Annotated in this window: 39 protein-coding genes and 16 pseudogenes (2 of these 55 running past the window's edge); 44 read left to right on the plus strand and 11 right to left on the minus strand. The window is 66.4% G+C overall.

The window, feature by feature from the left end; all coding sequences use genetic code 11:
• Nucleotides 1-175 (minus strand): annotated as a pseudogene (locus ACSJDS_RS04865) (chromate transporter); it reaches 397 nt to the left of the window's first position.
• Nucleotides 176-337: 162 nt separating this feature from the next.
• On the opposite strand from ACSJDS_RS04865, the pseudogene ACSJDS_RS04870 reads away from it, so the two are divergent.
• Nucleotides 338-1,005 (plus strand): annotated as a pseudogene (locus ACSJDS_RS04870) (GntR family transcriptional regulator).
• Between the two features lie 66 nt (nt 1,006-1,071).
• Here the strand turns inward: ACSJDS_RS04870 and ACSJDS_RS04875 are convergent.
• Together ACSJDS_RS04875 and ACSJDS_RS04880 are read right to left on the minus strand one after the other, a co-directional pair.
• A pseudogene (locus tag ACSJDS_RS04875) lies at nt 1,072-1,712 on the minus strand (IMPACT family protein).
• Nucleotides 1,712-2,182, minus strand: a complete 471-nt coding sequence (locus tag ACSJDS_RS04880; RefSeq protein ID WP_473032302.1) for a LexA family protein — start codon at nt 2,180-2,182, stop codon at nt 1,712-1,714. The pseudogene ACSJDS_RS04875 and the gene ACSJDS_RS04880 overlap by 1 nt, the downstream one beginning before the upstream one ends.
• A gap of 202 nt (nt 2,183-2,384) precedes the next feature.
• On the opposite strand from ACSJDS_RS04880, the gene ccmA reads away from it, so the two are divergent.
• The 15 genes and pseudogenes from ccmA to ACSJDS_RS04955 all read left to right on the plus strand — a co-directional run bounded on the left by ccmA (nt 2,385) and on the right by ACSJDS_RS04955 (nt 20,230).
• A complete protein-coding gene (gene ccmA, locus ACSJDS_RS04885; protein ID WP_473032303.1) occupies nt 2,385-3,029 on the plus strand; it encodes a cytochrome c biogenesis heme-transporting ATPase CcmA in 645 nt (214 codons plus the stop codon).
• A 22-nt stretch (nt 3,030-3,051) separates the two neighbouring features.
• Nucleotides 3,052-3,755, plus strand: a pseudogene (gene ccmB, locus ACSJDS_RS04890) (heme exporter protein CcmB).
• 14 nt (nt 3,756-3,769) lie between these two features.
• Entirely contained in the window at nt 3,770-4,510 is a 741-nt protein-coding gene (locus ACSJDS_RS04895) for a heme ABC transporter permease (protein WP_473032304.1), read from the plus strand.
• Nucleotides 4,510-4,749 (plus strand): heme exporter protein CcmD, encoded by a 240-nt coding sequence (gene ccmD / locus ACSJDS_RS04900; RefSeq protein WP_473032305.1) that lies wholly within the window; start codon nt 4,510-4,512, stop codon nt 4,747-4,749. Before ACSJDS_RS04895 ends, ccmD begins: the two co-directional genes overlap by 1 nt.
• Nucleotides 4,739-5,254, plus strand: a complete 516-nt coding sequence (gene ccmE, locus ACSJDS_RS04905) for a cytochrome c maturation protein CcmE (protein WP_473032306.1) — start codon at nt 4,739-4,741, stop codon at nt 5,252-5,254. Before ccmD ends, ccmE begins: the two co-directional genes overlap by 11 nt.
• A gap of 12 nt (nt 5,255-5,266) precedes the next feature.
• Nucleotides 5,267-7,273: a heme lyase CcmF/NrfE family subunit gene (locus ACSJDS_RS04910; RefSeq protein ID WP_473032307.1), complete on the plus strand. Its 2,007-nt coding sequence runs from the start codon at nt 5,267-5,269 to the stop codon at nt 7,271-7,273.
• Entirely contained in the window at nt 7,270-7,800 is a 531-nt protein-coding gene (locus ACSJDS_RS04915) for a DsbE family thiol:disulfide interchange protein (RefSeq protein ID WP_473032308.1), read from the plus strand. The genes ACSJDS_RS04910 and ACSJDS_RS04915 overlap by 4 nt, the downstream gene beginning before the upstream one ends.
• Nucleotides 7,791-8,264 carry a cytochrome c-type biogenesis protein gene (locus tag ACSJDS_RS04920; protein WP_473032309.1) on the plus strand — a complete coding sequence of 158 codons (474 nt, stop codon included), beginning with the start codon at nt 7,791-7,793 and terminating at the stop codon, nt 8,262-8,264. The genes ACSJDS_RS04915 and ACSJDS_RS04920 overlap by 10 nt, the downstream gene beginning before the upstream one ends.
• Nucleotides 8,261-9,486, plus strand: a pseudogene (ccmI, locus tag ACSJDS_RS04925) (c-type cytochrome biogenesis protein CcmI). Before ACSJDS_RS04920 ends, ccmI begins: the two are co-directional and overlap by 4 nt.
• 4 nt (nt 9,487-9,490) lie before the next feature.
• Nucleotides 9,491-12,982 (plus strand): annotated as a pseudogene (gene smc, locus ACSJDS_RS04930) (chromosome segregation protein SMC).
• Between the two features lie 225 nt (nt 12,983-13,207).
• A complete protein-coding gene (zipA, locus tag ACSJDS_RS04935; RefSeq protein ID WP_473032310.1) occupies nt 13,208-15,001 on the plus strand; it encodes a cell division protein ZipA in 1,794 nt (597 codons plus the stop codon).
• A gap of 134 nt (nt 15,002-15,135) precedes the next feature.
• A pseudogene (ligA, locus tag ACSJDS_RS04940) lies at nt 15,136-17,194 on the plus strand (NAD-dependent DNA ligase LigA).
• Nucleotides 17,191-17,457 (plus strand): YheU family protein, encoded by a 267-nt coding sequence (locus tag ACSJDS_RS04945; RefSeq protein ID WP_473032312.1) that lies wholly within the window; start codon nt 17,191-17,193, stop codon nt 17,455-17,457. Before ligA ends, ACSJDS_RS04945 begins: the two are co-directional and overlap by 4 nt.
• A 149-nt stretch (nt 17,458-17,606) precedes the next feature.
• Nucleotides 17,607-19,571, plus strand: coding sequence for a GGDEF domain-containing protein (locus tag ACSJDS_RS04950; protein ID WP_473032313.1), 1,965 nt, complete (start codon nt 17,607-17,609; stop codon nt 19,569-19,571).
• Nucleotides 19,475-20,230 (plus strand): EAL domain-containing protein, encoded by a 756-nt coding sequence (locus ACSJDS_RS04955; RefSeq protein ID WP_473032314.1) that lies wholly within the window; start codon nt 19,475-19,477, stop codon nt 20,228-20,230. Before ACSJDS_RS04950 ends, ACSJDS_RS04955 begins: the two co-directional genes overlap by 97 nt.
• 37 nt (nt 20,231-20,267) lie before the next feature.
• Here ACSJDS_RS04955 and mnmC read toward each other — a convergent pair whose 3' ends face one another.
• Nucleotides 20,268-22,283, minus strand: coding sequence for a bifunctional tRNA (5-methylaminomethyl-2-thiouridine)(34)-methyltransferase MnmC2/FAD-dependent 5-carboxymethylaminomethyl-2-thiouridine(34) oxidoreductase MnmC1 (gene mnmC / locus ACSJDS_RS04960; protein WP_473032315.1), 2,016 nt, complete (start codon nt 22,281-22,283; stop codon nt 20,268-20,270).
• A gap of 181 nt (nt 22,284-22,464) precedes the next feature.
• On the minus strand, nt 22,465-22,764 hold the full coding sequence (locus ACSJDS_RS04965; RefSeq protein WP_473032316.1) for a YciI family protein: 300 nt from the start codon (nt 22,762-22,764) through the stop codon (nt 22,465-22,467).
• Between the two features lie 123 nt (nt 22,765-22,887).
• Between ACSJDS_RS04965 and ACSJDS_RS04970 the strand changes: the two genes are divergently transcribed.
• From ACSJDS_RS04970 to ACSJDS_RS04985, 4 genes are all read left to right on the plus strand, one after another.
• Entirely contained in the window at nt 22,888-23,787 is a 900-nt protein-coding gene (locus ACSJDS_RS04970) for a PHP domain-containing protein (protein WP_473032317.1), read from the plus strand.
• 99 nt (nt 23,788-23,886) lie between these two features.
• A complete protein-coding gene (locus tag ACSJDS_RS04975; RefSeq protein WP_473032318.1) occupies nt 23,887-24,510 on the plus strand; it encodes an L-threonylcarbamoyladenylate synthase in 624 nt (207 codons plus the stop codon).
• Between the two features lie 2 nt (nt 24,511-24,512).
• Entirely contained in the window at nt 24,513-25,169 is a 657-nt protein-coding gene (locus tag ACSJDS_RS04980) for a potassium channel family protein (protein ID WP_473032319.1), read from the plus strand.
• A gap of 21 nt (nt 25,170-25,190) precedes the next feature.
• Nucleotides 25,191-26,555 (plus strand): TrkH family potassium uptake protein, encoded by a 1,365-nt coding sequence (locus tag ACSJDS_RS04985; protein WP_473032320.1) that lies wholly within the window; start codon nt 25,191-25,193, stop codon nt 26,553-26,555.
• 158 nt (nt 26,556-26,713) lie between these two features.
• Here the strand turns inward: ACSJDS_RS04985 and trkA are convergent, their stop codons facing one another.
• The 5 genes and pseudogenes from trkA to ACSJDS_RS05010 all read right to left on the minus strand — a co-directional run bounded on the left by trkA (nt 26,714) and on the right by ACSJDS_RS05010 (nt 33,290).
• Nucleotides 26,714-28,087, minus strand: coding sequence for a Trk system potassium transporter TrkA (gene trkA / locus ACSJDS_RS04990; RefSeq protein WP_473032321.1), 1,374 nt, complete (start codon nt 28,085-28,087; stop codon nt 26,714-26,716).
• On the minus strand, nt 28,084-28,827 hold the full coding sequence (locus ACSJDS_RS04995; protein WP_473032322.1) for a response regulator transcription factor: 744 nt from the start codon (nt 28,825-28,827) through the stop codon (nt 28,084-28,086). Before ACSJDS_RS04995 ends, trkA begins: the two co-directional genes overlap by 4 nt.
• Nucleotides 28,817-30,793, minus strand: a complete 1,977-nt coding sequence (locus ACSJDS_RS05000) for a DUF4118 domain-containing protein (protein WP_473032323.1) — start codon at nt 30,791-30,793, stop codon at nt 28,817-28,819. The genes ACSJDS_RS04995 and ACSJDS_RS05000 overlap by 11 nt, the downstream gene beginning before the upstream one ends.
• A gap of 36 nt (nt 30,794-30,829) precedes the next feature.
• Nucleotides 30,830-32,309, minus strand: a pseudogene (trkI, locus tag ACSJDS_RS05005) (Trk system potassium transporter TrkI).
• A 135-nt stretch (nt 32,310-32,444) separates the two neighbouring features.
• The gene (locus tag ACSJDS_RS05010) at nt 32,445-33,290 is read right to left on the minus strand and encodes a CYTH domain-containing protein (RefSeq protein WP_473032324.1); all 846 of its coding nucleotides are present in this window, start codon (nt 33,288-33,290) and stop codon (nt 32,445-32,447) included.
• A 107-nt stretch (nt 33,291-33,397) separates the two neighbouring features.
• On the opposite strand from ACSJDS_RS05010, the pseudogene ACSJDS_RS05015 reads away from it, so the two are divergent.
• The 12 genes and pseudogenes from ACSJDS_RS05015 to glrR all read left to right on the plus strand — a co-directional run bounded on the left by ACSJDS_RS05015 (nt 33,398) and on the right by glrR (nt 45,884).
• Nucleotides 33,398-34,077 (plus strand): annotated as a pseudogene (locus tag ACSJDS_RS05015) (TIGR00153 family protein).
• 71 nt (nt 34,078-34,148) lie between these two features.
• Nucleotides 34,149-35,414 carry an inorganic phosphate transporter gene (locus ACSJDS_RS05020; protein ID WP_473032325.1) on the plus strand — a complete coding sequence of 422 codons (1,266 nt, stop codon included), beginning with the start codon at nt 34,149-34,151 and terminating at the stop codon, nt 35,412-35,414.
• 280 nt (nt 35,415-35,694) lie between these two features.
• A complete protein-coding gene (gene argA, locus ACSJDS_RS05025) occupies nt 35,695-37,008 on the plus strand; it encodes an amino-acid N-acetyltransferase (RefSeq protein ID WP_473032326.1) in 1,314 nt (437 codons plus the stop codon).
• A gap of 211 nt (nt 37,009-37,219) precedes the next feature.
• Nucleotides 37,220-37,957, plus strand: coding sequence for a glutamine ABC transporter substrate-binding protein GlnH (gene glnH / locus ACSJDS_RS05030; protein ID WP_473032327.1), 738 nt, complete (start codon nt 37,220-37,222; stop codon nt 37,955-37,957).
• A 78-nt stretch (nt 37,958-38,035) separates the two neighbouring features.
• On the plus strand, nt 38,036-38,692 hold the full coding sequence (gene glnP / locus ACSJDS_RS05035) for a glutamine ABC transporter permease GlnP (protein WP_473032328.1): 657 nt from the start codon (nt 38,036-38,038) through the stop codon (nt 38,690-38,692).
• Nucleotides 38,689-39,131: pseudogene (locus ACSJDS_RS05040) on the plus strand (ATP-binding cassette domain-containing protein); the annotation flags it as partial. The gene glnP and the pseudogene ACSJDS_RS05040, both read left to right, overlap by 4 nt.
• Before the next feature lie 33 nt (nt 39,132-39,164).
• A complete protein-coding gene (locus tag ACSJDS_RS05045; protein WP_473035099.1) occupies nt 39,165-39,416 on the plus strand; it encodes a hypothetical protein in 252 nt (83 codons plus the stop codon).
• Nucleotides 39,409-40,455, plus strand: a complete 1,047-nt coding sequence (locus ACSJDS_RS05050; RefSeq protein WP_473032329.1) for a C45 family autoproteolytic acyltransferase/hydolase — start codon at nt 39,409-39,411, stop codon at nt 40,453-40,455. The genes ACSJDS_RS05045 and ACSJDS_RS05050 overlap by 8 nt, the downstream gene beginning before the upstream one ends.
• A 72-nt stretch (nt 40,456-40,527) precedes the next feature.
• Complete coding sequence (locus tag ACSJDS_RS05055; protein ID WP_473032331.1) at nt 40,528-41,325, plus strand: MurR/RpiR family transcriptional regulator; 798 nt, start codon at nt 40,528-40,530, stop codon at nt 41,323-41,325.
• Nucleotides 41,326-42,388: 1,063 nt separating this feature from the next.
• Complete coding sequence (locus tag ACSJDS_RS05060; protein ID WP_473032332.1) at nt 42,389-43,882, plus strand: sensor histidine kinase; 1,494 nt, start codon at nt 42,389-42,391, stop codon at nt 43,880-43,882.
• Nucleotide 43,883: 1 nt separating this feature from the next.
• Nucleotides 43,884-44,423, plus strand: a complete 540-nt coding sequence (locus ACSJDS_RS05065; protein WP_473032333.1) for a hypothetical protein — start codon at nt 43,884-43,886, stop codon at nt 44,421-44,423.
• A 172-nt stretch (nt 44,424-44,595) separates the two neighbouring features.
• Nucleotides 44,596-45,884 (plus strand): annotated as a pseudogene (glrR, locus tag ACSJDS_RS05070) (two-component system response regulator GlrR).
• 15 nt (nt 45,885-45,899) lie between these two features.
• Here the strand turns inward: glrR and xseA are convergent.
• Nucleotides 45,900-47,242: pseudogene (gene xseA, locus ACSJDS_RS05075) on the minus strand (exodeoxyribonuclease VII large subunit).
• A 147-nt stretch (nt 47,243-47,389) separates the two neighbouring features.
• Here xseA and guaB point away from each other — a divergent pair.
• The 12 genes and pseudogenes from guaB to ACSJDS_RS05135 all read left to right on the plus strand — a co-directional run.
• Nucleotides 47,390-48,858 (plus strand): annotated as a pseudogene (guaB, locus tag ACSJDS_RS05080) (IMP dehydrogenase).
• 180 nt (nt 48,859-49,038) lie between these two features.
• A complete protein-coding gene (gene guaA / locus ACSJDS_RS05085; protein WP_473032334.1) occupies nt 49,039-50,616 on the plus strand; it encodes a glutamine-hydrolyzing GMP synthase in 1,578 nt (525 codons plus the stop codon).
• 200 nt (nt 50,617-50,816) lie between these two features.
• Nucleotides 50,817-50,981, plus strand: a complete 165-nt coding sequence (locus ACSJDS_RS05090; RefSeq protein ID WP_473032335.1) for a hypothetical protein — start codon at nt 50,817-50,819, stop codon at nt 50,979-50,981.
• 11 nt (nt 50,982-50,992) lie between these two features.
• Nucleotides 50,993-51,205: pseudogene (locus ACSJDS_RS05095) on the plus strand (GMP synthase (glutamine-hydrolyzing)); the annotation flags it as partial.
• A gap of 164 nt (nt 51,206-51,369) precedes the next feature.
• On the plus strand, nt 51,370-52,983 hold the full coding sequence (locus ACSJDS_RS05100; RefSeq protein ID WP_473032336.1) for a hypothetical protein: 1,614 nt from the start codon (nt 51,370-51,372) through the stop codon (nt 52,981-52,983).
• Nucleotides 52,980-54,737, plus strand: coding sequence for a hypothetical protein (locus tag ACSJDS_RS05105; protein WP_473032338.1), 1,758 nt, complete (start codon nt 52,980-52,982; stop codon nt 54,735-54,737). The genes ACSJDS_RS05100 and ACSJDS_RS05105 overlap by 4 nt, the downstream gene beginning before the upstream one ends.
• Nucleotides 54,738-54,812: 75 nt before the next feature.
• Nucleotides 54,813-55,049: pseudogene (locus ACSJDS_RS05110) on the plus strand (GMP synthase (glutamine-hydrolyzing)); the annotation flags it as partial.
• Between the two features lie 79 nt (nt 55,050-55,128).
• Entirely contained in the window at nt 55,129-55,371 is a 243-nt protein-coding gene (locus tag ACSJDS_RS05115; RefSeq protein ID WP_473032339.1) for a PhzF family phenazine biosynthesis protein, read from the plus strand.
• Complete coding sequence (locus ACSJDS_RS05120; RefSeq protein ID WP_473034977.1) at nt 55,335-55,553, plus strand: hypothetical protein; 219 nt, start codon at nt 55,335-55,337, stop codon at nt 55,551-55,553. The genes ACSJDS_RS05115 and ACSJDS_RS05120 overlap by 37 nt, the downstream gene beginning before the upstream one ends.
• Nucleotides 55,451-55,906 (plus strand): annotated as a pseudogene (locus tag ACSJDS_RS05125) (PhzF family phenazine biosynthesis protein); the annotation flags it as partial. The gene ACSJDS_RS05120 and the pseudogene ACSJDS_RS05125, both read left to right, overlap by 103 nt.
• Nucleotides 55,907-55,985: 79 nt before the next feature.
• Nucleotides 55,986-56,813, plus strand: a complete 828-nt coding sequence (locus ACSJDS_RS05130) for a CheR family methyltransferase (RefSeq protein ID WP_473032340.1) — start codon at nt 55,986-55,988, stop codon at nt 56,811-56,813.
• A 258-nt stretch (nt 56,814-57,071) separates the two neighbouring features.
• A protein-coding gene (locus tag ACSJDS_RS05135; RefSeq protein ID WP_473032341.1) for an ion transporter crosses the window boundary here: on the plus strand, nt 57,072-57,671 show its 5' portion. Its footprint extends 192 nt past the window's final position; only the first 600 of its 792 coding nucleotides appear in the window; it begins with the start codon at nt 57,072-57,074; its stop codon lies beyond the right edge, outside the window.

A 57,671-nucleotide genomic window follows, 5' to 3' on the forward strand; every position in this document is an offset into this window, starting at 1 on the left:
GTGTTGCCGATGGCCAGCACGTCGGCAAATTCGTCATCGCTCAGCCAGCGATAGCGATCGACCACTTCTTGCCGAACCAGCGGAATCATGGCGGGCTCCCGCCGAAGCCGAGCAGGCCGATGCGGGTGAAGGCCCAGAACAGGGCGCGTAGTGGAGGCGGGGTGGCGGGGCTCAAGACCGGCTCCAGTTTCGATCGACGAAAGCATTATTAATTGATTTGTCCATGACTCATCTTACTTGAACTAAAAAATCGATTATTGGTCATGAAATATAGATTGCCCGGTGAAGATGGGTCAAGCTTGTATCAGACGCTGTTTCAGCCAAGGGAGGAGGTGGCATGGCGATACCCGAGCGGACAGGCCGAGCAACGACGTCCAGCCGTATCTACGACATCCTGCGTCAGGATCTGCTAAACGGTCGCTTCGAGGCCGGGGAGAAACTGGCGATCAGCACCCTAAAGGAGCGCTATGCGGTTGGGCTCAGTCCGCTGCGTGAGGCGCTCAATCGCTTGGCGGCCTACGGGCTGCTGGTTCAGGAGAATCAGCGTGGGTTCCGGGTGCCGAAGATGGTGCGTGAAGAGCTCGAGGACATTGCCGGCATGCGTCGGGAGCTCGAAGGGATGGCGCTTGAGTGGGCGATAGGTCGGGGGATGCGGAGTGGGAGTCGGAGCTGTTGGCGGCGGCCCATCGCCTCAAGCGCTTCGAGCTGGCAGCGGGGCAGATCGACGAGTGGGAGCAACTGCATGCGCGTTTCCATCGGACCCTGGTGGCCCCTTGCGGCTCGGTATGGCTGTTGCGCTTCATTGAGCAGCTGCACGACCAGTTTGACCGTTACCGGCGACTGGCGCCTGAAGCGCCCGATGTGCGACGGATCCTGGATGCTCAGCATGAAGAGCTGGTGGAGCTGGCGCTGAAACGCAACACCCGGGCTGCTCGCGCGGTGATGGAGGATCATGTGCAGCGCTCATATGAAGTGGCGCTCCAGAGCTTCGCCGAGCTGGGGTAGTAGGTGCCGGCATACTGGCGGTGATGACCTGCGCAGCGCCTCCTCTTCCTCCCCCTTCCTCCCCGCCTAGCTGGCGTTGCTTGGCACCTTGGGTGGGTTGAGGCATTCAAGGCGCCCACGCAGCCGGGCCTCGAGCGGGCTGAGGTCTAGCGCGACATCGCGGGGCCAGCCCACGGTGAGGACCACGCCGTCGGCGGTGTACTCGGCGGCCTCCACGGGCACGGCCTGGCCCTCGAGCCAGGCGCGCGCCTCGGCCTCGCCGGCGAAGTCCACCCGCAGGCGCAGCGCGAGGCGCTCGACGACCTCGCGGCGTGGCAGTGCCTCCAGGGCCTGCGCCACGGCCTGGGCGTAGGCCCGGGCCAGCCCGCCGGTGCCGAGCTTGGTGCCGCCGAAGTAGCGGATCACCACGCAGCCCACTTGGCCAAGCCCGCTGCCTTCCAGCACCTGAAACATGGGGCGTCCGGCGGTGCCGCCGGGCTCGCCGTCGTCGGCAAAGCCGATGGCGGCCTGCTCCCCGGTGGGCCGGCGATAAAGGCGCTGCAGTGGTGGCTGGCGGCGGGATGCGTCCGACGGGCCGTCCCGAGCAGGGCGTCCAGGGCGGCCGGCTTGGGGGCATGACAGACCCAGGCGATAAAGCGGCTGCGCTCTACCTCCAGTTCGGTTGCCTGCCATTCGCCGGCAGGCAGGTCGGGGACTGGGTAGCGCATCAGTGGGTCAGCTCGCGCTGGCGTACCACGCCCATGACCATACCGAGCACCTGGATATCGCTGTTCTTGAGATAGATGGGTGCCATGCTTTCGTTGGCGGGCTGCAGACGCACGCCGGACTTTTCTATATAAAGCTTCTTCAGGGTGACCTCCTGCTGGTTGATCAGCACCACGGCGGTTTCGCCGTTCTCGGCGCTCTCCTGGCGCTCGATGATGATCACATCGCCATCGTAGATATGACAGTCGACCATCGAGTTGCCGCGCACGCGCAGGGCGTAGGTGTTGCGTCGCACCATGCTCGCGGGAGCGCGGACCGTGCCGCCGCTGGGGCAGGCCTCGATGGGCATGCCTGCCGAGACGTCGCCGAGCAGCGGGATCTCGATGAGCTCGGTGGCCTCGACGCTGGACCAGGAGTCGGCCAGTGGCAGGTTGGGACGTCGCTGCAGATACCGTGTGGAAACCTCAGGCATGTGGTGTCTCCCCTGTCTCAAGACCTGTTGAAATGTACAGGTGTTTTGCATCATAGCACCCCGCGACGTTGTGGCAAGTTCCATGGCTCGGCGCCACCCTTGCCGCAGGTCAAGGGTGGCGCCGGGAGACGGCCGTTTGACTGGCGGCATAGGCCCATTCCGTGTAGAGTCCGGGCGAAAATCGCCATTCCTGGAGAGTGCCTTGAGCCTGCGTCTGCAAGCGCATAACCTGGCCTGCGAGCGCGACGATCGCTGGCTGTTCCGGGGCCTGGATCTCGATATCCGTGCCGGCGAGATCGTGCGCATCGAAGGGCCTAACGGCAGCGGCAAGACCACCCTGCTGAAGATTCTGTCCGGGCAGCTGGCCGACTACGAGGGTGAGCTGTATTGGGACGAGCGTCCGATGCGCCAGGCTCGCGAGTCCTTTCTTTCCAACCTTCTCTATATGGGGCATGCCCCCGGGGTCAAGGCGGCGCTGACCCCGCTGGAGAATCTCGCCTGGTACCAGGCCATGGCCGGACAGCCGCGCGATGAGGCGGCACGCTTCGCCGCGCTGGAAGACGTGGGCCTGACGGGCTTCGAGGACCTGCCGGCGGGGCAGCTCTCCGCCGGCCAGCAGCGCCGCGTGGCGCTGGCGCGGCTGGTGCTGACCCCGCGCCCGCTGTGGGTGCTCGACGAGCCCTTCACCGCCATCGACCGCGACGGTGTGGGGGCCCTGGAGCAGCGCCTGGTCGAGCACGCCCGCCGCGGCGGCAGCGTGCTGGTGACCACGCACCATGAACTGACGCCCTGCGCTGAGCTGCGCCGTATCCGCCTGGGCGGGGGAGGTGTCGATGTCGGCCACTGACGGCTCCTTGATCGGTGACGACATGCGTGTCGCTCGCACGGAACCTCAGGGCGGCCTGATGGTCGCAGTCTGGGCCACCCTCAAGCGTGACCTGGTGCTGATGCTGCGCCGCCGCAGCGAGGTGATGAATCCGCTGGTGTTCTTCGCCATTGTGATCACGCTGTTCCCGATCGGGATTTCCCCGATCCGGAACTCCTGGCAGCGATCGCCCCCGGGCTGCTGTGGGTGGCGGCGCTGCTGGCGGCGCTGCTGTCGCTGGACAGCCTGTTTCGCGCCGACTACGACGACGGCTCCCTGGAGCAGCTGCTGCTGACGCCGCAGCCCTTGGCGCTGCTGACCCTGGCCAAGGTGGCCGTGCACTGGCTGTTGACCGGCCTCCCCCTGGCGCTGATGGCGCCGGTGCTGGGGATCATGCTGGCCCTGCCCGCGGGTAGCTACCTGGTGCTGGCGCTCTCCCTGGCGCTGGGCACGGCCAGCCTGAGCCTGATCGGAGCCATCGGGGCGGCACTGACGGTAGGCCTGTCGCGGGGCGGCGTGCTGCTGTCGCTGCTGGTGCTGCCGCTTTACATTCCGGTGCTGATCTTCGGCGCCGGTGCCGTGCAAGCCGCCATCCTGGGTGACGGCATCATGGCGCATCTGGCGATTCTCGGCGCACTGCTGTCGCTGGCACTCTGCCTGGCGCCCTGGGCGATCGCGGCTTCGCTGCGCATCAGTATCAACGGTTGAGAGGTTGACGAGGCATGTGGGCCTTCATTAATAAACTGCGTTCTCCCAAGTGGTTCTATGCCATCAGCGCCCGCCTTCAGCCCTGGTTCTGGGCCGCGGCGCTGCTCCTTATCGTGACTGGCACGATCTGGGGGCTGGCGTTTGCCCCGGCCGACTATCAGCAGGGCAACAGCTTCCGCATCATCTATGTCCACGTGCCGGCGGCCTTCCTGGCCCAGTCGATCTTCGTCTCCATGGCCATCACCGGCCTGGTGTTCATGGTCTGGAAGATCAAGATCTGCGACATGGCCGCCGCCATGATGGCGCCGCTGGGAGCCGCCATGACCTTTATCGCACTGTTCTCCGGTGCGGTTTGGGGCGTGCCCACCTGGGGCACCTGGTGGATGTGGGACGCGCGACTGACCTCGATGCTGATCCTGCTGTTTCTCTACCTGGGCGTGATCGCCCTGCGCGGCGCCTTCACCAGCCGCGACAGCGCCTCCCGCGCCGCCTCGGTGCTGGCCATGGTGGGCGTGATCAATATCCCGATCATCAAGTATTCCGTCGACTGGTGGTACACCCTGCACCAGCCGGCCACCTTCACCGTCACCGGCCGCGTTGGCATGCCCATGGAGATGTGGGCGCCGCTGCTGATCATGGTGCTGGGGTTCTACAGTTTCTTTATCGCCCTGACCCTGACCCGCGTGCGCAGTGAGATCCTGCGCCGCGAGGCCAACAAGCACTGGGTCCGTGAACTGGCCGGGGAGACACGCTGATGGCCTTCGATACCTTTCAGGAATTTCTCGCTATGGGCGGCCATGCCCCCTATGTCTGGGCCTCCTGGGGCCTGACCGCGGCCCTGCTGCTGGGCTGCGTGCTGCATGCCCGCGCCGAGCGCCGCCAGCTGCTTCGCCAGCTCGAGCGCCGCGTCCGGCGCGAAGGCCGACTGGCCGCAGACTCCGCCAGGGCGACACCGATTCAACATGACAGGGGTGGATATACCAATGACGCCTAAACGCAAGCAGAAGCTGTTCGTGGTCCTAGGGCTCGTCTCCCTCACGGCAATCGCCGTGGGCCTGACGCTCTACGCCCTGCGGGCCAACATCAACCTGTTTTTCAGCCCCATCGAGATTGCCGCCGGCGATGCCCCCTATGAACGCCAGATCCGCGCCGGCGGCATGGTGCGCGAAGGCTCGGTCTATCGCAATCCCGATAGCCTGGACGTGGAGTTCACGGTGACCGACTACGTGGAGGACGTGCGCGTCTACTACAGTGGTATCCTCCCCGATCTGTTCCGCGAGGGGCAGGGCGTGGTGGTAGTCGGCCAGCTGCAGCAGGGCGGCTATATCAAGGCCGACCAGGTGCTGGCTCGCCACGACGAGAACTACATGCCGCCCGAGGTCGCCGATGCCCTGGAAGCTGCCGGCTACTCGCCCGCCGACTTCCAGCAGAAGGCCGCCAAGGTGGCCGAGCGCGTCGAAAAACAGGAAGCGGAAAGTAACGGCGCAAGCCAGTACTGACCCGGAGTCCCCATGCAGATCCAGATGATTCCCGAAATCGGCCACTTTGCCCTGGTCATTGCCCTGCTCTTTGCGGTGATACAGTCGGTGCTGCCGGTGGCCGGCGCCTCGCTGCGCCGGCCGCTGCTGATGGCCTATGCCCGCCCCATGGCGGCTGGGCAGCTGCTGTTCGTGGCCATCGCCTACGCCGCCCTGACGGCCAGCTACATGCTGGACGACTTCAGCGTGCTCAACGTGGCCAACAACTCCAACTCCATGCTGCCCTGGTACTACAAGTTCAGCGCGGTCTGGGGCAACCATGAGGGCTCGGTGCTGCTGTGGAGCCTGATGCTGGCCGGCTGGGGCTATTTCGCCGCGCGCTACTCCCGGGAGCTGCCGCGGGACGTGGTGGCCCGGGTCGTCAGCGTGATGGGCATGGTCTGCGTGGGCTTCCTGCTGTTCATCCTGGTCACCTCCAACCCCTTCGAGCGCATTCTGCCCAACGTTCCCCAGGACGGCGCCGACCTCAATCCGCTGCTCCAGGACATCGGCCTGATCCTGCACCCGCCGGCGCTCTATATGGGCTACGTGGGCTTCTCGGTGGTGTTCGCCTTCGCCATCGCCGCGCTGCTGGGCGGTCGCCTCGACGCGGCCTGGGCACGCTGGGCGCGGCCCTGGACCAACCTGGCCTGGGCGTTTCTCACCGTGGGCATCGCACTCGGCAGCTGGTGGGCCTACTACGAGCTGGGCTGGGGCGGCTGGTGGTTCTGGGATCCGGTGGAGAACGCCTCGCTGCTGCCCTGGCTGACCGGCACGGCGCTGATGCACTCCCTGGCGGTCACCGAGAAGCGCGGCTCCTTCAAGAGCTGGACCCTGCTGCTGGCGATCACCACCTTCTCGCTGTCGCTGCTGGGCACCTTCCTGGTGCGCTCCGGGGTGCTGACCTCGGTCCACGCCTTCGCCAACGACCCCTCCCGCGGCTTCTTCATCCTGATGCTGCTGGGCATCACCGTGGGCCTGTCGCTGCTGATCTTTGCCCTGCGCGCGCCGCGGGTCAGCCACAAGACCGGCTTCAACTGGCTCTCCCGCGATGCGCTGCTGCTGATCAACAACATCATGCTGGTGATCATCACGGTCACCGTGCTGATGGGTACCGTCTATCCCCTGCTGCTCGATGCGCTCGACCTCGGCAAGATCAGCGTGGGCCCCCCGTACTTCAATGCCCTGTTCGTGCCGCTGACGGTGATCATGTGCATCTTCATGGGGATGGGGCCGGTGGCCCGCTGGAAGCAGACCGATCCCCGCATGCTGGTCAAGCGGCTCTGGCTCGCCGGCGCCGCGGCGCTGGTGATCGGCAGTATCATGCCGTTCATCTTCGGTCAGGAGTGGAACGCCTGGGTCGCCATCGGCCTGGTAACCGCCATGTGGATCGTCTTCCCGATGATCCGCGACCTCTTCGACAAGACCCGCAATGCACCGTCGCGGCTGGCCGGGTTGAAGAAGATCTCGCCGGCCTACTGGGGTATGCAGCTGGGCCACCTGGGCGTGGCGGTGACCATTATCGGCGTGGCGGTGGTCTCCAACTACAACATCGAGCGCAACGTGCGCATGGCGCCGGGCGACAGCGTTCAGGTCGCCGGCTACACCTTCACCATGACCGAGCTGACCAGTCGTCAGGGCCCCAACTTCCTGGCCGACCGGGCGGTGATCGAAGTGCAGCGCGGTGAGAGCCGGCGCAGCTTCACCATGAATCCGGAGAAACGCCTCGATATCGCCCGGGGCATGCCCATGACCCAGGTGGCGCTGCGCCCCGGCTTCTTCCGCGACCTCTACGTGGCCATGGGCGAAGATCTCGGCGACAACAGCTGGGCGATGCGCGTCCAATACAAGCCCTTCGTGCGTTGGCTCTGGCTCGGTGGGCTGCTGATGGCTGCCGGCGGCGTGCTGGCCGTGGCCGACCGTCGCTATCGTCGCCTGGCCACCTCGCGCGATCCCGAGGCGGTGTCGCCCACCGGCAAACCCCGGGAGGCCACCGCATGACCCGCCGTCTGCTGCTGCTGCTGCCCCTGGCGGGGTTCCTGGTGCTGTCGCTGTTTCTCTACCAGGGGCTCTCGCTGAACCCCTTCCACCGGGATTCCGCGCTGATGGCGCGGGACTTCCCGGCGTTCGACCTGGCGACCCTGGAAGATCCCGAGCGCCGCGTGGACCGCTCCCTGCTGGCCACCGGCGAACTCACCCTGGTCAATGTCTGGGGCGAGCGGTGCCCGGAATGCAAACGCGAGATGCCCCAGCTGCTGGACCTCTCCGATCGCGGCATTCGCATGGTCGGGATCAGCTGGAAGGATACCCGTGAGAAGGGGCTCGGCTTCCTGGAGGAGTTCGGCAATCCCTTCGAGGTGAATATCTTCGACCCGGACAACGAGCTGGGCTTCGAGCTGGGAGTGTTCGGCGCGCCGGAGACCTTCCTGGTCGACCGTGAGGGTATCATCCGCTATCACCACACCGGCTATATCTCGCCGGGTGACGTTCGTGAACACATCCTGCCGGAGGTGGAAAAATGGCAGTGATCCGATGGATGCTCGCTGGCCTGGCGCTGCTGATGATGGCCGGCAACTTGCATGCCGGGGCCATCGAAGTGCGTGAATTCGATGACCCGGTAATGGAGCAGCGCTACCGCAGCCTGACCGCCTCGCTGCGCTGTCCCACCTGCGAGAACCAGGCCATCAACGACTCCGATGCGCCGGTCTCCGGCGACATGCGCGACCGCGTCTACCTGCTGCTCAACGAAGGCGTCTCCGACATGGAGATCCGCGAGCACATGGTCGAGCGGTTTGGCGACTACGTGCTCTACAACCCGCGCCTGGAAGGTCGCACCTTCCTGCTGTGGGGGCTGCCGGTGGCCCTGGTCGTCCTCGGCGCCGTGCTGGTGGTGCTGGTGGTGCGCGCCCGGCGTAATGCCTCTGCCCGTGAGCTGAGCGCCGAGGAGCGCGCCCGCCTCGAGGCCCTGATCAATCGCGGGAGGACCGAATGACCCTGTTATGGCTTGGCTTTGCCATCCTTTTGCTGCCCGCCCTGTGGCTGCTGGTCGCGCCGCTGCGCCGTGCGCAGCGGGTCTACCAGGCCCAGCGTGAGTTCGAGGCCAACGACTCCACCACCGAGCAGAACGTCGCCATCTATCGGCGGCGCCTGGCCTCGCTGGAGGCGGCGCTGGAGCGCGGCGACATCGATCAGGCGCGCTATGAAGAGGACCGCCTCGATCTCGACCGCAGCCTGCTCGAGGATACCGAGGAGCAGCGGCGCGGCCCGCTGCACTCGCCGGCGTCCGGCCGCTTTCTGGTGCCGGTGGTGGCCGTGGCAGTGGTCATCGGCTCGGTGTTCTGGTACCAGCAGTACGGGGCGGAGGGCGACTTGGCCCTGTATGCCGCCTATCAGGAGAGCGACTCCCTGCCCGTCCTGATCGAGCGCCTGGAGGGGGAGGCGGCCAGCCAGCCCGGCAACCCCAACGTTTGGGCCGCGCTCTACCCCCTCTATCGCGATGCGGGCCAGGGCGAGGCGGCGCTAGGTGCCTTGAACAACCTGATCGAGCTGGAAGGGCGACAGCCGTCGCTGCTGGCCCAGAAGGCTCAGGTCAAGTTCTTCATGGCCAATCGCACCATCGACGCCGAGGTGCAGGCGCTGGTCGACGAAGTCATGGAGGAGGATTCCCGCGAGCCGACCGTGCTGGGCATGCTCGGCGTTCAGGCCTTCGAGGGTGGCGACTACGAGCTGGCGATCGACCGCTGGCGGCGTGCCATCGCCGGCATGGGCGATAGCGGCTCGGCCGAGGCCCTGCGCGAAGGCATCCGCGTGGCCCAGCAGCGCCTGGGCGTCGCCCCGGAAGAGCAGGAGCCCCTTGCCCAGGGGCCCGGCATTCAGGTGCGGGTCAGCCTAGACGAGACCCTTGCCAATCGCCTGGATGAGAACACCCGGGTGTTCATCGTGGCCCGCGACATGGAGGGCGAGCTGCCCCCCTGGCCGCGGCTCGGGTGACCCTGGGCGACCTGCCGACCACTCTGGTGCTCGACGACCGGCACGCTATGTCCGACGAGGCCAGCCTCTCCCAGGTCCGCGAGGCCAGGCTGCTGGTGCGGGTCAGCCAGACCGGTGACCCCGCGCCCACCCCCGGGGACATGTTCGGCGACCTCGAGGCCGTGGCCGTGGGCAGCGTCGACGGTGAGCCCGTGGAGCTGGTGATCGACCGCGTCATCGAATAGCCGGATGCGTCTTACATCGATTCGGTTGGTCGGCTTCAAGTCCTTCGTCGACCCGGTTACGGTCCCCTTCGATGGCAACATGACCGCCATCGTCGGGCCTAACGGCTGCGGCAAGTCGAATATCATCGACGCCGTGCGCTGGGTCATGGGCGAATCCTCGGCCAAGACCCTGCGCGGCGAGTCGATGACCGACGTCATCTTCAACGGCTCCACCGCGCGCAAGCCGGTGGGGCTGGCGTCCATCGAGCTGCGCTTCGACAACGGTGACGGGGCCATGGGCGGCCCCTACGCCCAGTACGCCGAGATCGCCGTCAAGCGCCAGGTCACCCGCGAGGGCCAGTCGACCTACTTCTTCAACGGTCAGAAGTGTCGCCGCCGCGACATCGCCGACCTCTTCCTGGGCACCGGCCTGGGGCCCCGCTCCTACGCGATCATCGGCCAGGGCATGATCTCGCGGCTCATCGAGGCGCGTCCCGAGGAGCTGCGCGGCACCCTGGAGGAGGCCGCCGGCATCTCCAAGTACAAGGAGCGCCGCCGCGAGACCGAGAACCGCATGCGGCGCACCCGGGAGAACCTCGAACGCCTGGAGGACATCCGCGAAGAGCTCGACAAGCAGCTCGAGCGCCTCAAGCGCCAGGCCGAGGCCGCCCGCCGCTACCAGGCCCTCAAGCAGGAGGAGCATCGCCTCAAGGGCGAGCTGGCGCTGCTTCGCGGGCGGGCCCTGCGTGCGCAGCAGGATGAGGAGGAGCGCCGGGTTCGCGAGCTGGAGACGGCGGTGGAGCGCGACATCCTGGGAATGCGTCAGTGCGAGGCCCGCCTCGAGGAAGCCCGTGCCGCCCACGACCGCCTGGCCGAGGAGCTCGACGCTTGCCAGACACGCTTCTTCGAGACCACCACCGCTATCGCTCGGCTCGAACAGAGCCTGGAGCATGCCCGCAGCCGGGAAGCCCAGCTGGCCGGCGACCTGGATGCCGCCCGGCGCGAGCTGGCCGAACTCGACCGCCTAGGCGAGGATGACGGTGAGCGGTGCCTGCGCCTCGACGAGCGCCTCGACGCCCTTGGCCCCGAGCAGGAGGACGTCGCCGAGCAGCTGGCCGAGCTGGACGCCATGCTGGAGGAGGCCGAGCCCGCCGCCGAGGAGGCCGAACAGGCCTGGGAGCGCTTCAACGAGGGCTGGCGTGAGGCCAGCCGCGACGCTGAGCGGGCCCAGGACCGGCTGCGTGAACTCGAACACCGCCTGGCGCAGGTCGAGAGCGACGCCCAGCGCCGCCGTCAGCAGCGCCAGGAGCTCCCCGATCTCGCCGAGCTGCAGGCGCGGCGCGCCGAACTCAGCGAACGGCTAGAGGAGCTGGCGCTGGAGCAGCAGCGCGTTGAGGGCCGCCGCGAGGCGCTTCAGGCCGAGCGCGACGCTGCCCGGGAAGACGCCGCGACCCACGAGCAAGCGCGCGAGGCGCAGCGCAGCCGGCGCAGCACCCTGCAGGGCGAGCTGGCCTCGCTGGACGCGCTGATACAGGCCGCGCTCACCGACCCCGACGAGGCGTTGACCCGCCACCTGAGCGAGCATGACCTGGCCGACGCGCCGCGTCTGGGGAGGCCCTGCGCGTGGCGCCCGGCTGGGAGGCCAGTGTTTCCTGGGTGCTGGCGCCCTGGCTGGCCGCGCGCCTGGCCGAGCCCGATGCCTTCCATGCGGCCAGCGCCGCGCCTCCCGCCGAGCTGGGGGCGCTGTCCCCCGATGCCGGCGTCGAGGCCAACCCCCAGAGCCTGGCCGCCCGAGTGCAGGGCGCCGGTGCCGCCGCCGCCTGGCTGGCGCCCATTCGCTGCGTGGAGAGCGATGCCCAGGCCTGGGCTGAGCGCGCCACCCTGGCCCCCGGCGAGAGCCTCATCACCCCCGCGGGGCTGTGGCTGGGACCCGACTGGGTGCGTCACCGGGGCCAGGGCGAGGGGCCGGACACGCTGCTGGTGAGCCGGCGGCGGCGCGACCTTGCCGTCGCCGAACTCGACGAGGTGGAAACCGGCCTGCTCGACCTGGAGCACCGGCTGACCGCCGCCCGCGAGATCGCCGAGCGGGCCGAAAGCGAGCTGGAGCGACTGCGCCAGGAGGAGCGCCGCCTAAGCGATGCGCACCAGCAATTGGCTGTCCAGGACAGCGGCCTGGCCAGCCGCCTCGATCATCTGGAAGGGCGCGCCGCCGAGCTGGCCGAAGAGCTGGAGGGGCTCACGGAGACGGGGAGGAGGTCCGGCTGACCATCGAGGAGGCCCGTGAGCGCTGGCAGCAGGCCATGGCCGGCCTCGAGGAGGGCGCCGAGCGTCGTGAACGGCTGGAGCGTTCGCGCAGCGATGCCCGCGAGCGCCTCGCCACGCTGCGTGCCCGTCAGCGGCCGCTGAGCGAGCAGGCCCAGGGGCTGGCGCTGGAACACCAGCGCCTGACCACCGAGCGGGCCGGGCTAGCCGAGCAGCAGGGGCGGGCCGGCGAGGCTCGCCAGCGCCTGGAAGCGCGCTGCGCCGAGCTGGCCGAGGCCCTCGAGGCCCTGCGCGAGCCCGACGAGGAGCATCGTGAGCAGCTCGACGAGCTGCTGCACCGTCGCGAGCGCGATGAGCGCGCCCTCAATGCGGCCCGCGCCCGCGCCGCCGAGCTGGTCGAGCGCCTGCGCGAGGACGAGCAGCGCCGCCAGGACCACGAGCGCAGCCTGGAGGGAACGCGCGAGCGCCTTCAGGAGGCGCGCATGCAGGTCCAGGCCCTGTCGCTCAAGGCAGAGGCTCAGGACGAGCAGCTGGCCGAGCTGGGCCATGACGCCGCGGCGCTTGCCGAGGACCTCGACCCGGACGCCACGGAGTCCGCCTGGCAGACCCGGCTCGAGGCGGTCGGCGAGCGCATTCGCCGGCTGGGCGCCATCAACCTGGCGGCCATCGAGGAGTACGACCAGCAGGCCGAGCGGCGCGACTACCTGGAGGCCCAGCACGCGGAGCTCAGCGAAGCACTCGAGACGCTCGACAAGGCGATCCGTCGCATCGACCAGGAAACGCGCACCCGCTTTCGCGACACCTTCGAGCGGGTCAATCAGGGCCTGCAGTCGCTTTTCCCCGAGTCTTCGGTGGGGGAACCGCATGGTTGACGCTGACCGGCGAGGATTTGCTGGATACCGGGGTGGCCATCATGGCGCGGCCTCCCGGCAAGAAGAACAGCACCATTCATCTGCTGTCCGGCGGCGAAAAGGCGCTGACCGCCCTGTCGCTGGTATTTGCCATCTTCCAGCTCAATCCGGCGCCTTTCTGCATGCTCGATGAAGTGGATGCGCCGCTGGATGATGCCAACGTGGGACGCTATGCCAAGCTAGTGAAGGATATGTCCGATTCCGTGCAGTTTATCTATATTACCCATAACAAGATCGCCATGGAGGCCTCCGAAAGGCTGATGGGGGTGACCATGCAGGAACCGGGGGTATCCCGGCTAGTGGCGGTCGGGGTTGAGGAGGCGGCCGCGCTGGCCGAGGCCTGAAGGGCTTGCAAGCCGGAGATAAACGCGATATCAGAAAGGGCATCATGGTCGCATCGCACTCATGACGAGTCGATGGTACAGGGAATGACGCAGGGTCGATTGGACTCTCAGGCGAGAATGCCGGGGCTTGACAAACAAAAAAAGTGGCCCTTTTTTTGGCAATCGCGCTATGCTGGTGACGAACAACCATCCGGCATGGCGCCCTAGCGATAGGCAAGACGACCCATGGAACTTAGAGAATGGCTGATCGTTCTGGGGCTGGCGCTGGTGACTCTCATCGTCATCGATGGGGTACGTCGCCTGAAGCGCCAGCGCCGAATCCCGCGCCTCGATCAGGCGGGAAGCGAGCCCGGGCTCGAAACAGGCGGTGCAGCGGCGGGGGATAGCGCCGATGACGACGCCAACTGGGAACTGCCCAACGGCGGCGCGCGCGTCGTCAGTCCTGCCAGTTATTCGCAGGTGCAGCCCAAGCCCAAACTGCAGCGCCAGGAACATCCCGGCCCCTCCCGGGTACTCGCCGGCCTGAAGCAGGGGGCCAGAACGGCGCCCGGCGCGGCGGGTCAGGGGAGCGAGGCCGCGCCCCGTCCTTCGGAGAAGGCTTCCGAGCGCGTGCCGGCCCAGCGCCGGGATGCCGCCGCCGAGGCGGCACCCGCGGCCGAGCCGACGTCGGCCGCCCGGGACGCCTCCAAGGCACCCTCGCGGCCCGACGAGTCATCCGCGCCTTCGGCCGCTGCGCCGGCGGCGTCCGGCGCTGCTGCGCCGAGCGCCGACACGGCCGATGCCAAGCCGCGCCAGGGAGCAGCGCCCGCCGCCGAGGCCCGGGCAGAGCGCCAGGCGCCTTCCCAGGCCGAGGACCCAGTCGCCAGTACGACCCGCCCCCGCGACGCCGCCGACGACGTGGCCAAGGCCAGCGCCGACTCGGAGCGCGAGGCTGCCCCGTCAGCGGCGCCCCAGGCGCGCCGCGAGCCGACCCTCTCGGCCCTGGATGACCACGAGGCGCCGGCAGCCCAGGTCGATGAGCCGCTGGTGGCCGACCCCGAGGATCATGACGAGCTGCATGACGACGACGAGCGCTATCGCCTCGTCGACCTGGAAGGCATGGGCGATTCGCTGAAGAGCGGCTCCCGGCGCATGGGGCAGTCGATGCAGCGCTTCGGCAGCTCCGTCCAGCAGCGGATGGCCAAGCGGCGCGAGCAGAAGCGCCTCGAGAAAGAGCGCCGCGAGCAGGCCCGTGCCGAGAAGGCCGCCCGGGAAGCCGAGCGTCGTCGCCTGGCCCAGGAGCAGGCGGCCGCCGAGCAGGCTGCCCGAGAGGCCGAGCGCCGCCGCCTTGAGGCCGAGGCCATTGCCCAGGCGGATGACGACGACCCGCTGTTTACCCCGCCGCGTTCTCGCCAGGCCCACGATGTCCACTCTGGCGACGCCGAATACGGCTATGTCGAGACGGCCCCGGGCGCGCAGCGCGATGAGCCGGTACCGCAGGCTCGGGAAGACGACGTGGTCCGTGCCCACCCCACCCTGGAGAAGGCGCTGCGCCACGACGTCAACGCCGAGCACGCCCGCGACACCCTGAGCCATGCCGAAGAGGTGATCGTGATCAGCGTCATGGCCCGCGACGAGGCGGGTTTCTCGGGCCCGGCGCTACTTGACCTGATGCTGGCCTGCGGGCTGCGCTACAGTCGCGAGATGGGGATCTTCCACCGCTTCGAGACCGAGGATCCGGACAGCGAGCTGCAGTTCTCCATGGTCAACGTGCTCAAGCCGGGCAGCTTCCCCATCGAGGCGATGGACGACTTCACCACGCCCGGTATCACCCTGCTGATGCCGCTGCCCGGGGCCGAGGACGCCTCGGCGGCCTTCGAGGCCATGGTGGAAACTGCCATGGTGATCGTGCGCCACCTGGGCGGCGAGCTGAAGGACGAGAACCACAGCGTGATGACCGCCCAGACCGTGGAGTTTGCCCGCCAGCGGGTCCAGGAGTTCGTGCGGCGTACTCGTCTCAATCGCTATCAGGTGAACTAGCCAGTATTGCGCCAGGCGTGACAACGACCCCCGATGGTGTCCCGTCGGGGTCGTTGCTTTGGTAAGCTAGGCCAGACTCGCGGCTTCGAAGCGGACATTTTGAAGCCTTCGCCATGGACGAGACCCCTGACGCAATGACCCAGCCCGACCAGCCGATTCGCGACGAGGCGGCGCGCCTGCGCGCCGAGCTCGATGACGCCAACTACCGCTATTACGTGCTCGACGACCCGACGCTGACCGACGCCGACTATGACCGTCGGCTGCGCCGCCTGCAGCAGCTCGAGACCGAGCACCCCGAGCTTCAGACCCCGACTCGCCCACCCAGCGGGTGGGCGCGCCGCCGGCGGAGGGCTTTCCCGAGGTGCGCCACGCACTGCCCATGCTCTCCCTGGACAACGCCTTCGACGAGGCGGAGCTGGAGGCCTTCGTCAAGCGCGTGGCCGACCGCCTGGAGCGGGACGGCGACGACCTGGCCTTCTGCTGCGAGCCCAAGCTCGACGGCGCGGCGGTGTCGCTGGTCTACGAGAACGGCGTACTGGTCAGCGGCGCCACCCGCGGCGACGGGCATACCGGCGAGGGGATCACCTCCAACCTGCGCACCCTGCGCTCCGTGCCGCTGCGGCTGCGTGGCGATGCCCCACCCGAGCTGCTCGAGGTGCGCGGCGAGGTGATCATCAGCCACGCCCGCTTCGAGGCCCTCAACCAGCGGGCGCGGGAGGCGGGCGGCAAGGTCTTCGCCAATCCGCGCAACGCCGCCGCCGGCAGCCTTCGCCAGCTCGACCCCAAGGTCACCGCCACCCGGCCGCTGGAGTTCAGCGCCTACCAGGTGGCGCGCCTCGAGCCGGACCAGGGCGACGCCACCCATAGCGCGCTGATGGCCCACCTGGCCGAGTTCGGGCTGCGCACCAGCGCCGAGCTGGAGGTGGTCAAGGGCGCGGCCGGGCTGATCGACTACTGTCGCCGCCTGGGCGAGCGGCGCGACCGCCTCGGCTACGATATCGACGGGGTGGTGATCAAGGTCGATGACCTGCGGCTGCAGCGCGAGCTGGGCTTCGTGGCCCGGGCACCGCGCTGGGCCATCGCCTTCAAGTTTCCCGCCCAGGAGGCCGTCACGCGCCTCAACGAGGTGGAGTTCCAGGTGGGGCGCACCGGCGCCATCACCCCAGTGGCCCGCCTGGAGCCGGTGGCGGTGGGCGGCGTCACCGTCGCCAACGCCACCCTGCACAATGCCGACGAGATCGACCGGCTCGGCGTCAAGATCGGCGACAGCGTGGCGATCCGCCGCGCCGGTGACGTCATCCCCCAGGTGGTGCGGGTCATCGAGGCGCAGCGCCCCGCGGACGCCCGGGAGATCGTCTTCCCGGAGCGCTGCCCCGTCTGCGACTCGCAGATCGAGCGCCTGGAGGGCGAGGCCGTGGCGCGCTGCTCCGGGGGCTCTACTGCGCCGCCCAGCGCAAGGAGGCGCTCAAGCACTTCGCCTCGCGGCGCGCCCTGGATATCGAGGGGTTGGGGGTCAAGCTGATCGATCAGCTGGTGGAGCGTGACTGGGTCACCACCCCGGCGGACCTGTTCCGCCTGGAGGCCGAGCGGCTGACCGAGCTGCCGCGCATGGGCGAGAAGTCCTCGGAGAACCTGGTGGCGGCGCTGGAGAAGGCCAAGGCCACGACCCTGGCCCGCTTTATCTACGCGCTGGGGATCCGCGAGGTGGGGGAGGCCACCGCCGCCAACCTGGCGCGCCACTTCGGCACCCTGGAGGCGCTGATGGCCGCCGATATCGCCGATCTCGAGGCGGTGGAGGACGTCGGTCCCATTGTCGCCGCCCATGTGCACACCTTCTTCCGCCAGCCCCATAACCGCGAAACCATCGAGGAGCTGCGCGCCCAGGGCGTGACCTGGGAGGAGGCGGCCGTCGGCGAGCGCCCCCAGCCGCTGGCGGGCCAGAGCTGGGTGCTCACCGGCACCCTGGAGAGCATGACCCGGGACCAGGGCAAGGCGCGCCTGCAGGCGCTGGGCGCCAAGGTGGCCGGTAGCGTATCGAAGAAGACCGCCGGCCTGGTGGCGGGCGAGGCCGCCGGCAGCAAGCTCGAGAAGGCGATGCAGCTCGGGGTGCCGGTACTGGATGAGGCCCAGTTCCTCGAGCGCCTGAAGCGCTGGGAAGCGGGAGACACCGAACCCGAGGAGGACGCATCATGAGCGGGCGCTTCGTCGACATTCCCTACCGCATGCTGCCGGCCGAGACCCTGGAGGCGCTGCTCGAGGCCTTCGTTACCCGCCAGGGCTACGACACCACCGACACCGGCGATGGCATGCGCGGCTGGGTGGCGGAGCTCAAGCGCCAGCTGGAGCGCGACGAGCTGATCATCGCCCACGACCTGCAGACCGAGACCACCGAGGTGATGACCCTGGCCCAGTGGCGGGCCTTCGGCCGCGACCTGGCCGATGACGAGGAGGACTGAGACTGCCTCGCTTGATCCAGGTCATGCTTTATGGGGTTAAGGTATGAGCCTTACCAATGGTCAATTCTGCCGAGGCCGGCGGTGGATTAGTCTGGCAGATTAGCGGTCAGCGATGCTGACCTTTCTGCCACGAGTATCCAATGTTGACCATGGCCAAGTCGCTTCTGGCCTACCTGCGGACCCTCAAGGGGTTCGTGCTGGTAGCCATTCTGTCGGTATCCCTGGCGGTATTCTTCAGTGTCACCCTGGTGGCGACGCTGCTCTACGAGGACATCATCGCCCGCCAGGCCGAGGAGGCCTCGGAGACCCTCGCGCAGCAGAGCTACAACGCCATGCTGCATGTGATGCGCCAGGGCTGGAGCCGCGAGGAGATGGAGGCCTTCATGGCGGGCATGAAGCGCGCCCATGCCGACAGCGCCTACCGCTTCGCGCTGTATCGCGGCGAGCGCGTCGCCGAGCGCTTCGGCGAGGTCGACCAGCCCCCCAGGGATGCTGCCATCGGCGCGGCCTTCGCCTCGGGAGAGCCCCGGGTGCTGCGCGAGGAAGGGCAGCTGCGCCGGGTGATGCCGCTGGTGGCCGGCTCCGACTGCCTGAGCTGCCACCAGAACGCCGCCTCCGGCGATATCCTCGGCGTCATCGATATCCGTCACGACATGTCGCCGATCAGCGCCGAGATGCGCGGCAACTACGTGGCGCTGTTCATCGTCGCCTCCATGATGCTGCTGCTGCTGGCGCTGGCCATCTCCACGGTGTTCTCCAACCGCATTCGCGAATCCATGGACGGTTTCCGGCAGCGGCTGGCCGCGGTGAACTCGGTGGAGGACTTCCGTCAGCTCGACGTCAACGATGTCGATGTGCACTTTCAGGAGCTCAACGACGCCTTCCAGAACGTCAATGCCCTGGCCGGCCGGCTGAAGAACGTGGCCGTGGACAAGGACATCCTGGAGTTCGAGATTCGCCTGCTCAGCAAGTTCATCATCACCTCCGACGTGGTGCGCGACTGGCGCGAGTTCATCAAGGAGCTGCTGGGTGAGATCAACACCATCATCACCGCCCACACCCTGGTGACGATCTTCCAGGTGGAGGAGGAGGGCTACGAGCTGGAGGTATTCTGGCACCGGGACGTCGCGCCGCAGACCCGCGAGACCTTCGAATCCCTGCTGACCCAGCTGCTCGAGAACAAGCACCACGGCCAAACCGACGTGCGGGTGCTGAAGGTGATCCACCACGCCGTTCACCCCTGGGTGCCGGGGGACGAGGCGTCCCCGCAGATCACCGCGGAGGACATTCGCCTGCAGACCAAGTCGCTGCTGCTCGAGGCGCCCAAGATCGGCGGCATCGTCGGCATCGGCGTGCAGTCGGACCTGGCCCAGGACCCGCTGCGCCATATCGTCATCGATGGCATCCTTTCCACGCTGCTCAACCTCGTGGGGTCGGTCAAGGCGATCTACAAGTACACCCAGGACCTGGAGTTCTACGCCACCCGCGACCCCCTCACCTCGCTGCACAACCAGCGGATGTTCAAGGACCTGCTGGGCTACGAGGTGGGGCGCGCCCAGCGCCACGGCGACTCCTTCAGCCTGTTGATGATGGACCTGGACAACTTCAAGACGGTCAACGACCGCTACGGTCACGCCTTCGGCGACCAGTTCCTGCAGGCCTTCGCCGAGACGCTCTGCGAGTCGGTGCGCCCGGGCGACTTCCTGGCCCGCTATGGCGGTGACGAGTTCTCCATCATCCTGCCCGAGACCGACGAGGGGCAGGCCTACTCGGTGGCCCAGCGCATCGCCCACCAGCTGGAGAAGCAGGCGCTGGTAGCGCCGGACGGCACCACGGTGCGGGCCACCACCTCGATCGGCATCGCCGCCTATCCCCGCCATGCCGGCGACGCCCACGACCTCTTCCTGATGGCCGACAACATGATGTACAAGGCCAAGCGCAAGGGGAAGAACTGTGTCGCGCTGCCGGAGGACGACGAGGTGGCGGCGATCTTCCGCCAGGTCGGGAGAAGAACCAGATGGTGCTCAGCGCCCTGGAGGAGCGGCGCATCGTGCCCTACTTCCAGCCCATCGCCGATGCCAAGACCGGCGAGGTGCAGATCCACGAGCTGCTGATGCGCATCGAGATCGACGAGCGCATCATTCCGGCCGGCGAGTTCATCGATATCGCCGAGAGCATCGGCGTCATCCACAAGATGGACTACCAGCTGATCGAGAAGGCCTTCGCCCAGGTCAGCGAGCAGGGCTACACCGGCATGCTGTTCATCAACCTGTCTCCCAAGTCGCTGATCATCGGGGAGTTCATCGGACGCATCCACCAGTTGGCCATCGACTACGACATCCGCCCGGAGCGCATCGTCTTCGAGCTCACCGAGCGCGAGACTGTCAGCAACCTCAAGCTGCTGGAGAAGTTCGTGCTCGACCTCAAGCTCGAGGGCTTCAACTTCGCCATCGACGATTTCGGCTCGGGCTTCTCGTCGTTCCGCTACCTCAAGCAGTTCCCCATCGACGTGATCAAGATTGAGGGCGAGTTCATCCGCAGCATGCTCAACGACGACAAGTACATGGCCTTCGTCAAGAGCATCGTGACCCTGGCTCAGAGCCTGGGCATCGAAACGATCGCCGAGTTCATCGAGGACGAGGCGGTGCTCGAGAAGGTGTGCGAGCTGGGCATCGACTACGGCCAGGGCTACCACCTGGGGCGCCCGGGGCCGCAGTTCGTGCTCGACAGGTGCCCCGCCGGCGGCCGCGCCACGGCGCTGCGAACGCCCTGAACGGCCCGGCGCGCCCGCGCCGGGCCGCCAAGCCGACTCAGTGGCCGCGAATCAGCTCGCGGATCACCCGCCGTCCGGGGTGCAGATGATCCACCAGCGGCTGTTCGAGGGGCAGCGGCTCGTCACAGAGGCGCGAGGCCAGCAGCTCCGCGCACAGTGGAGCGCTGGCTAGCCCCCGGGAGCCGTGGGCGGCGCTGATCCATAGGCCTTCATGGTGGCGGCCGGGCGTGGCGGGCACTCGGGTGGCGTCCTTGGCCAGGGCCGCGTAGGCCTCACGCCACGCCTCGACATCGGGCACCGGCCCGCAGTAGGGCGACTTGTCGGGACTGGCCGCCCGCACCCCGACGCGGCCGGTCAGCCGCTCGGGGGAGAGTTCGGCGCCGGCGGTGCGCAGCCCGGCGACAAAGTCGGGCAGGTCGCGCTCCAGCTCCGCCAGGTTGGCGAGATGGTCGGCAGTGCGCTCGCCCAGGTCGGTATCGCCCGGGCCGAAGGTGGCCCCGACGTTGAGCACGCCGTCCGCCGCTGGCGGCACGTAGCCCCCTGCGCAGACCACCCGGTCCAGGGCGGGCGCCCCCTCGGGCACGCGGATCTGGCTGATCTGGCCACGCACCGGCTGCAGCGGTAGCGCCGAGGTCTGGGGAAAGCTCGCCGCCTCCACCGCGGTGGCAATCACCACCTGATCGGCGCTGAGCCGCTCGCCGTCGTCCAGCGCCAGCGTCCAGCCCTGCGCGCCGGGCTCAAGCGCGGTGACGGTGCCTCGGCGGAAACCAACCCCCGGCGTGTCGGCCAGGCGCGCGCACAGCTCCATCGGCCTGACCCAGCCCGCCTCCGGATAGTCCAGCGCCGGGCCCGCCACCCGGACGCCGGCGACGGCGCTGGCCGCCTCGGCGTCGAGGCCCCGCACCACGCTCTCCGGCAGGGGGTGATGGGCCAGGAAGCGCGCCTGGCGCGCCCGCTCCTTCTCGCTCAGCGCCAGCTGCAGCACGCCGGAAGGCCGCCACAGGGTCTGCGCCGGGTCCAGCCGTTCCAGCCAGCGCCGACTGTGGAGCAGGCCGGCCAGATAGCTGCGACTCTGCAGGTTAGTGTCGGCGGCGAGCTTGACGTACAGCGCCCCCTGCAGGTGGGTGGCGCCCAGCTCGGCCCGGTGGTAGCGGTCGATCAGGGTGACCGCGACGCCGCGCCGGGCCAGGGCGGCGGCGGCGCTGGCCCCGGCGATCCCGGCGCCGATCACCGCCACGTGGTGCGGCGGCTGCGGCGCGGGCGGGCGGAACCAGGGCGTACGCTGGCGACGACTGTCGCTGGGCGGCGCCGCAATCTCCCCGATCAGCATCTCGCGCTTGCGGCCGTGGCCGGGGGCCTTTCGCCAGGCGAAGCCGGCTTCGGCCAGGCCGCGCTTGACCACCCCGGCGCAGGTGAAGGTGGCGAAGCTGGCCCCGGGCCGCGAGCGGGCCGCCAGGGCGGCGAACAGTTCGGGGCGCCACATCTCGGGATTCTTGGCCGGGGCGAAGCCGTCGAGGAACCAGGCATCCACCCGGCCTTCGAGCAGGGCGAGCCGCTCGGCGGCATCGCCGAAGTGCAGGTCCAGGGTCACCCGCTCGTCGAGCCACAGCCGGTGCACCCCGGCCACCGGCGCGGGCCACTGGGCCACCAGGGACTCGGCGCGCCGGGCCAGGTCGGGCCAGGCGGCGAGCGCCCGGGCGAGATCCTCCCGGGTGAGGGGGAAGCGCTCGGTGGAGACCAGGTGCAGCCGCGCCGACGCGGGAGCGCAGGTGTCGAAGCAGGCCCAGGCGCACAGCATGTTGAGCCCGGTGCCGAAGCCGGTCTCGCCGATCACGAAGGGGCGCTGCTCCCGCCAGGCGGCGAAACGCCGGGGCAGGTCGTTGCCGTCGAGGAAGACGTGCTCGGTCTCGGCACGCCCATCCTGCTGGGAAAAGTAGACGTCGTCGAAGCGGGCCGACAGCGGGGCGGCGGCGCCGTCCTCGCCGGGCGACCAGTCGAGACGGGCGGTTTCCAGCCCGGCCAGGGGCGGCAGGGCGGCATGGGAATCGGACACGGCGAGCTCCGGGGCGCAGGGCGCTCAAGAATTGATCGATCGGGACGCGGCGACCTGTCATGGGGGATGGCGGCAGGCATCCGCGGCGTATCAACAGCGTTATCCACAGCAGCTGTGGGCAAGGCCCTGTGGAAAAGCCGCTGGGCGGTCGTCAGGGGGCGGTGCCGTTATCGGCCGCGGGTCAGGGCAGTACCTTCTTGAAGGGCTTGACGCTGACCCGGGCGTAGACGCCGGCGATCATGTAGGGATCGGCATCGGCCCAGGCCTGGGCCTCGTGGAGGCTGTCGAACTCGGCCACCACCAGGCTGCCGGTGAAGCCGGCCTCGCCGGGGTTGTCGGCGTCGACGGCGGGGTGGGGGCCGGCCAGCACCAGGCGGCCCTCGTCGCGCAGCTTCTCCAGCCGGGCCAGGTGGTCGGGGCGGGCGGCCAGCCGGCGCTCCAGGCTGTTGTTGACGTCTTCGCTGATGATCGCATACAGCATCGCGTGGCTTCCTCGGGTATGAGCGGCGCGAGCCGCGGGACTCGAACGGGGCGCTAACGTTGACCGGCCCTCGCCGGGCGCGCACCATGGGCCATTATTCTGACAAAGTCGCTTCCCGGCGTCATGCCAATGCCCCTGTTTCCCTCCCGTTTCGACGGTGACCCTGGCCCCGCCCGGGTCGATCTGCACATGCACTCTACCGCCTCAGACGGCGCCCTGGCGCCCGCCGAGCTGATGGCCCTGTGCGTCGAGCGCGGCCTCGGGCTGGTGGCCCTGACCGACCATGACAGCGTGGCCGGGGTCGCCGAGGCCGCCGCGGCGGCCGACCGGCTGGGCATTCGGCTGCTGCCGGGCGCCGAGCTATCGACCCGCTGGTCGGGCATCAATATCCACGTGGTGGGACTGTTGCCGCGGGGCGTGGCCGGCAGCCTGGCGGCAGGGCTCAAGGCCCAGGCCGAGGCCCGCGAGGCGCGCGCCGAGGTGATCGCCCAGCGCCTGGAGAAGGTGGGGCTGCCCGATGCCCTGGCCCGTGCTCGCGATCAGGCCGGCTCAATGCGCCCGCTGGGCCGGCCTGATTTCGCCCGCGCCCTGGTGGCCGCCGGGCTGGTGCCGGACATGGCCACGGCCTTTCGCAAGCACCTGGGCAGCGGCAAGCCCGGCGACGTCAAGTCCCACTGGCCCGCCATGGCCCAGGCGGTGGGCTGGGTGCTCGACGCCGGCGGGGTGGCGGTGCTGGCGCACCCGCTGCGTCATGGCCTGACCCGGCGCAAGCGCGGCCTGCTGCTGGATGACTTCCGCGATGCCGGCGGGCAGGCCGCCGAGCTGGTCAGCGGCTTCCAGAACGCCGACGTGACCCGCGACCTGGCCCGGCAGCTCGATGAGCGCGGGCTGCTGGCCTCCGTGGGCAGCGACTTTCATTTTCCCGGCGGCCATCTGGCGCCGGGCAGCATGAGCCCTGTGCCGCGCACCGCCGTGGCCCCGGTGTGGACACACCCGAGGCTGGCGGCCGCCTTGGCGCTATAGTTAGGGGCGTGAGGCGCCCATCGCGACCTCAGCGAAGAGCGCCGGATCAGCTCTGAGCGGCGCTACGATTGGGTCTGGTCATCGACAAGGAGCTTTATCATGAGTCAGTTCTTCCAGCTGCATCCCGAGAATCCCCAGAAGCGCCTGATCGACCAGGCCATCCAGATCATCCGCCAGGGTGGGGTCGTCGCCTATCCCACCGACTCGGGCTACGCCCTGGGCTGCCACCTGGGCGAGAAGAAGGCCATCGACAAGATCAAGTGGCTGCGCTCCCTGGACGACAAGCACAACTTCACCCTGGTGTGCTCCGACCTCTCCGAGATCGGCACCTACGCCAAGGTCAACAACGCCGTCTTCCGGCTGCTCAAGGCCCATACGCCGGGGGCCTACACCTTCATCCTCAATGCCACCACCGAGGTGCCGCGCCTGCTGCTGCATCCCAAGCGGCGCTCCATCGGCGTGCGGGTGCCCGACCATCGCATCACCCACGCCCTGCTCGAGGCGCTGGGCGAGCCGCTGATGAGCGTGACCCTGATCCCTGTGGACGAGGAACTGCCGATGACCGACGCCGAGGCGATTCGCGAGCGCTACGCCGGCCATCTCGATCTGATCATCGACGGCGGCGCCTGCCACCTGGAGCCCACCAGCGTCATCGACCTGCGCGACCTGCCGCCGACGATCGTTCGCGAAGGGCGCGGCGATGTGGCCCCCTTCCGGGAGTAAGCATGAAACAGCAATTCGCCATTCTTGGCCTGGGGTTTTTCGGCGTCACGGTGGCCCAGGAGCTTTATCGTCTTGGCAACGAGGTGCTGGGAGTGGATCGCGACGAGGCGCGGGTCAATGCCCTTGATGACTATCTCAGTCACGGCCTGGTCGCTGACATTACGGACAGGAGTGTGTTGGCCGAGCTGTCGCTGGATGGCTATGATGCCGTGATAATTGATGTCGATGACAACCTCGAGGCCAGCATGATCTGCACTGTACTGGCCCGTGAGCAGAAGGCCCGCAGGATATGGGTCAAGGCCCAGTCAGATATACACTATCAGTTGCTCACGCATCTGGGGGCCGATCATATCGTCTATCCTGAACGAGATACCGGCATCAGAGTTGCGGAAAATCTGCATTACAATGTCATCGTCGACTTCATTGACTTGGGAGACCATCAGTATGTCGTCGATTTGGAGGTCACCCCTCGGGTGCGCGGTGAGCATGAAACGGTCGAGAGCCTCGAACTAGGTAAGATCGATCTGGCACTTGTCGCGATCAAACGGGATGACATCCTGATCGCTTACCCTAGCGAAGGGACAACCCTGGAGGTGGGTGATCACATGGTACTGATGGGGAACATGGATGAGCTGCGTAAGCTGGGAAGGAAATTCTAGCTTGAGGAGACGCACAGGAGGATGAGACTTCCCCGGCGTTTGCAGCGTCCGCTCAGAAAATTCCCCCATGGGCGCATTATCCGGCTCTCGCCCCCGGAACTGCTGCTGATCGGTTTCGCCCTGCTCAGCCTTTTCGGCACGGTGCTTCTGCTGCTACCCATGGCATCGGTCCAGCCATTGGCCTGGCACGAAGCGCTCTTTACGGCCACCTCGGCAGTGACAGTTACCGGGCTGGTGGTGGTCGATACTGCCGGATACACGCTGTTTGGGCAGCTTGTGATCCTGGGCCTGATACAGGCAGGGGGGTTAGGCTTCATGACGTTTGCGGCGCTAACCCTAGTGCTGCTGGGCATGCGTCTACCCCTGCGCCAGCAGTACGTGATACGCGAGAGCCTCAACTACACTTCCTACCGTGACCTGGCCCCTCTAATACGGCTGGTGGTTCTATTTGCCCTGCTGGCGGAAGGCCTCGGCACCTTGCTGTTGGCGATCGTCTGGGTGCCTCGCTTCGGCCTTGTCGAAGGCCTATGGGTCAGTCTTTTCCACGCCATTTCCGCGTTCAACAATGCCGGTTTCTCTACCTGGCCCCACAGCCTAACCGATGAAGTAGCCAACCCGTTGGTAACGGGCGTGATCAGCCTGCTCTTTATTGTGGGTGGGCTAGGCTTTGTTGTGGTGGCGGAGCTCGCCGCACGGCGACACCACACTAGGCTAAGTCTCCATTCGAAGATCGTGCTGCATGCCACCTTCTGGCTGTCATTGGTGGGCATGGGAGCGCTGCTGTTGTTGGAGTGGAACAACCCCCATACGCTGGGTGGGCTGGAGAGTATGGGAGCGCGTCTTCAGGCAGCGTGGTTCCAGGCCGTTACGCCGCGTACCGCAGGATTCAATACTCTCGATACTGCCGCCCTGGAAGCGCCCTCCTTACTATTTATCATGCTGCTGATGTTCATCGGTGCCGGTCCCGGGTCCACGGCCAGCGGCATCAAAATCACTACCCTCGTAGTGCTGCTGCTCGCCGCCCGTGCCTTTCTGCAGGGCAGCCCGCAGCCACGGATATTCTATCGGGCCATCCCGGAAGGCACCGTGATCAAGGCGGTGGTGGTGGCCTTGGTCGGGCTGCTGCTGATCTTCAGCTGCCTGTTCCTGTTGACCATTAGCGAACCGGAACAGGAATTCTTGGCGCTTGCCTTCGAGTCGGTATCGGCATTCGGTACGGTGGGACTCACCCACGGAATCACCCCCGAACTCTCCCTGCCTGGCCAGCTGGTCATCATTCTGACAATGCTGCTGGGTCGTGCTGGCCCCATGTCCCTAGGCTACTTCCTGAGTGCACGACAACCTCGCGGACTTCGTTACGCTGAGGGGCAGGTTCATGTTGGCTAGGCGCCGTTGCCATCGAACAGTTCTCGCCATCGCACTGAACTGTCCCTCTCACAAGGCCTATTCACGCCAGTCTGCGATGAACCTTAATAAAACGCCGGATACCCCTCAGTAACCCGGATACCCAACAGTCCTGCGTCAAAAAATGTAAGTAAGACTTGTCAGAAAAACGTCAGGCCGACCTGGAACAGCCGCTCCACCTCGCGGATGCGGCGCTTGTCGATCACGAACAGGATGAGGTGGTCGCCGGACGCCACCACCACGTCGTCATGGGCGATCAGCACCTCCTTGCCGCGCACGATGGCGCCGATGGTGGTGCCGCGCGGCAGGTCGATCTCGCCGATGGCGCGGCCCACCACCTTGGAGGACTGCATGTCGCCGTGGGCGATTGCCTCGATGGCCTCGGCGGCGCCGCGACGCAGGGAGTGGACGTTGACGATATCGCCGCGGCGCACATGGGTCAGCAGGCTGCCGATGGTGGCCTGCTGCGGCGAGATGGCGATGTCGATCTCGCCACCCTGGACCAGGTCCACATAGGCGGCGTTGTTGATCAGCGTCAGCACCTTCTTGGCGCCCATGCGCTTGGCCAGCATCGACGACATGATGTTGACCTCGTCGTCGTTGGTCAGGGCGCAGAAGATGTCGCACTCGTCGATGTTCTCCTCCTCCAGCAGCCGCTTGTTGGTGGCGCTGCCGTGCAGCACCACGGTGCGGTCGAGGCGTTCGGAGAGCACCGTGCAGCGCTCGATGCCGTGCTCGATGATCTTGACCTGGTGGCTGTGCTCCAGGTGCTCGGCGAGCCGCTCGCCAATGTTGCCGCCGCCGGCGATCATCACCCGGCGGAAGTCGCGGTCGACCCGGCGCAGCTCGCTCATCACCGCGCGGATGTCGCGGCGGGCGGCGATGAAGAACACCTCGTCGTCGGCCTCGATGACGGTGTCGCCGCGCGGGATGATCGGCCGGTTGCGACGGTAGATGGCCGCCACCCGGGTGTCGACGCTGGGCATGTGGCGGCGCAGAAACCCCAGGTCCTGGCCCACCAGCGGGCCGCCGTAGAAGGCCTTGACCGCGACGAGCTGCACCAGGCCGCCGGCGAACTCCAGCACCTGCAGGGCGCCGGGATGCTCGATCAGCCGGCGGATATGGTCGGTGACCACCTGCTCGGGACTGATCAGCACATCGATGGGTACCGCCTCGTGGGCGAACAGCCCCTTGCGGGTCAGGTAGGCGGTGGCGCGCACCCGGGCGATCTTGGTGGGGGTGCGAAACAGGGTATGGGCGACCTGGCAGGCGATCATGTTGACCTCGTCCTGGCTGGTCACCGCGATCAGCATGTCGGCATCCTCGCAGCCGGCCTGGCGCAGCACCATGGGGTAGGAGCCAGGGCCCACCACGGTGCGGATGTCGAGCTTGGTATGCAGTTCGCGCAGGCGCTCACCGTCGGTATCCACCACGGTGATGTCGTTCTCTTCGCGGGCCAGGTGCTCGGCGAGGGTGCCGCCGACCTGGCCGGCGCCGAGAATGATGATCTTCATGTCAGGGGCTCCATGTGGCCATTCGGGTCGTCGGAAGCCTCGGGCTCGACCAGCAGGCGATAGCCAACGCCGGCCTCGGTCTGCAGTAGCCGGGGTGACTTCGGGTCATCCCCAAGCTTGTGACGCAGTTTGCTGATCACGATGCGCAGGTAGTGGGTATCCTCGACGTGGGTAGGGCCCCACACCTCCCGCAGCAGGTGGGTCTGGGTCACGACACGGCCCGCGTGGCGGCAGAGTCGTGCCAGAACCGAGTACTCCTTGGGGGTTAGGTGCACGGGGACTTGGTCAAGCCAAAGCCGCCGGGCCACCAGGTCGATGAGAAGGTCACCGCTCCGGTAGCACTCCCCCTCTGATGGCAGGATATTCACCTGATGAAGCCGTAACAGAGCGCGAATCCTGGCCAGCAACTCCCGGATGCCGAAGGGCTTGGTGACATAATCATTGGCCCCGTGGTCCAGGGCTCTCACTTTCTCGGCTTCATGCCCGCGCACAGACACCACGATCACCGGCACCTGGCTGCGCGCGCGCAGCCGGTCGAGCACTTCCTGGCCATCCATGTCGGGTAGCCCCAGGTCCAGCAGGACCAGATGAGGTGCCTCCTCGATGGCCCGCGTGAGCGCCTCCCCACCATTCGCCGCTTCGTATACCATGAATCCCTGGGAGGTCAGGCTGATGCGAAGGAAACGGCGGATCTGCGGTTCGTCATCGATCACCAGAATACGATGAGGCTCAGTCAACATGGTCGTCGCTCGGCTCCCGGATCTCTGGTAGAGGAAGCCGCATCACGATACGGGTTCCTTGCCCTTCTGGCCCTGGCTCGGCTACGACCGTGCCTGCATGGGCGCCCAGCATACCGCGACAGATGGCCAGTCCCAGACCGCTACCATGGCGTCCGCGATCTCCTTCACCGCCGGTGATGAACATGTCGAAGACGCGCTCGCGCAGGTGGGGTTCGATACCAGGCCCCTCATCGGTGACCGACAGCCATAGCTCCCCTGCACCGAGGCCGGCCTCGATGCTCAAGACGCCACCGGGTGGCGAGAAACGTGCGGCATTCTCGATCACGTTGACCAGCGCCTGTTCGATCAGCGCCGGATGCACATGCAGCAGCGGAAGACCGTCCGGCCAGCGCCTCTCCACCCTCAGCTCCTGCAGCAGGGGAGACAGCCGCCTGAGCGCACTGGTCACGAGGTCATCCAGAGAGATCCAGTCGCGCTCCAGTTTCAGACCGCCCTGGCCCAGGCGTGTCATGTCCAGCAAGTTCTGGATATAGCGGTCCAGGCGTTCGCTTTCGCTGAGCACACCATCGAGCAGCTCGGTACGATCGGCATCGCTGAGCTGATCACCCAGGTCGCGCAGGGTACTGGCCGAGCCGATGATCGATGCCAGCGGTGTTCTGAGGTCATGGGACACGGAAGAGAGCAGCGCCGAGCGAAGGCGCTCGTTCTCCTCGGAGAGGCGCGAGGCCTCCAGATCGGCCACCAGACGGGTGCGCGCCAGCGCCAGGGCCAGCAGCCGGAGCATGGCATCGATGTGTCCCTCCTCATCCGGCGATGGGGGACGCTCCCGCTGGCCAAGGGCCAACCCCACCAGGGCGACCAGCCGCTGCTGCTCAAGCAGCGGGATCACCTGCCAATCGGTGTCCATCGGCTGCTGAGTTCCCTTGCCGCTGGGACGAAGGTGCTGACGGCTCCAGGTCACGCTGGTTTTCGCGCCGGCATCCAGCGAGACGCCTTCTGGGGCGCTGCACCGAGGCGTAATCTCGCCCGCATAGTCTTCGGCAGGCAGGATGACTACCGGGCAGCCGAGCCAGCGCATCAGGGTCGCAGCCCCCGCCACTTCGACCTGCTCGCGATGTGTGGCCGCCGCGAGCTCTCGCGAAAAGGCCAGCAGCTGATAGGTCTGCTCGCGACTGGCACGCAGGGCCAATAGGTGCTTACGAGCGCTGCCGGCGAGCTGCCCCACCACCACCGCCACCAGCAGGTAAACAGCAACGGTCACCACCTGGTCCTGCTCTACCATGGCCAAGGAGTGGCGTGGGTCGGTCAGGAAAAAGTTGAAGCTAATAAAACCCAGCAGCACGGCCAGCATGGCCGAGCGGGTTCCCGCCAGCGTCGCACTGACCAGCACTGCCGCGAGGAATAGCAGCGAGAGGTTACCCAGTTGAAGCCAGGTCTCTAACCCCAGCGCAAGCCCCAGTGCCGCCAGCGTCGCACTGACTGCGATTAAGGGATCACGCCAGCGCCACACCAGCTTCCGGCGGTGCGGTTGGAAGCGGGGGCGCTGACGCGCTTCGGCCACGACCACCAGGTCGAAGGGGCCGCCCAGGCGGGCCAGGCGCTCCGCCACCGGGCGGCGCCAGATGCGCCACCCGGAGGGGCGACCATGTCCTACCAGCAGAGTTGCTACCTTGAGCTCCCTGGCCAGGGCCACCAGCTCACGAGCACGATCCTGTCCCATGACGACCCGAGTCTCACCACCCAGTCGCTGTACCTGGGCAAAGTCTCGCTCCAGCACTTCTCGCCTACGAGGGGCCTCGCGTCCGCTGTCCACATAGGCCGCACACCAGTTGATCCCATCACGTACCGCCAACCGGTGGGCCGACCTCACCAGAGCCGCATCTTCGGCCCCACCGCTCAGCGCCACCAGCAATCGAACAGGCGCTAGGCGGTTCGACTCGGGCGTCTTCTCAGCGTGCTCTTGCATGCTCTCTCCTGCAGCTCTCTCGTAACGCCTACTCTACTAGCGGCGCCAGAACATCGGCGTCAGCAGCACCAGTACCGTGAGGATCTCCAGCCGACCCAGCAGCATGCCCACACACAGCAGCCACTTTGCGGCATCCGGCAGCAGCGCGAAGTTGCCGGCCGGGCCGATGGTATCGCCGAGACCAGGTCCCACGTTGGCCACCGCCGTGGCCGCCCCCGACAGGGCCGTCACGATATCCAGCCCCATCATCGCCAGACCCAAGGCCAGCCCGGCGATGGTCAGAAAGAAGAAGAACGAGAAAGCAACCACGCCTCGGGTAATGTCATCGGTAATCGGCTGGCCATTGTAGCGAGTGGGAAAGACCCCGCTTGTGTGAATCAGATAGCGGAGCTGATTGCGAAGCAGGATGCTGGCGATCTGGAAGCGGAAGATCTTCATGCCACCGCTGGTGGAACCACTGCAGCCACCGACGAAGGTCAGATAAAAGAACGCCACGATCGCCAGTGCCCCCCAGCTACTGTAGTCGTCAGAAGCGTAGCCGGTGGTCGTCACTACGGAGATGACGTTGAAGGCGACATGGGTCAGTGCCTCGAAGGGAGGCGTCCCGTGCCACATGCGCCATCCCGCCAGACTCAGAATCACAATCAGCAGGAAGACCAGCAGGCCTTGAACCTGCTGATCCCGCCAGATCGCCCTCCGGGCGCCTCGTAGGAAGCGAATATAGAGCACAAAGGGCAAGGCCCCCATCAGCATGAACAGCGAGCCCATCCACAACAGGTGAGGCCGGTCGGCGTAGGCGCCGAATGAAGCATCCGAGTTGGCGAACCCCCGGTCGCGACCGAGGTCATGGCGTGCACCACGGCATCCAGGGGTGCCATTCCCCGAGCCAGTAGGCCAGCATGGCCACCAGGGTGAAGCCCACGTAGATTGACAGTGTGGCCTTGGCGATACCGCCGGTGCGCGGCATTACCTTCTCGGACCAGTCGGAGGACTCGGTGTGAAAGAGCCGCATGCCGCCCACCTTGAGAAAGGGCAGGATGGCGATCCCCATCACGATGATGCCGATGCCTCCCAGCCACTGCATCATGCCACGCCACAACTTGAGGCCGTCGGAGAGGGTTTCGATACCCTCCAGCACGGTGGAGCCAGTGGTGGTGATGGCCGACACCGACTCGAAGACCGCATTGGTGAAGGAGAGCTGAGGCGCCCCCAGCACCAGTGGCAGGCTGGCCAGGGTGCTGATAGTGACCCAGCTGAGAGTGGTCACCAGAAACATCTGCCATGGCTTAAGGGCGATCTCGACGCGCAGGGTCGCCAGCCAGCTCAGCGCCACTGCTCCCAGCACAATGGCGATAGAGTGGGCGAAGGCGCTCGCATCCGGCTCCCGTTCGATCACCAGCACCAGCCAGGGCACGGCCATGAAGGCGGCCAACACCAACCAAAGTACCGACAGCACCTTGAGGATCGGCGCCCAGTGGCGCCACTGCACCTGTATGACTTGCCAACGACTCGCCATGATCTTGTCCACCCGTCCCGGCGCGCTTGCGGACGCTTGATGGACGTCATGGCACCACAGGCCGGGCTAAAAAATCCGTAAAAATCATTGTGCCCGGGCCGAGCGGTCATGGTGGGTTCATTGCAGGTGAACTGGTCAGGCGTCGTTGGCCAGGCGCCGAGCCAGCCTGAGTGCCGCCTGGCCGAAGGCCGGGGTCAGCCAGTCTGACCCGTCCAGCGCCCTCGCCAGGACGTCGGCGTCCGGCTCACGCTCGGCCAGCCGGCCCAGGGCCTCGCGGGCCGCCGCTTGCCAGTCAGCCTCGTCGGTGTCGGCCAGGGCGTCCAGGGCGACGATGGCACGATGCAGCCAGGCGTCGGCGTCGCCGCCTTCGGGCAGCGTCCAGGCGCCGGTCAGCAGGGCGTTGCCGCGGGCCGCCTTGCTGGTGTCGGCGGGGCGCAGCGCCACCGACTCGGCCAGCTCGCCGGCCAGTTGCCACAGCGCCTCGGGCGCCCCCGCCTTGAGCTCCAGCTCCAGCTCGCGAATCGCCACGCGGCGGCCGTCGGCGGTGATCTCGCCGCCATCCAGCGCTACCTCGATGTCCGCTCCGGCAACCTCGAGTCGCCAGATCCGGCGGCTGAAGTCCGTGGTGAAGCGGGGCGCCAGACGCTCGATCAGCGTCGGATCGAGGGCGGCCATGGGCGGCAGCTCGGCCAGTCCCGACCGGTCGAGGACGCCCTCGGTCAGCGGCCACTCCCACTCGCCGCGCCGGCTCAGGCCGCCGTGGCTCTCGCCCTCGGTCTTGAGGGTCTGCACCCAGCGGCCGTCGTCGCGGCGCAGGCGCAGCGCCATGCGAGCCCGCTCCAGCGCGCCGTCGGGGGTGTCGAAGTAGGTGTTGGTCAGCTGGCGCTGCTCGGCGGCGCGGGTCGCCAGCCGGGGGTGGTGCGCCAGCCCCGCGGGGCCCTCGGGGCCGAGGGCCAGTTTCAGTTCGATCTCGTGACTCATGAGGGCTCCTGCGGCCGCTATGGCCTGGTGTGACACTATTTTTTCAATGACGTGACAGTGGGCAGTCTCTATACTGGCGCCGCCATTTCTCAAGCGCATGATACGCCATGGTCAAGCCTAACCCCTTCTCGGCGATGTTCGGTCGCTCACCGTTCCAGCCGCTGCTGGCGCATATCGTCAAGGCCAACGAGTGCGCCGACCAGCTGTTGCCCTTCTTCGAGGCCGCGCTTCAGGGCGACTGGGAGGAGGCCGCCCGCATTCGCGAGGTCATCACCCGGCTCGAGCACGAGGCCGACAGCCTCAAGACCGAGCTGCGCCTCAACCTCCCCAACACCCTGTTCCTACCGGTCTCGCGCAGCGACCTGCTCGACCTGATCACCGTCCAGGACAAGATCGCCAACAAGGTGCGCGACATCACCGGGATCATGCTGGGTCGCAAGATGCAGGTACCCGGCGAGCTGGCCCAGCCCATGCGCGACTACATGCGTACCGCCGTGGCCTGCGTGGCCCAGGCCCGCCAGGCGCTGGAGGAGCTCGAGGACCTGCTGGAGTCGGGCTTCGGCGCCACGTGGCCGACGTGATGCACAACATGATTCGCGAGCTGCACAGCCTCGAGCAGCAGGCCGATGACCAGCAAATCGCCATTCGCCGCCGGCTCTTCGAGCTGGAAGATCGGCTCAAGCCGGTGGACGTGGTGTTCCTCTACAAGATCATCGACTGGGTCGGTGAGCTTTCCGATCGGGCCGAGCGTGTCGGCAGCCGTCTGCAGATCCTCACGGCCCGGTAGCGCCGCGCCTTGCCCGGCGATCCCGGGGCGATGCACACCCCATCAGACAGCCACATAGGACATCACTCCCTATGTCGATCATTGCGCAGCACGGTGAAGTCTTCATTATCCTGGCCTGCCTCTTCGGTTTCTTCATGGCCTGGGGCGTGGGGGCCAACGACGTCGCCAACGCCATGGGCACCTCGGTAGGCTCCAAGGCGATCACCATCAAGCAGGCGATCATCATCGCCGTCATCTTCGAGTTTCTCGGCGCCTGGCTCGCCGGCGGCGAGGTCACCGCCACCATTCGTGGCGGCATCGTCGACCCGGCGCTGCTCCAGGCCAATCCTCAGCTGCTGGTCTACGGCATGCTCTCGGCGCTGCTGGCCGCGGGCATCTGGCTGCTGGTCGCCTCCATGCGCGGCTGGCCGGTCTCCACCACCCACTCCATCGTCGGCGCCATCGTCGGCTTCGGCGCCGTGGGGCTGGGCATGGAGGCCGTCGCCTGGGGGCGGGTGGGTACCATCGCCTCGAGCTGGGTCATCTCGCCGCTGCTGGCCGGCGCCATCGCCTTCCTGCTGTTCAAGTCGGTGCAGCACCTGATCTTCGAGGCCCGCGACCCCTTCGCCGCGGCCAAGCGCACGGTGCCCTTCTATATCTTCCTGGTGGGCTTCATCGTCGCCATGGTCACCCTGACCAAGGGGCTGACCCATGTCGGGCTCGACTTCACCTTCGGCCAGAGCTTCCTGCTGTCGATCCTGATGGGGCTCGGCGTCATGGGCATCGGCATCGTGCTGGAGAGCCGGGTCAAGGCCGAACGGCGCATCGACGACCACTTCGGCTACGGCAGCGTGGAGCGGGTGTTCGGGGTGCTGATGATCTTCACCGCCTGCGCCATGGCCTTCGCCCACGGCTCCAACGACGTGGCCAACGCCGTGGGGCCGCTCGCCGCGGTGATCAGCGTGGTGCGCAGCGACGGCGTCATCGACAGCGCCGCCCTGGTGCCCTGGTGGGTGCTGATCCTCGGCGGCGGCGGCATCGTGGCCGGCCTGGTGACCTACGGTCACAAGGTCATCGCCACCGTGGGAACCGGCATCACCGAGCTGACCCCCAGCCGCGGCTTCGCCGCCACCCTGGCCGCGGCCACCACCGTGGTGTTGGCTTCGGGCACCGGCCTGCCGATCTCCACCACCCATACCCTGGTGGGCGCCGTGCTCGGTGTGGGCCTGGCCCGCGGCATGGCGGCGCTCAACCTGCGGGTGATCGGCACCATCGTCATGTCGTGGCTGATTACCCTGCCCGCCGGGGCGAGCCTGGCGATCGTCTTCTTCTTCCTGTTCAAGTTCATGTTCGGATAAATAAGAGGTTCGAGGTTCGAGGTTCGAGGTTCGGGGTTCGAGGTTCGGGGTGCGAGGTTCGAGGTTCGAGGTTCGAGGTTCGAGGTTCGAGGAGCAGGCATCCGGTTCATCCGGTGAACGCTGCCTCTCGTCCCTTGTCCCTCGTCCCTTGTCCCTTGTCCCTTGTCCCTTGTCCCTGTCCCTCGTCCCTTGTACCTGCTAGTGGTGCCGCCGTTTTGTCGGCTCTGATATAGTCAAGGACTCATACACCCTTCCGCTCATCTGCTGCCGGAGCGCGGCCTTGGATACTCGTTTCCCCTTCGTCGACTGGTTTCGCAACTCCTCGCCCTATATCAACGCCCACCGGGGCCGAACCTTCGTGATCCTCATCGAGGGCGAGGCCATGGCGCGCGGGCGCGGCGAGCAGCTGATCCAGGATCTGGCGCTGCTGCACACCCTGGGCGTGCGCCTGGTGGTGGTGTTCGGCATTCGCCCCCAGGTGCAGCAGGCGCTGGACGCCGCCGGTCTGGTGCCGAAGCGTCACGATGGGCGCTGGGTGGCCGACGAGGCGATCATGGGCTGCGTCGAGCGGGTGGCCGCCGAGCAGCGGCTGTGGCTCGAGGCGCGGCTCTCCCTGGGGCTGCCCAACACCCCGCTGCACGGCGTCGAGCTGACCGCGGTGTCCGGCAACCTGGTGATGGCCAAGCCGCTGGGGGTGCGCGAGGGGATCGACTTCGGCCACAGCGGCGAGGTGCGCCGGGTGCGCGCCGCGGCGGTCCAGGGGCTGCTCGACCGCGGCTCGCTGGTGCTGCTGCCGCCGCTGGGCTTCTCCAGCACCGGTGAGGTGTTCGACCTGGACGCCTCCGAGGTGGCCCAGCACGCGGCCATGGCGCTGGGGGCCGACAAGCTGATTCTGCTCGGCGAGGCCGACGGCCTGCACGACGACAGCGGCGCCCTGCAGCGCCAGCTGACCCCGGCCGACGCCGAGCCGCTGCTGGCCGGCGCCGCGGCGGGCAGCGAGCAGGCCCGCCACCTCACCGCCGCCTGCGCCGCCGCCCGCCACGGGGTGGCGCGGACCCACCTGCTGTCCTGGCATGACCATGACGCCCTGCTCGGCGAGCTGTTCACCCGCGACGGCGTGGGCACCATGATCACCCAGCACCGCTACGAGCAGCTGCGCGCCGCCGAGCTCGGCGATATCGGCGGCCTGCTGGAACTGCTCGAGCCGCTAGAGCGGCGCGGCATGCTGGTGCCGCGCTCCCGCGAGCGCCTGGAGTACGAGATCGACGACTACCTGGTGATCGAGCGCGACGGCATGGTGATCGCCTGCGCGGCGCTGCACTGCTTCGGCCAGGCCGACATGGGTGAGCTGGCCTGCGTGGCGGTGCATGTCGGCTATCGCGGCGGCGACCGGGGCGCCCTGCTGCTCAACGAGATCGAGCGACGCGCCCGGCGCCTGGGGCTTACGGCGCTGTTCGCGCTGACCACCCATACCAGCCACTGGTTCTTCGAGCACGGCTTCCGCCTGGCCGATATCGAGGCCTTGCCGCCGCTGCGCCGCGACACCTACAACCACGCCCGCCAGTCCAAGATCCTGATCAAGGCGCTGGCCTGATCATCGCCTTACTCTGAGGCACCGCCGGCGGCAGAAGGCTGCCGGCGGCAGACTGTCGCGCCTTCTAGATGCAAATATTTGCCCGATCTTTCGTTCTGTGCAAATATAATTGCAGGACTTGGCGCTGCCGAATCGCGACCACCCACAATGGCAGCAGTCAGGCTCCTCCTCCGTTGCCCAAACAACATCAATAGTGATGAGGAACGCTTCCATGGAAAAGTTGACGATCTGGACGGCTACCGCCGCACTCTCCCTAGCCGCTGTTGCCGCTCAGGCCGACCGTCTGGTGGTGGCCACCGATACGGCTTTCGTCCCTTTCGAATTTATGCAGGATGGTGAATATGTCGGCTTCGATATCGACATGTGGCAGATCATCTCCGATGAGCTGGACCTCGAGTACGAGCTGCGGCCGATGGACTTCAACGGCATCATTCCCGGCCTGCAGACTGGCCAGATCGATGTCGCGCTCGCCGGCATCACGATCCGACCCGATCGTGCCGAGGTCATCGATTTTTCGGACGGCTACTATGAGAGCGGTTTCCGCATCATGGTGCCGACGGATAGCGACATTACCGGCGCCGAAGATCTAGCCGGCAAGACCCTCGCCGTGCGTACCGGTACCTCTGCGGCAGATTACGCTCGAGAGAATTTCACCGACACCGAGCTGCGCCAGTTTCCCAACATCGATAACGCCTATCTCGAGCTGCGGACCGGGCGAGTCGATGCGGCCATGCATGATACGCCCAATGTGCTCTATTACATCGCGACGGCAGGCGATGGCCAGGTGAAGGCCGTCGGTGAGCAGATGATGGCGCACGAGTACGGTATCGCCTTCCCCAAGGGCAGTGAGCTGGTCGAGCCGGTCAATGGCGTGCTGGCCTCCATGCGCGAAGATGGCCGTTACGACGAGATCTACGCCAAGTGGTTCGGCGAAGATGGCGCTCAGTAACCCTCCCTTCATCGGCTAGAAAGCACCGAGCGGGTGGGGTGTCCCGCCCGCTCGAAATGGAAACTCGGGGGTTCGAGCATGAATGTCGATTGGTCCATTATTTCCGGATTCCTGCCCCAGTTGATGGACGGGGCCAGGGTCACGCTCTATATCACCGTAATGGGACTGGCAGGCGGCATGCTGATCGGTGCCATCGTCGGTCTGATGCGCGCCTACGGTGGGCATGTCATCAATGGCCTCGCCTTCGTTTACGTCGAGGTGATCCGCGGCACGCCTATCGTTGTTCAGGTGATGTTTCTTTATTTTGCGCTTCCCGTGCTGGCCAGTATCCGTATCGATCCGATGACGACGGCGATTCTGGCGATCATGATCAATGCGGGCGCCTATATTGCCGAGATCGTCCGCGGGGCGGTGCTGTCGATTTCCAAGGGGCTGACCGAGGCAGGCCTTTCGATCGGATTGCCGCGCTGGAAAGTCATCGTCTACATCGTGGGGCCGCTGGCCTTTCGCCGACTGATTCCGCCCCTGGGCAACCAGTGTATCGTCAGCCTCAAGGATACGTCGCTGTTCATTGTGATTGGGGTGAGCGAACTGACACGCACCGGTCAAGAGATCATGGCAGCCAACTTTCGTGCCGTGGAAATCTGGACGGCAGTGGCGGTTTTCTACCTGATCATGACCGGCACCCTGACGATGATCCTGCGGATGATCGAGAAGCGGATGAGAATTCTATGAGCGCCATTATTCAATTTCACAATGTTTCCAAACACTTCGGCTCACTGAAAGTGATCGATGAGGTGGATCTGGAGGTACACCGTGGCGAGGTAGTGGTGCTGGTGGGCCCTTCTGGCTCCGGAAAGTCGACCCTGCTGCGCTGTATCAATGGCCTCGAGATGATCAGCGGCGGCGACCTGATTGTCGATCAGTTAAGCGTGAAGGGGGGCAACAAGGTACTGCGCGAGATCCGCCAGGAGGCGGGCATGGTGTTTCAGCAGTTCAATCTCTTTCCGCAGATGACGGCCCTGGAAAATATCGCCTTTGGGCAGCGGCAGGTACGCCATGTGGGGCGCCAGGAGGCTAAGCGTCATGCACGCGAGCTGCTGGATAAGGTGGGGTTGGCCGACAAGGAGGCGCATTACCCCATGAGCTCTCCGGCGGTCAACAGCAGCGGGTAGCGATTGCCCGCTCACTGGCGATCAAACCCAAGGTGATGCTGTTCGATGAGCCCACTTCGGCGCTGGATCCCGAGCTCAAGCAAGAGGTGCTCAACGTCATGCGGACGCTGGCCGACGAGCACATGACCATGGTGGTAGTCACTCATGAAATGTCCTTTGCCAAGCAGGTGGGCACGCGGCTCATCTTCATGGAGCACGGCAAGATTGCCGTGGATGGCAAGCCGGCCGAGGTGATCGATAGCCCACCTAATGACAGGATGAGGGACTTTCTGCGCCATGTCTGACCACACTCCTCTGATCGGCTGGCAGCGGGCCAGCGGCGACCCCCGGACCCTGGGGCTGGCGCTGGGACGGGCGGGTCGCCGCGCGGTCCACGAGCGGCTGCTGCCGACCCCGCTCTGGAAACGCCTGAACGACCCGGTGCATCGGCCGGCCGTGGCGCGCATGGCCGCGAGCACTCAGCGTCACTTCCCCAGGGTATGGGCCGAGATCGAGGGTCTCGCCGAGGGCCTGGAGCTGCCCGTCGAGCCGGTATTTGCCTGGAACTGCCGCGGCGACCTGCTGGCCAGCGTGCCCGACGGCTGCACCACCCTGGTGGTGCCGGGAACCCGCCCTGTGATCGCCCACAATGAGGATGGCCTGCCGCAGCTTGCCGGCCACTGCTTCATGTTCGAGGGCGAGCCGGATCAGGGGCCGGGGTTCACCGCCTTCTGCTATCCGGGTTCCCTGCCGGGACACACCCTGGCGTTCAACAATGCCGGCCTGGTGCAGGCGGTCAATAACCTGCGGCTGACCGGGCTGGCGCCGGAGGTTCCGCGGATGGTGCTGGGCCGCGCGGTGCTCGATCTGATCGACGTCGAGGCGGCGCTGTCGCTGCTGCGCCGTCACCCCGGCAGTGGCGGCTTTCACTTCACCCTGGCAGAGGTCGCCGGCGGTCCGATCATCAGCGTCGAGTTCGGCGGGGGCGAGGTGTCGGCGCAGGAGATCGTCACGCCATGGGTTCACGCCAATCATGCCTTGCACCATCCCCGCGGTCTGGCCCACCAGATCGTGACCGACTCCTCCCGGGATCGCCAGCTCCGTGGCGATGTGCTGGTCGCGGAGGGGGCTCGCGATCCGCTGACGGTGCTTCACGACCGGCAGGGGAGCGGGCTGCCTATCCTGCGCCTGGACCCGGACGATCCCGACCAGGAGAACACCCTGGCCACGGCGGTAATGCAACCGGGCCCGGATGGGGTAGCATGGCAGGTTTATGATCGACCAGGAGCCGCGCCCCTCTATGCCGGACACCACCCGTGCCGCTCGTCCTCCCGAGACGGTTGACGCCCTACGTGAACTCTCCCTGCGCATCTCGCGGGGGAGTCCGAGCTGCGCCTTGGGCCCAAGGCGCAGGAGGTGCTGGCAAGGCTGATCGAACTCAACGGCGATCAGGCCCTGCTGTCTATCTCCACGGCTGCTCGCCATCTGGGGGTCAATCCCTCCACCATCTCACGGCTGGCGCGCTCTTTGGGCTACGAGCGCTTCAGCGACCTGCAGAGTGTGCTGCTGAGTAGCACGCTGTCCCACTCCGCATCCTTCTACCGGGATCACGCCAGCGCGGCGCTGCAGGCCGACCGGCAGTGCCTCAAGGCCCAGGCCGTCAGGCTCTGCACGGAGAACCAACAGAACATCGAGCGCTTCGGGCAGGGACTCTCGCAGGTGGATCTCGAGGCCTTCGCCCAGGCGGTGATGTCAGCGGATCGGATTCGGCTTTATGGGGTGCGCCAGTTCCATGCCCTGTGTAGTTTCATCGCCTATGGCCTGGGCATGATTCGCGCCGATGTCGGGCTGCTCAACGACTACAGTAACGGCATCGCCGAAGGCCTCGCGGCGATGTCGCCCGGCGACGTATTGGTTGCCGCTAGCTGCAAGCCCTACACGCGTCAGGTAGTCGATGTCTGTCGCCTCGCCCATGAACACGGCGTGAAGACGTTGATCATTACCGACTATGCGAGCTCTCCGCTGGTGCGACACTCTGGTGTCTCGATTCTGGTGCCCCATGAGACCAGCTTCATTTCCAATAGCATGGTCGCCTTCTTCGCCGCGGCCGAGTGCCTGATCAATGCTTGCGCCACGGTAGCCGGGGATGATGCCGCCATGGCGATCACTCGACGGGACCACTTCATCGATGAGCTGGGCATCGAGATGCCTTGAGGGTGTGTCGTCGAGCTCTCGATAGTGATGTAGCCGGCCGCTTGAGGGCCGCCCTGTCGCCTCAAGGCGTCAGGGTAGTGGTGGATGTCGGCATTTGGCAACATCCTATTCATTTGATTTTATTCAGCTTTCCCTCTCTGTCCCGATAGGCGTCGCCAAATGGCAACAAAATGCCTGCCCGAGACCGACGAAAATGCGCGATTGACGCGGCTCAACCTCGATTCCTGCTGGAGTGGCGTTTTTAACCTGTTGAATTACTGGGTTTTTGGTTATTATTGGCACGCAACTGGCAATAGGTTGGGTGAGCAACGGAAGCGGTTCAAACGGCTCGAACCGCTTTGGATCACCGGCAAGCTCGGGTACCACCCCCATGCCCTGTGCACTCGGGCCCAACGGTGATCAGTGTCTGCTCCGCGATGTGTAACCTAAGGTTGCGATGAGACGGGTACCGCCAGCTTGGCAAGGAAGGGTACCAGCAGGGCACGGAAGCCCTGGCACGGATGCCTCATCCCCTGCGGGGGATCGAATCTCGCGACAGCGCCGCCGGCTCCGGCCGAGGCGATGTCGCAGCAAGAACGAAGCCGGGCGGTTCGCCGCCCGCCTGCGCAGGCCCGCTCCTGGTGGCTAACCGGCCGGCGCAGCGCTTCGGGGCCCTCGGGCCCATCGAAAGTGTGGGACATGGCTCGACCAGGCGAACGATGCCCATGCTTTCGAACCCTTCAGTTCCCTGCGTACTTGGGCCGGCCATGCCGGCCCTTTTTTTGGGTTCATCGCACTTGAGCGTGAACATGTTTGGCAGGCTTTCTGGTGGGAGGCCGGCTCTGCCGGGCGAAGGCGCCGCAGGCGCCCCATGGGTAGCGCTGCGCGCTACTTCGCGAGCTGAAGTCGAGGCGTCGAACCGTCCCTCCCACAGGGCCCAGTTCACGCCAGTCTGCGAAGAGCCTTTTTTGCCGTTTCGGCGGCGCAGGCGGTTGGCATAACGCCGAGTGTGGCGTTGAACTCTGGTATCCTGCAGGCATGCACCATGGCGGTCCCTTATCGACTCCTGAATAGTACGCTGGTCATGACCTCACGGGTTTCGCGTCGCTGGCGCCCACGCTCCCTGCTGCAGCTGGTGCTGCTGGCCTTTCTGGTGGTGATGCTGCCGCTCGGCGTCCTGATGTTCCAGGCCGGGCAGGCACTCACCGAGCTGTCGCGGCTGGCCGATGTCAGCGCGCGCCAGGCGGTGGAGGAGACCCGACGGGCGCGCACCCTCAGCGCCCTGGCGCTGGAAATGGAGCGCAGCGCTCGCCAGTATGCGGTGGTCGAGCAGGAGAGCCTGCTCGACATCTACGCCGAGCGCCACGCCGAATTCACCGCCCTGCTGGCCGAGCATCGCCGGCTGCTGCCCAACGACCCCGATGTCCTGGCGCTGAGCGAGCAGCTGGTGCTGCTGGGCCGACTCGGTGAGCTGGAGGATGAGGCGCTGGGCGTGTGGCTCTCGCTGTTCGGCCCCTTCGCCCAGCACACCGAGGCCATGCGCCAGGCCACCAACCGCCAGATCGATGCCCGCATCGAGACGATCCGCGCGCGCGCCGAGGCGGTGCAGACGCGGCTGTGGTGGCAGACCGGCGCGCTGGTCTCGGCGAGTCTTGCGCTGATGCTGCTGTTCAGCTGGCTGATCATCCGCCCGGTACGCCAGCTGGAGCGCCGTATCCTCGGCATCGGCAGTGGCGTGGAGGGGCCCGAGACCCAGGCCATCCAGGGGCCGGCGGAGCTGGTCCGGCTCAGCGAGCGGCTCGACTGGCTGTCGTCGCGGCTCGGCGAGCTGGAAGCCCAGAAGCAACAGTTCCTGCGCCATATGTCCCACGAGCTCAAGACGCCCCTGGCCAGCGTGCGGGAGGGCTCGGCGCTGCTTGCCGACGGCGTGGCCGGCGAGATGACCCCGCGTCAGCGCGAGATTCTCACGCTGATCGACGTCAGCGGCGGCGAGCTGCAGCGGCTCATCGAACAGCTGCTCGACTATAATCTCCTTCAGCACAGCCGCCGCGTGAGCCTGGAGCGGCTGGACCTGGCAACCCTGGTCAAGAGCACCCTGGCCAAGCACCGCCTGGCGCTGGAGCACAAGGGCATGCGGGTCACCGCCTTCGACGGGCCGCTGGAGTGGGTCGCCGATCGGACCGCCATGGGGCGCATTCTCGACAACCTGGTGTCCAACGCCATCGCCTACGGCGAGGACGGCGGCGAGCTGGTGATCCGGGCCCAGCCCGGCCGCGAGTGGCTGTGGCTGGAGGTGGCCAACAGCGGCGAGCCGATCGCCGAGGCGGACCGCCATCGCCTCTTCGAGCCCTTCTATCAGGGGAGAACCCGGCGCAAGGGGCCGCTCAAGGGCTCCGGCATCGGCCTTTCGGTGGCCGCTGACTGCGCCCGCCTGCAGCAGGGCGAGCTGACGCTGGTGGACGACCCGACGCTGGCGGTGTGTTTTCGACTCGCCCTGCCGCATCGGCCGGTGACGCTTGGCACAATCCCCGACAACGCGGTGCCCGCCCAGACGAGAATCGACGCGAGGAATGAATGATATGAGGTTTCGCCCTCTCGGCGCCTGTCTAATGGCGCTATGGCTGGCGGGCTGTCAGTGGCTCCCCGAGCAGCCGTTTTCGCAGGCCGAGGCGCCCGCGATGGAGGTATCCCCGGTTTGCGAGGCCGAGGTGCCCGCCTTCACCGACGATGCCTGCCTGCTGCCCGACTGGGTGGCCTTCGGCCTGGCCTCCCAGCGCGGCGACCGCGACTGGCGCAGCGATATGCTGCAGCGCCTGGAAGGCAGCCAGGCCGAGCGCCGCCTGGCCCGCGCGGTGGTGCTTGCCTGGGGCAGCGAGCGCCAGTGGGATCAGGCCTCGGAGCTGTACAAGGCCGACCTGAGTGAAGCGCCGACCGAGCTGCAGCCGCTGCTGCGCTACTGGCTCAACGAGCTGGAAGGACGGCGCGCCATGGCCGGGCGGCTGGCGCGCTCGGCCAGCGAGCTGGCCGAGCTCGAGGCCGAGAATGCCGAGCTGGCCGAGAAGCTCGAGGCGCTGACCGCCATCGAGCGCAGCATCAACCTGAGACAGCAGTCGCCCTGAAGGGGGCTGGCAACTGGGAGATAACGTGATGGATGCGGCACGACTGCACGCTATGCCACGGCCCGTGGCCCCCGGCACCCGCCGTGCCGGCAACGAAGTGCGCGCTGAATCCCAGACCGGGGCGCACATCCTGCTGGTGGACGACGACGTCAGCCTGCTGCGCCTGCTGGGCATGCGCCTGGAGAGTCGCGGTTTTCGGGTCACCACCGCCGAGAGCGGCGCGGAGGCGCTGCGCTGCCTGAGCGCCCAGCGCCCCGACCTGGTGCTATCGGACCTGCGCATGGACGAGATGGACGGCATGGCGCTGTTCCAAGCCATCCAGCGCCAGCTGCCGGGGCTGCCGGTGATCATCCTCACCGCCCACGGCTCGATTCCCGACGCGGTCAGCGCCACCCAGCAGGGGTGTTCGGCTTTCTCACCAAGCCGGTGGACCGCGACGAGCTGTTCGCCGCCATCGACGAGGCCCTGGCCCAGGCGCCGGCCGGCGGCGAGGGCGACGAGGCCTGGCGTGCCGAGATCATCACCCGCAGCCCGGAAATGGAGCGGGTGCTGGAGCAGGCGCGCATGGTGGCGGCCTCCGACGTCAGCGTGCTGGTCACCGGGGCCTCCGGCTCCGGCAAGGAGCTGCTGGCCCGGGCCATTCATCAGGCGAGCCCGCGCGCCGACAAGCCCTTCGTGGCGATCAACTGCGGGGCGCTGCCCGAACAGCTGCTGGAGAGCGAGCTGTTCGGCCACGCCAAGGGCGCCTTCACCAGCGCGGTGAGCGAGCACCACGGCCTGTTCCGGGCCGCCGAGGGTGGCACCCTGTTTCTCGACGAGATCGGCGACATGCCGCTGCCGCTGCAGGTCAAGCTGCTGCGCGCCCTGCAGGAGCGCCAGATCCGCCCCCTGGGCTCCACGGCCTCGGTCCCGGTCAACGTGCGCATCCTCTCGGCCACCCATCGCGACCTGAGCCAGGCCATGCACCAGGGCGAGTTCCGCGAGGACCTCTACTACCGCCTCAACGTGGTCAATCTTCGGCTGCCGCCGCTCAAGGAGCGCGCCGAGGACGTGCCGCTGCTGGCCCGCCACCTGGTGGCCCAGGCCGCGGCGCGCCACAAACCCTTCGTCAAGGGGTTCTCGCCGGAGGCGCTCAACCTGCTGGCCACCAGCGCCTGGCCCGGCAACGTGCGCCAGCTGGTCAACGTGGTGGAGCAGTGCGTGGCGCTGACCAGCTCGCCGATGATCCCCGAGGCGCTGGTGGCCCAGGCCCTGGCCGCCGAGGAGAGCGCCCTGCCCACCTTCAGCGACGCCCGCGCCGGCTTCGAGCGCAGCTACCTGATCAAGGTGCTCAAGATCACCGAGGGCAACGTGACCCAGGCGGCGCGGATCGCCGGGCGCAACCGCACCGACTTCTACAAGCTGCTCAACCGCCACGAGATCGAGCCCGGCGCCTTCAAGCCCGGCGGCGGGCAGTCCTGAATGCGCTAGGAGCCCCTATTTCTTGAGGCGCCGCTTCACCTCGACTTGTAGGCGCCCCTCGCCGAGCCGGGCGGTCAGCGCCTGGCCGGGGCGGGTATCGGCGGCGCGGTGGACCACCTGGCCGCGGTCGTCCTGCAGGATGGCATAGCCGCGCCCGAGCACCGCCAGCGGGCTCACCGCCTGCAGCTCCCGGGCGAGGCCCGCCAGGCGCTCGCGCTGCCGGGTCAGGGCGTGCTGCATGGCCTGGTCGAGCCGCGCCCGGGCCGCGTCCAGTCGAGCGCCGGCCTGCTCTACCTCGCGGCGGGGCGGGCGCGCCGCCAGCCGCCGCTGCAGCTGCGCCAGGCGCTGCCGTTCGGCGGCCAGCCGCTGGCGCAGGGCGCGCTCCAGCCGGGCGTCGAGCTCCGCCAGGGTGTGGCGCTGGCGGCTGAGCACCTCGCCGGGGTGGCGCAGCCGGGCGCGCAGGTGATCCAGGCGCTGGGCCTCGCCGTCGAGTCGCCCCTGGGTGGTGCGCAGCAGGCGCCCCTCCAGGGCCGTCAGGCGCTGGGTCAGGTCGCGCCGGTCCGGCACCAGCTGCTCCGCTGCGGCCGAGGGCGTGGGCGCGCGCGCATCGGCGGCCAGGTCCGACAGGGTGGTGTCGACCTCGTGGCCCACCGCCGACATCACCGGCAGCCGGGAATGGAAGATCGCCCGGGCCAGGTGCTCGTCGTTGAAGGCCCAGAGATCCTCCAGGCTGCCGCCGCCGCGGGTGATCAGCACCGCGTCGCGGCGCGGGTCCAGCGCCGACTGGCGATTGAGCAGGCCCAGCGCCGCGATCAGGCCCGGCGCCGCCTCGCGACCCTGCACCGGCACCGGGATCAGGGTGACGTCGGCCAGCGGCCAGCGCGCCGCCAGCACCGCCAGCACGTCGCGAATCGCCGCGCCGCTGGGTGAGGTGAGCACCAGCAGGTGGCGCGGCGGGTAGGGAGGGGGCGGGCGTTGGCGAACACTCCCTCACCGGCCAGCCGCCGCTTGAGCCGCTCCAGGGCGGCCAGCAGGTCGCCTTCGCCCGCCGCCTGCACTGCCTCGATGATCAGCTGGTAGTCGCCGCGGGGCTCGAACAGCGACACTCGCCCGCGCACCTTGACCCGGTCGCCGTCGCGCATCGGCGCGGCCACGAAGCGCGCCCGGGTGCGAAACAGCACGCAGCGCAGCTGGGCCGAGGCGTCCTTGAGGGTAAAGTAGACATGCCCCGAGGCCGGGCGGGAGACGCCGGAGAGCTCGCCCTCCACCCACACCTCGCCGATATCGCGCTCCAGCGCCTGGCGGGCCAGGCGATTGAGGTCGCTGACGGAGAGGGTGGGGTCGGTCGTGGGGGGCATGGCTGGGCTTCCGGGGCTGGGCGAGACCGACAGGCTACCATGTCGGCGAGGCCTGCCCACCCCGTGACGCCACCCGCCCTTGGCCGCTATAATGGTGGATTAACTTCGCTCCCCTCCCTCTCACCAGTCCACTGGGTGTTGCCGACTATGCTACGTATGGCCCAAGAAGCTCTTACGTTCGACGACGTATTACTCGTGCCCGGCTACTCCGAGGTCCTGCCCAAGGACGTCAGCCTCAGAACCCGCCTGACCCGCAATCTCTTTCTCAATATCCCGCTCGTCTCCGCCGCCATGGATACCGTGACCGAGGCCCGCCTGGCCATCGCCATGGCCCAGGAGGGCGGCATCGGGATCATCCACAAGAACATGACCATCGCCCAGCAGGCGGCGCAGGTGCGCAAGGTCAAGAAGCACGAGAGCGTGATCGTCAAGGACCCCGTCACCGTGGGCCCCAAGGCCAAGCTGGAGGACCTGCTGGCCATGGCCCAGGAGCACGGCTTCTCCGGCTTCCCGGTGGTGGAGGGCGAGGCCCTGGTGGGCATCGTCACCGAGCGCGACATGCGCTTCCAGCCCAACCACGGCGACAGCGTGGCCGATATCATGACCCCCCGTGAGCGCCTGGTCACCGTGACCGAGGGCACCGGTCTTGATGTCATCAAGAGCAAGATGCAGGAGCACCGGGTCGAAAAGATGCTGGTGGTCAACGAGGCGTTCCACCTGCGCGGCCTGGTCACCTTCCAGGACATCGAGAAGGCGCGCACCTTCCCTTACGCAGCCAAGGACAGCGACGGCCGCCTGCTGGTCGGCGCCGCCGTGGGCACCGGCCCCGAGACCCCCGACCGCATCGCCGCCCTGGCCGAGGCCGGGGTCGATGCGATCATCGTCGACACCGCCCACGGCCACTCCAAGGGGGTGATCGACCGGGTCGCCTGGGCCAAGGAGCACTTCCCCAGGTGCAGGTGATCGGCGGCAACATTGCCACCGCCGAGGCGGCCAGGGCGCTGGCCGAGGCCGGCGCCGACGGCGTCAAGGTGGGCATCGGCCCGGGCTCCATCTGCACCACCCGCGTGGTGGCCGGCGTCGGGGTGCCGCAGATCACCGCGGTCTCCAACGTCGCCGAGGCGCTCAGGGAGTACGACATCCCGCTGATCGCCGACGGCGGCGTGCGCTTCTCCGGCGACCTGGCCAAGGCCGTGGCCGCCGGCGCCAGCACGGTGATGGTGGGCGGCCTGCTGGCCGGCACCGAGGAAGCGCCGGGCGAGATCGAGCTCTATCAGGGCCGTACCTACAAGGCCTACCGCGGCATGGGCTCCATGGGCGCCATGGCCCAGAGCCAGGGCTCCTCCGACCGCTACTTCCAGGACAAGGATGCCGGCGCCGACAAGCTGGTGCCGGAAGGCATCGAGGGCCGCGTACCCTACAAGGGCGTGATGAGCGCCATCGTCCATCAGCTGATGGGTGGGCTGCGCGCCTCCATGGGCTACACCGGCTGCACCGACATCCAGGAGATGCGCACCAAGCCGCAGTTCGTGCAGATCACCGGGGCCGGTTTCGCCGAGTCCCACGTGCATGACGTGCAAATCACCAAGGAAGCCCCCAACTACCGAGCCGGCTAGCAACGCCGCTGGACTGGCGCCATGCGTTGTTGAAAACGGCCTTAGCATGCTCATTGACAAACACGTCAACTCCGCTGCTTCGGCCGTTTTCGCCTAGCCTGACGCTCAGCCAGCGACGCTGCTTATTCTTTCATGCGCCGTGAGCATGGCCCGTCGCCATACGAGTAGAGACGCCCCCAGATGACTGACATTCACGCCCACAAGATCCTGATCCTCGACTTCGGCTCCCAGTACACCCAGCTGATCGCCCGCCGGGTGCGCGAGATCGGCGTCTACTCCGAGATCCGTGCCTTCGATATCACCGAGGCCGAGATCCGCGAGTACAACCCCAACGGCATCATCCTCGCCGGCGGTCCGGAGTCGGTCACCGAGCTCGGCTCGCCCCGCGCGCCTGAGTGCGTGTTCGAGATGGGCCTGCCGGTGCTGGGCATCTGCTACGGCATGCAGACCATGGCCGAGCAGCTCGGCGGTGCCGTGGAGGGCTCGAACAAGCGCGAGTTCGGCTACGCCCAGGTGCGCGTCGACGAAGAGACGGCCCTGTTCAAGGACATCAAGGACCACGTCGACCACGAGACCGGCCGCGGCCTGCTGGACGTCTGGATGAGCCACGGCGACAAGGTGGCCCGGGTGCCCGCCGAGTTCACCGTGACCGCCTCCACCCCGAGCTGCCCCATCGCCGCCATGGCCTGGGAGGAGAAACGCTTCTATGGGGTGCAGTTCCACCCCGAGGTGACCCACACCCTGCAGGGCCAGCGCATCCTCGAGCACTTCGTGCTGGACATCTGCGGCGCCGAGCGGCTCTGGACCCCGGCCCAGATCATCGAGGACCAGATCGCCCGGGTGCGCGACCAGGTGGGCGACCGCCACGTGCTGCTGGGCCTCTCCGGCGGCGTCGACTCCTCGGTGGTGGCGGCCCTGCTGCACAAGGCCATCGGCGACCAGCTCACCTGTGTGTTCGTCGACAACGGCCTGCTGCGCAAGGCCGAGGGCGACCAGGTGATGGAGACCTTCGCCCGACACATGGGCGTCAAGGTGATCCGCGTGGACGCCGAGGCGCGCTTCCTCGGCAAGCTCGAGGGCGAGGCCGACCCCGAGGCCAAGCGCAAGATCATCGGCAACACCTTCATCGACGTCTTCGACGAGGAAGCCAGCAAGATCGAGGGCGTCGACTTCCTGGCCCAGGGCACCATCTACCCGGACGTGATCGAGTCCGCCGCCGCCAAGACCGGCAAGGCCCATGTGATCAAGTCCCACCACAACGTCGGCGGCCTGCCCGAGACCATGAAGCTCAAGCTGGTGGAGCCGCTGCGCGAGCTGTTCAAGGACGAGGTGCGCAGGCTCGGCGTCGAACTCGGCCTGCCCTACGACATGGTCTACCGCCACCCCTTCCCGGGGCCGGGCCTGGGCGTGCGCATTCTCAGCGAGGTGAAGAAGGAGTACGCCGACATCCTGCGCGAGGCCGATGCCATCTTCATCGAGGAGCTGCACAACGCCGACTGGTACCACAAGACCAGCCAGGCTTTCGCGGTCTTTCTGCCGGTGAAATCGGTCGGCGTGGTCGGCGACGGCCGCCGCTACGAGTGGGTCATCGCCCTGCGCGCCGTGGAGACCATCGACTTCATGACCGCCCGCTGGGCCCACCTGCCCTACGAGCTGCTGGAGAAGGTCTCCAACCGCATCATCAACGAGCTCTCCGGCGTCTCGCGGGTGACCTACGACGTGAGCAGCAAGCCGCCTGCGACGATCGAGTGGGAGTGAGCCTGTCGCCGTGCTGAGTCTCCAGGAAACCCGCCCGCGTGGCGGGTTTCCTGTCTTCATTCCGTCTGTTCGGGTCGGGGCCTCGCCCCAGAGGCAACCTCTAAGGAATGCTTACAAGTTCGCCAGAGGGAAGCAGATAGGTCCGCTGACATTTGAATAGCTGAAAGTCTTGAGCAGCAGGTCAAGCGGGATAGGAACGGATGAACAAAAATATCGATCAGCCAGCCTCGGTCGAGAAAACCTTGCTGACCTGGTTTCATCGACATGCATCCGATGAGCAGAAGCAGGCACTGCGTGCCAAGGTCATCAGCAATGCCATTGCGCGCCAGAAGCGAGTCCTGGAAGAGGCCAAGGAAGGGCGCTGATGCCTAGCTGACGGCGGCGGGTGTGGGTCATCGCCCTGCGCGCCGTGGAGACCATCGACTTTATGACCGCCCGCTGGGCCCACCAGCCCTACGAGCTGCTGAAGAAGGTCTCCAACCGCATCATCAACGAACTCTCCGGCGTATCCCGCGTCTCCTACGACGTCAGCAGCAAGCCCCCCGCGACGATCGAGTGGAAGCACGCATATCAATTCCATCGGCTTTGAGAATCTTATAAGCTATTTTGGAAACAAAGAATCTAATGGGTAGACTAATGGCGACAGAGGGGACACCGATAGACGCGACGGAATTGGCTACGCAGCTCCGCATACGCGGTTTGATTCGTACTGTTGCGGATTGGGAATGTCAGCCTCTGGACGATCGCTATTCTGTGTGGATCGAGACGCTCGCGGCCATATTGAACGCTACCGATGCGCCACCGATTGACCACCATATCGAAGAAGCGCTGGCGGAGCTGGTGGGACCGCGCTTCTTCCTAGTCCAGAATGTTCTATGCGATCTGATTCCCCATCTGAATGTAGATCAGGACGTCCTTCTCGCCTTCATCACGTGCCTGCTCGATGCAGGCGGCAACGATTTGGCTTCTGGCGCCCCGAGTAACGCTTTTGGGGAATGGACGAAGAAGGACCCAGCTAGATCTTCCAAGGTCTATGAAGCAGTACGTGCCGGCGATAATCTTGCTCTGCGTCAACTGTTCACGGTTCTCCTAATGAACGCTGATGTCGAGGAAGGCCTAATTTTCGCGCAAGCTCACAGTCGAGAAGCGAAGCTCGCAGCCATCTCGGCTTTGGGTGCCATGGAATTGGGTGAACACTACGGTGAGGTACTCGACACACTGCTCCAGGGCGCATCCAGCGACGAAGAGGACATCGCCCTTCGGTCCCTCGAAGCGGGCTACCGTGCTGCTGCAAAGCGAAAAGCATACGCACCAGTCAGTTTCGATGAACAACTCGAACGGATCCTTCAGACGCGCAGCCCATTCGCGATTCACTTGGCGGCAGATCTCCTGTGGTGTTATCGAGAAGGGCTCACAGAGAACGCCATAGACCTGTGTCTCTATACCGTTGTAGATGTTGATCCAGGCAATACTGGAACCATCGCGAAAATTGATCATGCCTCATGCCAACTTGTGAGAGATGGGTGCGCTGAACAGGTAATCCACCTGCTTGGTGAATTGATTGATCGTTCAAAGGGACGGATTACTCTGGACGCGTTCCAGGGTGCCTACCATGCGCTGACGCAAGCAGGTACTGACGTGCTTGGTAGGGCGGTTATTCACTGGCTGCTTAATGGGAGTGTGCACACTCGTAAATGCGTGGCGAACGAAGTGTGCAGTGCTGGGAACGTTGACCCACCGTTCTCAATCCCTGCGTCGTCCCTGCCAACGGAGCCATCGGATCAGCTGTTTCTCTGCCGCAAGGCTGTCGGATGGTTCTTTATCGATCCGCTGGCAGCGGTTGCCATACCGTTAGCGGTACTTCGCGATGGAGATCCGGATATCGCAAGTGACGTCTTCAGTCTGATCTACGACCCCTTGCTCCTGAGCTATGGTGGCAAGCTGAAGGAATACCTTGAGCGCTATGTCGGAGGCGGCGGAGCGAACGGCTCTGGTATTACTGAACTACTCGTACGGAAGGCTGCATTTAAGGACGCGATGGCGGGTATTGAGCGTTTGGTTGAATTGCACCCCAGCGAAATGCAGCGCGAGTCAGAGCGTGTTCAGTGGAACGAGAAGATGGAACGGGGTATGGCGCAGGGGAGGCGAAAATCTATATTTGAGGATATAATCACCAAACAATACATCCTGTATGGCCGCTCGTCGCTGACGCCGATTCATACCGGTGAGGGTGCCACGCATCTAACCGAGATCGAGATGAAATCGTTCTCGATCTCGTCCGAGTTGCCTCTCCTAAATATTGTTGACCCAGTCGGGCTCGACCACATGCTTGTCCACTTCAAGCTTGAACCACGAGAACAACGATGAAACTCGTCGTGACACACTATCTGCGCTCGTTGCGTGAACGCGACGAACTCGACGCTATTTTGCCCGATCTTCTGGCCGAGAGTGGGTTCGAAGTTCTAACCCGTCCCCGTCGTGGCACGCGGCAAGCAGGTGTCGACGTCGCTGCAGTCGGCCCCAATCCAGCTCGCGATGGTGCTCGAAGCCTGTTCCTTTTCACAATCAAGTCTGGAGATTTGACACGGGAGCATTGGGACACAGGTCAGCAGGCTGTGCGCCCCTCGCTCAATGAGATTCTGGATGACTATATCCCTAACCGTATCCCGCCGCATCTAGCGGATATGCCTATCGTCATCTGTATCTGCATGGGTGGCGAGATGCGCGAGGATGTTCGCGCTCAGTGGAGCGGCTTTTGCCGGAGGGAAGAAAAAGCCAACGTTCACTTCGCCGAGTGGAACGGAGACCGCCTCGCGGATCTGATCCTCAGCGGCATGTTACGTGCAGAGTTAATTGAGAGCGAGAACCGGGGGGTGTTTCAGAAGGCGCTAGCGATGCTTGATCAGCCCGACGTCGCTTATCGGCATTTCCGCCATTTGCTCGATATCATCTTCACTGAGCCGAAGAACCAGATAGAGCGGACACGCCAGCTACGCAAGGCCTACCTGTGCCTTTGGATACTCTTTGTATGGGCCCGTGACGCCGATAACCTTGAGGCAGCGTATCTAGCATCTGAGCTGGTGCTGCTACGCAGCTGGCCGCATTGCGATAATACTCGTCTGCGCAAGGGTTCGACGCGGCAGGAGCGGCTGGCTCATTTCGATCAGGTCTTGAAACTTCACATCATCATCGCCAACCTTCTTCTCGTCGAGAAAATTGGGCCATTCGCCGATAAGCGCTACGCGCTTTCAATGGCCGTAAATTCACGCAGCGCGGTCGACATCAACATGGCGCTGTTCGAGACGCTGGGGAGGTTATCTCTACACGGACTATGGTTGGATGCCATTAGTGCCACGCAGGACGAGGCGTTTGCGCAGGCAATGAGTGAAAGGGCGGATAAGGTGCTTAACATAGCAATCGGGATGCTGAACGCGAACCCGGCGCTTGCCGCCCCCGTTCGGGACGATTACGCGATCGAGCTGGCTCTGTTTATGCGACTTGCAGACGTGCGTGGCCGTCTTTCTAATGTCGCCGATTACATCCGTGGCATGTCCGATCACCTGTGCAACGGACTGAGAACTCGGCAGCACTATCCGACGCCGGCGACAGATTATCGAGATGTCCTTGCCCACCCCAGAGACCGCAGCGATGCATACTTCGAAGAGCATACACGCGCGGGGATTCTTTACACCTTCGTACTCGCTTGGCTTGCGATGATCGGAGATCAGGAGCGCGCAGAACTCTTGCGTAGCACGTTGTTAGAGCACGCTCCGAACATGACTCACCAAGTCTGGGTTCCCGACGGACGAACAGATGAGATTTTCTGGGATGGTGATCGAGATCATGGGTTGTCGGTACCAGGTCTGCCACTCGACGACTCGCTAGAGGCCGTTTTTAGTCTACTGAATCGCGTAATGAAGGAGCATCCGCTGCATGAGCGAGTGAGTGCTGTGCGAATTGGCCTGCCCCCCTCCTGCTCGCGGCCTGCCGTCACTATCGTATGCCTGTGCCACCGCACGTTTGGCAAGGTCAGGATCGTTCCGCACCGGACAGTACCACCTCTGAGCAAACAGCACCGGATCCGGGGATGCAGCAGTCGCAAGGCGGGTAGTCATTGGTAAGAACACTATCTGCTGAAAGACAGGCCCGACAAGATGAAAGGCACCAGATTCCACACTACCTAAGCTGTGTTTCCATCGCTGAAGTTGGTTGGCGACGGCTGCCGCTACGAATGGGTCATCGCCTTGCACGCCGTGAAAACCATCGACTTTATGACCGCCCGCTGGGTGTACTTGCCATATGAGCTGCTGGAGACAGTCTCCAACCACATCATCAACGAGATTTTCGGGGAAGTCCAGTGCTCATCCAGCAGGGTGCGATGTAGCAGCTTGTCGATGCGGGACCACCACCCTGCACCGGCGCATCCGCAATAACCGGCGGATGGGGCTGTTGCTTTTCCATGCGACGGCAGTGATTCTTCATGATCATCCCAGTGACCCCATAAAGGATCCCATGGAACTCGATCTCTACCAGATGGACGCCTTCGCTCACCGTCCCTTCGAGGGCAATTCCGCGGCGGTGTGTCCGCTCAGCGAGTGGCTGGACGATGCCACCCTGCAGGCCATTGCGGCGGAGAACAACCTGTCCGAAACCGCCTTCTTCGTGCGAGAGGGGAAGGCTATCGCCTGCGCTGGTTCACGCCCGCGGTCGAGGTCGATCTGTGCGGGCACGCCACCCTGGCGAGCGCCTGGGTGATCTTCCACGAACTGGGCGAGGCGGGGAGACGCTGCGCTTCGCCACCCGCAGCGGCGAGCTGCGAGTCAGCCGCACCGAGGAGGGCCTGGCGATGGATTTTCCCGCCAAGCGGCCCGAGCCGATGGCCGACCCCGAGCCGGTGCTGGCCGCCCTGGGCGTGGCCCAGGGCGACGTCGTCATGACCGACGACATCATCGTCGCAGTAGAGGATGAGGCCCTCGTCGTGGCGCTGGCGCCGGACATGGCCAAGCTGGCGGCGCTGCCGGGGCGCGGCGTGGTGGTCACGGCGCCGGGGCGGGAATTCGACTTCGTCTCGCGCTGGTTCGGGCCCAAGGTCGGCGTCGAGGAGGACCCGGTGACCGGCTCGGCCCATACCACCCTGGCGCCGTACTGGGCCGGGCGGCTGGGCAAGACGAGGATGACGGCCCGGCAAGGGGGCGCCCGCCAGGGGCAACTGACCTGTGAATGCCGGGGCGACCGGGTCATCCTCACCGGGCAGGTGGCCCCCTATCTGCGCGGAACGATTCGGTTCTGAGGCAAGCGCCGCCTAACGGCAACACCTCGAACCGCCATTGACCCTCGCTACGTCCGATCAAATCCGGCAGCCTTACAGCATGAACGATCAGGACTGTGTCGACCTGCTGCAGTGGGCCCTGCCTCGCCTCGGCATGCGCTGGCAGGGGTTTCGCAAGGTCCGTCGGCAAGTGTGCCGAAGGGTGCAGCAGCGCATGGACGAGCTCGGCATCGAGGACGTCGGCCTGTACCGACGCTACCTGGAGGCGCACCGGCAGGAGTGGCGGGTGCTCGACGGCTGCCTGCCCATCACCATCTCGCGCTTCTGGCGCGACAGGCGGGTATTCGAGCTGCTCGAGCAGCGCTTTCTCCCCGAGCTGGCCCAACGGGCCCAGGCAGAGGGCTCCGCCGCCCTGGCGCTGTGGAGCCTGGGCTGCGGCGCCGGGGAGGAGCCCTACACCTTCTCCATCCTCTGGCGTGAGCGCCTCCAGTCGCGCTTCCCCGAGTTAGGCCTGACGATCCTGGCTTCGGATATCGCCGCGCACCAGCTCGCCCGTGCCGAACGGGCCTGCTACCCGGCCAGTGCCCTCAAGGACCTGCCCCCGCCGCTGAAAGACGCCGCCTTCGAGCGCCGCGACGCCCACTACTGCCTCAGGGGCGTGTACCGCCGGGTCGTCGAGCTGGAGCGTCGCGACATCCGCGGGGAGTTTCCCGCTCGGCGCTTCCACCTCATCGCCTGCCGCTACCTGGCGTTCACCTACTTCGACCGGGAGCGGCAGTGCGACATCGCCCGCCGCCTCTATCGTGCCCTGCACCCCGGAGGCCTGGTCGTGCTGGGAAACCGGGAGGCGCTGCCGGAGGAGGTGGCAGGGTTCGAGCCCGCCCATGGGCAGGTCCGGGTCTACCGGCGACGGGAAGGTGAGGCGTGAGGCCGGCGTCGGGGTGGTGTATGCCCTGCTGATCGCCATCGACCTGAAAACTGCCCCGACATCAATGCCGGCGATGCGTTACGCTTCGGCCATGGTGGGGAGAGGATCACCCGCCAACTGGCGTGGTTCGCCTCTGCGAATGCCGAGGCGCGGGGACAGGAATGGAAAAGGGGAGCACATGGAGTGGCATCACGCCGATCGGGGCGGTGCGTCAGCGGGGAAGGGCGAAGCCGGGGTAAATCATGACCGGGGTGAGCCATGAATAGGGCCTCCCTCCATCGGCAGCTGGCGCCGGAGGCGTGGCCGCGTGCCGGCCTGTCGCCGCTCAACAAGCTCATCTGCGCGCTGATCCTGCTGGCTTCCGTGGCCGCCGTGCTCGAGACCGAGCCGACCCTGCGTCGCCTGGCGCCGGGGCTCTTCACCACTCTCGAGGCGGTCTTCGTCTCCCTCTTCGTCCTCGAATACCTGCTGCGTCTCTATGCGGTGGGGGAGGACCCGCGCTACCGCGGCCTCGGGGGCCGTCTCCGCTACGTCTTCTCCGTCTGGGCGCTGATCGACCTGATCGCCATCCTGCCGTTCTTCCTGGGCTTCCTCTCCCATAACAACGCCTTCCTGCTGCGGCTGCTGCGTATTCTCCGCATCCTGAGGCTTGCCCGCCTGGGACGGTTCAGCCGCGCCTGGGCGGCGCTGGGCGAGGCGCTGGGCCGGCGCGTTCATGAGCTGCTGCTCAGCGTGGGGGTGGCGGGCCTGCTGCTGCTGTTCTCCTCCGCCTGCCTCTATGTGGTGGAGGCGGCCGACCAGCCGGAGGCCTTCGGCAGCGTGCCCCGGGCGCTCTGGTGGAGCATCGCCACCCTGACC

The sequence above is a fragment of the Halomonas sp. SL18_1 genome, assembly GCF_055755715.1.

Bases quoted from the DNA above. Each gene is read 5' to 3' on its own strand.
- ACSJDS_RS04880 (WP_473032302.1), bottom strand. From the start codon at position 2,182: ATGCCTGAGGTTTCCACACGGTATCTGCAGCGACGTCCCAACCTGCCA.
- ACSJDS_RS04895 (WP_473032304.1), top strand. From the start codon at position 3,770: ATGTGGGCCTTCATTAATAAACTGCGTTCTCCCAAGTGGTTCTATGCC.
- ccmD (WP_473032305.1), top strand. From the start codon at position 4,510: ATGGCCTTCGATACCTTTCAGGAATTTCTCGCTATGGGCGGCCATGCC.
- ccmE (WP_473032306.1), top strand. From the start codon at position 4,739: ATGACGCCTAAACGCAAGCAGAAGCTGTTCGTGGTCCTAGGGCTCGTC.
- ACSJDS_RS04910 (WP_473032307.1), top strand. From the start codon at position 5,267: ATGCAGATCCAGATGATTCCCGAAATCGGCCACTTTGCCCTGGTCATT.
- ACSJDS_RS04915 (WP_473032308.1), top strand. From the start codon at position 7,270: ATGACCCGCCGTCTGCTGCTGCTGCTGCCCCTGGCGGGGTTCCTGGTG.
- ACSJDS_RS04920 (WP_473032309.1), top strand. From the start codon at position 7,791: ATGGCAGTGATCCGATGGATGCTCGCTGGCCTGGCGCTGCTGATGATG.
- zipA (WP_473032310.1), top strand. From the start codon at position 13,208: ATGGAACTTAGAGAATGGCTGATCGTTCTGGGGCTGGCGCTGGTGACT.
- ACSJDS_RS04945 (WP_473032312.1), top strand. From the start codon at position 17,191: ATGAGCGGGCGCTTCGTCGACATTCCCTACCGCATGCTGCCGGCCGAG.
- ACSJDS_RS04950 (WP_473032313.1), top strand. From the start codon at position 17,607: ATGGCCAAGTCGCTTCTGGCCTACCTGCGGACCCTCAAGGGGTTCGTG.
- ACSJDS_RS04955 (WP_473032314.1), top strand. From the start codon at position 19,475: ATGGTGCTCAGCGCCCTGGAGGAGCGGCGCATCGTGCCCTACTTCCAG.
- ACSJDS_RS04965 (WP_473032316.1), bottom strand. From the start codon at position 22,764: ATGCTGTATGCGATCATCAGCGAAGACGTCAACAACAGCCTGGAGCGC.
- ACSJDS_RS04970 (WP_473032317.1), top strand. From the start codon at position 22,888: ATGCCAATGCCCCTGTTTCCCTCCCGTTTCGACGGTGACCCTGGCCCC.
- ACSJDS_RS04975 (WP_473032318.1), top strand. From the start codon at position 23,887: ATGAGTCAGTTCTTCCAGCTGCATCCCGAGAATCCCCAGAAGCGCCTG.
- ACSJDS_RS04980 (WP_473032319.1), top strand. From the start codon at position 24,513: ATGAAACAGCAATTCGCCATTCTTGGCCTGGGGTTTTTCGGCGTCACG.
- ACSJDS_RS04985 (WP_473032320.1), top strand. From the start codon at position 25,191: ATGAGACTTCCCCGGCGTTTGCAGCGTCCGCTCAGAAAATTCCCCCAT.
- trkA (WP_473032321.1), bottom strand. From the start codon at position 28,087: ATGAAGATCATCATTCTCGGCGCCGGCCAGGTCGGCGGCACCCTCGCC.
- ACSJDS_RS04995 (WP_473032322.1), bottom strand. From the start codon at position 28,827: ATGTTGACTGAGCCTCATCGTATTCTGGTGATCGATGACGAACCGCAG.
- ACSJDS_RS05000 (WP_473032323.1), bottom strand. From the start codon at position 30,793: ATGCAAGAGCACGCTGAGAAGACGCCCGAGTCGAACCGCCTAGCGCCT.
- ACSJDS_RS05010 (WP_473032324.1), bottom strand. From the start codon at position 33,290: ATGAGTCACGAGATCGAACTGAAACTGGCCCTCGGCCCCGAGGGCCCC.
- ACSJDS_RS05020 (WP_473032325.1), top strand. From the start codon at position 34,149: ATGTCGATCATTGCGCAGCACGGTGAAGTCTTCATTATCCTGGCCTGC.
- glnH (WP_473032327.1), top strand. From the start codon at position 37,220: ATGGAAAAGTTGACGATCTGGACGGCTACCGCCGCACTCTCCCTAGCC.
- glnP (WP_473032328.1), top strand. From the start codon at position 38,036: ATGAATGTCGATTGGTCCATTATTTCCGGATTCCTGCCCCAGTTGATG.
- ACSJDS_RS05050 (WP_473032329.1), top strand. From the start codon at position 39,409: ATGTCTGACCACACTCCTCTGATCGGCTGGCAGCGGGCCAGCGGCGAC.
- ACSJDS_RS05060 (WP_473032332.1), top strand. From the start codon at position 42,389: ATGACCTCACGGGTTTCGCGTCGCTGGCGCCCACGCTCCCTGCTGCAG.
- ACSJDS_RS05065 (WP_473032333.1), top strand. From the start codon at position 43,884: ATGAGGTTTCGCCCTCTCGGCGCCTGTCTAATGGCGCTATGGCTGGCG.
- guaA (WP_473032334.1), top strand. From the start codon at position 49,039: ATGACTGACATTCACGCCCACAAGATCCTGATCCTCGACTTCGGCTCC.
- ACSJDS_RS05090 (WP_473032335.1), top strand. From the start codon at position 50,817: ATGAACAAAAATATCGATCAGCCAGCCTCGGTCGAGAAAACCTTGCTG.
- ACSJDS_RS05105 (WP_473032338.1), top strand. From the start codon at position 52,980: ATGAAACTCGTCGTGACACACTATCTGCGCTCGTTGCGTGAACGCGAC.
- ACSJDS_RS05115 (WP_473032339.1), top strand. From the start codon at position 55,129: ATGGAACTCGATCTCTACCAGATGGACGCCTTCGCTCACCGTCCCTTC.
- ACSJDS_RS05130 (WP_473032340.1), top strand. From the start codon at position 55,986: ATGAACGATCAGGACTGTGTCGACCTGCTGCAGTGGGCCCTGCCTCGC.